Raw genomic sequence first — 55,813 nt, forward strand, 5'->3', positions numbered from 1 at the left:
GTCTTTGCCGCATTCGCGGCACCCGTCCACCATCGCAAAGGAGAGAACCCATGTCCCATTCGACACGTCCCTTTGCAGTCGTGCACGCTTGAAGCCCTAGCGCCTCCAGGCCACGCTGCAGACCTGATTTCCGGCCCCGCAAGAGGCCCGGCTTTCGGCTGCGCGTGCGCTTTTCCTGATGCCTGTCCATCGAGCTTGCGGCGACTGCCCATTGCGCATTCCGCATCTGCCGGAATGTGCCCCAAGCACTCGATCGAAAGCCATTCATGGGCAATTCCCTTTCGGACACCTACATTGAGGTGTTCGCCAACCGCGGCGTCTGGATTGAAGACGCCGCCATCCAACAACTTCAAACGACGGCCCGCAACCTGGCCGGCATGCGCGCCGCCGTGGGCCTGCCGGACCTGCACCCGGGCCGGGGCTACCCGGTAGGGGCAGCCTTCTTTTCCGTGGGCCGCTTCTACCCGGCCCTGGTCGGCGGCGACATCGGCTGCGGCATGTCGCTGTACAGCACGGAGCTGGCGGCGCACAAGACCTCGGCCACCAAGCTGGAAAAGGCGGTGGGCAACATCGACGGCCCCCTGCCCCAGGAACTGCTGGACGCCGTGGACATGCAGCAGCTGGAGCACATCGCCCAAGCCAGCGGCGTGGCCGACCTGGCGTATCTGCAGGACAGCCTGGGCACCATTGGCGGCGGCAACCACTTTGCCGAACTGCAGGTGGTGGACACGCTGTACGAGGACGGTGCGCTCGACAGGAAACGCGTGCACCTCATGGTGCACAGCGGCTCGCGCGGGCTGGGCGGCGCCATCCTGCGCGCCCATGTGGAGGCCTTCAGCCACGACGGCCTGGCCGCCAGCAGCGATGCCGCCACGCAGTACCTGCGCCAGCACGCGGCCGCCATCGCCTTCGCCCAGCTCAACCGCGCCAGCATTGCGGCACGCCTGCTGCGCGCCCTGCGCACGCGCGGCCAGGCCCTGCTGGACATCACCCACAACCACGTGATCGCCCACCACTGGCGCGGAGAAGACGGCTTTTTGCACCGCAAGGGCGCCACGCCGGCCGACCAGGGGCTGGTGGTGATCCCGGGTTCGCGCGGCGACTACAGCTATCTTGTGCGGCCCGTGGCCGGGCGTGATGAGGCACTGCACTCGCTGGCACACGGCGCGGGCCGCAAGTGGGCACGCACCGATTGCATGGGCCGCCTGCGCCCGCGCTTCACGCTGGACGAGCTGCTGCGCACCCAATTCGGCAGCGCCGTGGTCTGCGCCGACCGCGAACTGGTCTACGAGGAGGCCCCCCAGGCCTACAAGGACGTGGACTCCGTGGTCGCCAGCCTGCAGGAAGCCGGCCTGGTGCAACTGGTGGCGCGGCTGCGCCCCCTGCTGACCTACAAGAAGGGAGCCATGCAATGCTGCTGATCCAGCTGACCGCATCCCACGGCCCCACCGAGTGCGAGCATGCCGTGCGCCTGACCCTGCGCGAGCTGCTGCGCGACTGCGCCTCCAGCGGCATCGCCGTGGACGTGCTGGAGGAAACGCCCACGCCGGCCGGCTACAAGTCCGTGCTGCTGCGCTGCGAGGGCGACACGGACCTGCTTCACGGCACGCTGGGCGCCTGGCTGGGCACCATCCAGTGGGTCTTCGACAGTCCCCTGCGGCCCCATCACCCGCGCAGGAACTGGTTTGTTGCCGTGCAGAAGTGCGAGCCGCCCCGGCAATTGCCGGCCGATGGAGAGATCGTCTTCCAGGCCTGCAAGGCCTCGGGCAAGGGCGGCCAGCATGTCAACACCACGGACTCCGCCGTCCATGCCCTGCATGTGCCCAGCGGGATCTCGGTGAAGGTCATGAGCGAGCGCAGCCAGCACGCCAACAAGCGGCTGGCGCGCGAGCTGCTGGCCCTGAAGCTGGCGCGCCTCAACGCGCAGGGCGAGGGCCAGGCCCGGCGCACACGCAGCCAGCAGCACTGGGAGGTGGAGCGCGGCAGCCCCGTGAAGGTGTTCCGCGCCTGAACGCCCGGGACTAGCCCCTGGCGCACATGTAGATGCCCAGGGCCAGCAGGCCCAGCATCAGCACGCGCTTGAAAACCTGGGGCGACAGCGACTGGCGCAGCCGCTCGCCCCAGGCCATGCCGGCCAGGGCGGGCAGCAGCATCAGTGCGGAAACCAGGGCCGTGGCCCCCCAGCCCGTCCAGGACGAAGCGGCATGGCCCGGCCCCTGCGCCAGCGCCATGCCCGCGCCCAGCGCCAGCGTGGACACCGTGAAGCACAGGCCCATGGCCTGCATCAGCGCCTGCCGGCCCAGCGCCAGCGATTGCAAAAAGGCCACGGCCGGCACCACGAACACGCCGGTCAACGCCGTGATCCCGCCCGTCAACAGACCACACAACAGACCCAGCCAGGCCTGATGCCTCTGCGGCACCTGCAGGCCTGGCCCCCACAGGCCCCACAGGCCCCACAGGCCCCACAGGGCATACACAACCAGGGCCACGCCCAGTGCCGTGCGCGCCACGGCGGCCTCGCCCACCGGGCCCCACCACAGCATGCCGCCCACCGTGCCCGCGACAATGCCCAGCTGCATCCAGCCCAGGCGCCGCAGCAAAGGCCGCAGCGATGGCATGGGCCGCATCTGCACCACATTGGTCACCAGGGACGGCAGCAGCAGCCAGGCCGCCGCCTGCCCGGTCGGCATGAACAGCGCCAGCAGTGCCATGGACACCGTGGGCAGCCCTAGGCCCACCACCCCCTTGACGACACCGGCCAGCCCGAACACGGCCACCGCCGCCGCCAGCACCCACCACGCATCCCACATCACGGCCACCCTGCACTTTCACTGACTTGGCTCAGGCCCTTCCTGAACCTCATGGCACCATGCTCGTGCACCAACAAAGGGATCACAATCGGGAATCTTCAAACCAAGGCTCAGGCATGGCCTGATCCTTCAGCACCACAGTCCATGCGATTCGACCTCACCGACCTGCAGCTGTTCGTCCATATCCTCGACTGCGGCACGCTCACGGCGGCGGCCGGGCGCGCGCACATGACCCTGGCCTCGGCCAGCGAGCGCGTGCGCGGCATGGAGGCGCAACTGGGCTGCGCCCTGCTCGCGCGCCAGGCGCGCGGCGTGCGGCCCACGGCGGCCGGCCACACGCTGGGCCAGCATGCGCGTGACGTTCTGGCACGGATGCAACGCCTGCGCGGCGACATGGCCGAGTACGGCGCGGGCCTGGCCGGGCATGTGCGCGTATGCGGCAACACCTCGGCCGTGAGCGAGCACCTGCCGCTGGCCGTGGCCGGATTCCTGCGCGGCCATCCGCGCGTGGCGCTGGAGCTGCAGGAATGCCGCAGCGCCGAAGTGCTGGACCGGCTGCGCCAGGGCCTGTGCGACATCGGCGTGGCCAGCGATGCCCAGGACCTGCGCGGCCTGCAGGCCACGCCCTGGCGCCCCGACCCGCTGGTGGCCGTGCTGCCGCGCGCCCACCGCCTGGCCCGGCGCAAGCGGCTGGCCTTGCAGGACCTGCTGACCGAAGACTGGGTAGGCCTGCCGCACGATGCCGCCCTGCAGGTGCTGGTGCGCCAGCAGGCCGCCTTGCTGGAAGGGCCGTCGGGAGGGCAGTTGCGCTGGCGCGCCCAGCTGCAGCACCTGGACAGCATCTGCCAGCTGGTGGGCCAGGGTGTGGGCGTGGCCGTCATGCCCGCCGCCGCCGCGCAGCGCCTGGCCCCGGCCAGCGGCGCCCGCGCCGTGCCCTTGTGCGATGCCTGGGCCCGGCGCCAGCTGCTGCTGTGCACGGCCCGGGAAGACCAGTTGCCCGCCCATGCAAGGCAGTTGCTGGTGCATCTGAAGGGACTGGGCCTGACGGAGCCATAGCGAACCGTGTTGGAAAGCGCGATGCGGGACAATACGGGGATCATGACCCTCAAAGCCCCCGAACTGCTGCTGCCGGCCGGCTCGCTCGACAAGATGCGTGCGGCCTACGACTTTGGCGCCGACGCCATCTACGCCGGGCAACCCCGCTACAGCCTGCGCGCACGCAACAACGAATTCCGCCTCGAACAGATCGCCCAGGGCATCTCCGAGGCGCATGCGCGGGGCAAGAAATTCTTCGTCACCAGCAACCTGATCGCCCACAACGACAAGGTGCGCACCTATATCCGCGACATCGAGCCCGTGATCGAGTGCAAGCCCGACGCGCTGATCATGGCCGACCCCGGCCTGATCATGATGGTCAAGGAAAAGTGGCCCGAGACCGAGGTCCATCTCTCGGTGCAGGCCAACACCACCAACTGGGCCACGGTGAAGTTCTGGCAGAAGGCCGGCGTCTCGCGCATCATCCTGTCGCGCGAGCTGTCGCTGGACGAGATCGAGAAGATCCGCCAGGAATGCCCGGACATGGAGATCGAGGTCTTCGTGCACGGCGCGCTGTGCATCGCCTACTCGGGCCGCTGCCTGCTGTCGGGCTACTTCAACCGCCGCGATCCCAACCAGGGCACCTGCACCAATGCCTGCCGCTGGGACTACAAGACGCATGACGCGGCGGTGGATCCCAATACCGGCGAGGCCCTGGCCCAGACCATGGAGCAGGACTTCAGCTTCGAGAAGGCTCGCGAGGAAGCCGACAGCCAGTTCACCAGCACCTGCGGCGACGGCGCGCGCCACCCCAAGGCCGAGCAGGTCTACCTGCTGGAGGAAAAGGGCCGCCCCGGCGAGCTGATGCCCATCATGGAAGACGAGCACGGCACCTACATCATGAACTCCAAGGACCTGCGCGCCGTGGAGCATGTGGAGCGCCTGGTGAAGATCGGCGTGGACTCGCTCAAGATCGAGGGCCGCACCAAGAGCCTGTACTACGTGGCCCGCACGGCCCAGGTCTACCGCCGCGCCATCGACGATGCCGTGGCCGGCCGCCCCTTCAACCCGCACCTGATCACCGAGCTCGAAGGCCTGGCCAACCGTGGCTACACGGGTGGCCTGCTGGAGCGCCGTCCCTCGCAGGACTACCAGAACTACGAGACCGGCCACTCGGTGCTGCAGCGCAGCCACTTCGTGGGCGAGGTGCGCAGCTATGCCGACGGCATGGCCGAGGTGGAGACCAAGAACCGCTTCTCGGTGGGCGATACGCTGGAGATCATCCACCCGCAGGGCAACCGCCAGGTGCTGCTGGAGAAGATGTTCAACCTCGACGGCGAACCCGTGCAGGTCGCCCAGGGCAACCCGATCCGCGTGCGCATTCCGCTGGATGCGCCGGCCGAGGGTGCGCTGATCTCGCGCCTGCTGTGAAGCCGGGGCGCAGGCCGCCCTGCCCTCCTTGCCCGTGATTTTTTCCTGGCGGCTGTCCAGGGCCATTGCTGCAATGGCCCGGAGCGGCCGCCGTTCCTTTCATTCCTCATTTCTGCACTGCCATGGACATCGTCGTCAACGAAGAACTCAAGGCCTACATCGACCCGCTGACCCCCGATGAACTCGACGCGCTGGAGCGCAGCATCGTGGCCGAAGGCTGCCGCGACGCGCTCGTGCTCTGGAACGACCTGCTCATCGACGGCCACAACCGCTACGCCATCTGCCAAAAGCACGGCCTGCCCTTCAACACCGTGCAGGCCACGCAGTTCAAGAACATGGACGACGTGCACCTGTGGATGATCGACCAGCACCTGGGCCGCCGCAGCGTGTCCGACTTCCAGCGCGGCGTGCTGGCGCTGCGCAAGCGCGAGATCATTGCCACGCGCCGCTCGGCCGCCGCCGCTGCCGTGATGGCCGCCAAGGCCGATGCGCCCCAGGCCGAGGGTGAAGCCCCCTGGGAAGGCGAGACCGACCCCGTGGTCGCCGCCGCCCTGGCCAGCGTGGCCAAGGTGCCCGACGAGGCCCTGGACACGCGCGAGGCCCTGGCCCGCGTGGCCCGCCTGTCCAGCAGCCAGGTCAAGCTGATCGAGACCATCCAGCAAAAGGCCGCGCCCGAAGTGGTGGCCGCCGTGCGCTCGGGCGACATCTCGCTGAGCACCGCCGCCGTGGTCGCCAGCCTGCCCGTGGACGAGCAGCAGGCCGTGGCCGCCGCAGGCGCCGACGAACTCAAGCAGGCCGCCAAGCGCGTGCGCGATGCCAAGAAAAAGCCCAAGGCCGCCAAGCCCGAAGCCGAAGCGGCCGACGGCGAAGGCGCGGCCGTGACCGCCTCGCCCGAGGAGCTGCAGCAGCGCGTGAACGAACTCGAAGCCGAGAACGAGCGCCTGCGCCAGCAGATCAAGGCGCTGCAGGAACTGCTGGCCGAGCAAGGCTGAAGCGGCGCCCGCACCCAAGCACGCACGCCGCCATGACGCGCTACCAGGAGCTGGCCGACGATATCGAGGCATCCATCACCGCAGGCGTTCTGTGCCCAGGTGACAAGCTGCCCTCGGTGCGCCAGACCAGCGAGCGGCGCGGCGTCAGCGCCTCCACGGTGTTCCAGGCCTACTACCTGCTGGAGGCGCGCGGCCTGGTGCGCGCGCGCGAGCGATCGGGCTACTTCGTGGCCCAGCGCCCGCGCAGCGCGCCGCCCGAGCCTACCGAGCCGTCTTCGCCCGAGGGCGACAGCTTTGCCGTGGTCGATGTGAGCGAGCGCGTGTTCGAGGTGCTGGAGTCGGCCATGGACCGCGATGTCGTGCCCCTGGGCTCGGCCTTTCCCTCGCCGGGCCTGTTCCCGCTGCGCCGCCTGGGCCAGTGCCTGGCGCATGCCGCGCGCGAGGCCGACCCGCGCAGCGCCATCGACGACCTCACGCCCGGCAGCCTGGCGCTGCGCCGCCAGATCGCACGCCGCTACCTGGCCGACGGCCTGGCGCTGACGCCGGCCGACCTGGTCATCACCAACGGCGCGCTGGAGGCTCTGAACCTGTGCCTGGCCGCCGTCACGCGGCCCGGCGGCGCCGTGGTCATCGAATCGCCCTGCTTCTATGGTGCGCTGCAGGCGCTGGAGCGCATGGGCCTGTCGGCCATCGAGGTGCCCACCCATCCGGGCGAGGGGATGGACCTGAACGCGCTGGAGGCAGCACTGCAGCGCCACAGGCCCCAGGCCATCTGGCTGATGACCTGCTTTCAGAACCCGCTGGGCAGCCTCATGCCAGAGGCGCGCAAACGCGCACTGGTGGAGCTGGTCACGCGCCACCGCGTGCCGCTGATCGAAGACGATGTGTACGGCGAGCTGTACTTCGGCGAGCGCCGCCCGCCGCCGGCCAAGACCTTCGACACCGAAGGCTGGGTGCTTCACTGCAGCTCGTTCTCCAAATGGCTGGCGCCGGGCTGGCGCACGGGCTGGGCCGCGCCGGGGCGCTTCACGCGCGCCGTGGCCCGGCAAAAGCTCACCACCACGCTGGCCACGAATGCACCCACCCAGCAGGCGCTGGCCGACTACCTGGAAAGCGGCGGCGCCGACCGCCACCTGCGCCGCCTGCGCCAGAGCCTGGCCCTGCAGCGGGACCACATGGCATCGGCCATTGCCCGCCACTTTCCACAAGGCACGCGGGCCACGCGGCCCGAGGGCGGCTACTTCATGTGGATAGAGCTGCCGCCGTACTGCAATGCGCTGGCCCTGCACCGCGCGGCGCTGGCGCGCGGCATCAGCGTGGCGCCGGGGCCGATCTTCTCGGCCTCGCAGGCCTTCGGCCACTGCCTGCGGCTGAACTACGGCCATGACTGGAGCGACGAGACCGGGCAGGCCCTGGCCACGCTGGGCGAGCTGGCCTGTGCAATGCAGCCCCTTCCAACAGCAAAAGCAGCAAGGTAAGCGCCCGCTGCGCTGGCAGCACCTGCTGCGCTGTAGCGCCCGGGCAACGCGGCCCGGCACAGCTGCTGTCAGCCTGGTGCAAGCTGGATGATTCTCATTTAGACTCGCACCCCGAACCGGCATCGCCGCCATGCATGCTGACCGGTCCTTGTCTCCTGCTTCCGCCTCGCCCGCCGCCACGCGTCCTGCAGCCTGCCAGCCGACCCTTCAGCGCTGCACCAATCCCAGAGGCACAAAGGAAGTTTTCCATGGTTTCCAGCAATCACTGCGCCACGCTCACACGCTGCGCGGCCGCTGTCGCCGCCGCCCTGCTGTCGCTGCAGGCGTCGGCACAGGCGCCATCCCCCACCACCACCGCACCCGAGGCCGGCCTGTCCGCCATCACCGTCACGGGCAACTGGCTGGACAACCCCACCGAGGAAAAGGTGCTGGACCATGCCGGCGCGCGCACCATCGTCGAACGGGCGCGCATCGAGGAAACCGGCTCCTCCAGCCTGCGCGACGTGCTGCGCCTGGTGCCCGGCGTGCAGGTGCAGGACAGCAACGGCACGGGCGGCAGCGATGTGTCCCTGAACATCGGCGTGCGCGGCCTGACGGCGCGCCTGTCGCCGCGCTCGTATGTGCTGATGGACGGCGTGCCCGTCTCCTACGCGCCCTACGGCCAGCCCCAGCTGTCGCTGGCGCCCGTGTCGCTGGGCAACCTGGAGTCGGTGGACGTGATCCGCGGCGCGGGCTCGGTGCGCTACGGCCCCCAGAACGTGGGCGGCATCATCAACTTCGTCACGCGCGCCATTCCCAAGACCTTCGCGGCCGAGGCCTCGGTGGGCACCGAGATCTACAGCCACGGCGGCAATGCCAAGACCACGCCCAGCCTGTTCGTGGGCGGCACCAACGAATCCGGCCTGGGCCTGGCCCTGCTGTACTCGGGCACGCATGGCGACGGCTGGCGCGCAGGCAATGACAAGACCGACATCGACGACATCCTGCTCAAGGGCGCCTACCGCATCTCGGCCCAGGACGACATCGCCGTCTCGCTGCACCACTTCGAGGGCTCGGGCCGCATGCCCGGCGGCCTGACCACGGCGCAGTACGCGGCCGACCCGTTCCAGTCCACACGCTCCTACGACAGCTTCGACGGCCGCCGCACCGATGCCTCGTTCAAGTACAACCACAAGGACGGGCGCAACAACTTCGAGGTGCTGGGCTACTACGTGGACTCGTTCCGCGGCAGCTACATCGAGCAGGACAACGCCAACCAGCGCCGCCTGACGGCCGCGCCGCGCAGCTACCACTACTTCGGCATCGAGCCGCGCTACTCGCGCCTGTTCGAGACCGGCTCCGTGGTGCAGGAAGTCAGCGTGGGCTACCGCTACCTCAAGGAAAGCAGTTCCGAGGTCGCGCTGCGCACCGCCTACTACAACCCCGCCACCATGGCCAACGCCATGGCCCTGCCGATCACGCCCTACCAGACCAGCCAGGGCGGCACCACGGCCCATGCCTTCTACATCGATGACCGCATCGACATCGGCAACTGGACCATCACGCCCGGCGTGCGCTACGAACGCATCAACTCCTTCAACAACGTCAGCAACCTGGGCGCCGATGGCAGCACCGTCACCAGCCAGCTGTTCCCCAAGGCCGATGCACGCGAGTTCCTGCCCACGCTGTCCGTGCTCTACCGCATGAATGCGCAGTGGTCGCTGTTCGCCAACGCGGGCAAGTCCTTCGGCCCCCAGCAGTATGCGCAGCTGGCCCAGACCGAGCGCGGCCTGCATCCCGAATCGGCCAAGACCTATGAGGTGGGCACGCACTACAACAGCCCGGCGCTGAACGCCGAGCTGACGCTGTTCAACATCGACTTCGACAAGGAACTGCTGCTGACCCGCGTGGGCGTGGACGGCATCTGGACCGACCTGGGCGCCACGCGCCACCGAGGCATCGAGTCCTCGCTGCGCTACGACCTGGGCCAGTGGAATGCCGCGCTCAAGGGGCTGACGGCGGGTGTGTCCTATACCTACACCGAGGCCGTCTCGCGCGCTGGCGATTTCGCGGGGCGCGACCTGCCGCTGTACTCGCGCCACACGGGCCAGCTGTGGGCGCGCTATGCGCTGGGGCAGTGGACGCTGAATGCGGACCTGGCTGCGCAATCGAAGCAGCGCTCTCCGGGGTCGGGCACGCAGTATGTGACGCAGGAAGATGCTGCGGGGCGGCTGGGTGATATTCCCGGGTTTGCGACCGTGGGCCTGCGTGCGGGCTATGACTTTGGCAAGTCGCTGAGCAATCTGCGGGTGGCTGTGGGGGTCAAGAATCTGTTTGATCGCAGGTACTACACGCGGTCTACGGACAACAACGGGGGCAAGTATGTGGGGATGCCTCGGACGTTGTATGTGCAGGGGACGTTGCCGTTCTGAGGCTTTGGTTTACGTGGGTCTGTTTTTGACCCTGCCGGGTGGTATTTTTCTGAGGCCGGGTCTCGGCCCGGCGGCCGACTGCCCTTTCTTGATTCGCCAAGAAAGGTCAGATCAAAGAAGGCGACCCGAATGTCCGCGACCCTCCGCTTCGCTGCGGGCAACCTGCGTCGTGGCGGCTGCGGGGTTCGCCGTGAAACTCTCTTCGCGCTGCGCGCTACGTTCAGACAATCACGGCGAGTCAGATCACGAAGCAAGCCTGTCCTTCGGCAGGCTTGCACCCCCGCAACCGCCACGCCGCAGGCGCTGACATACGGGGAGTTGGTTCGGGCCTTCGCTTCGCTCGGCCCGTTTTGTTCTTTTTAGCCCTCTGCTGTGAATCCCACGCGCTTGACGATGGGGCCCCATTTGGCGAGTTCGGACTGCAGCAGCGCGGCCAGTTCGGCGGGGGTGGAGGATTGGGCGTCCAGGCCGAAGGTGGCCAGGCTGTCCACCACGTCGGGCGTGGCCAGGGCCTTGCGCATGTGGCCGTTCAGGCGCTGCACGGTCTCGGCGGGTGTCTTGGCGGGCACGAAGAAGGCGAACCATTCGCTGTGCGCCATGTCCTTGTAGCCCTGCTCCACCAGCGTGGGGACCTGGGGTGCGAAGCGGCTGCGCTTGGCGCCGCTGACGCCCAGGATGCGCATCTTGCCGCCGGCCAGGTGCTGCAGCATGTCGCCCACGGGGCCGCAGACGGCGGAGACGTTGCCGCCCAGCATGTCCAGCAGCGCGGGCTGGGTGCCGCGGTAGCCGGCGTGCTTGAAGTCCACGCCGGCATGCTGGCCCAGCAGGGCGCCGATGAAGTGCGGCGTGGAGCCGGGCGCGGGCGAGCCGAAGTTGGCGCCTGCGGGGTTGGCCTTGGCCCAGGCGAAGAATTCGGGCACGGTGGTCACGCTGGCGGGCACGGCGGGGCCGACGGCGAAGCCGAAGTCGAAGATGCAGCCCACGGTGACTGGCGCCAGGTCGGCCACCGGGTCATAGGGCAGCTTCTTGTAGATGTGCGGGTAGATGGACAGCATGGACGTGGGCGTCTGCAGCAGGGTGGCGCCGTCTGCGGGCCGGCCCTTGACGTAGCTGATGGCGATCTGCCCGCCCGCGCCCGTGCGGTTCTCCACCACGGCGGTCTTGGCATAGCCCGACAGCTTGGTGCCCACGCGGCGGCAGATGGCGTCCGAGGTGCCTCCGGCCGCGAAGCCGGTGATGATGTTCAGGGTCTCGATGGGGCCCTGGGCCTGCGCCCAGGCCTGCTGGCCCAGGCTGGCCAGCAGCGCACCCGCTCCAGCGGTGCCCAGCCATTGGCGGCGGTCGATGTTCATGCGTATGTCTCCGGTTGAAATTGAAACTCTGAAAAAAACAGTGGGGGAACAGCGGGGGAAATGCGTGCCAGCCCGGCGGCTTCAACTGTCGTCGCGCAGCCAGACCACCTGGCCCGAATGCGTGACCGCGCCCTGGTGGGCCGGGCGCACGGTGAGCGCGTATTTTTCCAGCACGCCGCCCAGCGGCGGCATCTGGCGGCGCGCGGCGGCCGATTGTTCCAGACGTTCGGCCAGTTCAGCCTCGCCGATTTCCACCGTGATGCTGCGCGCATCGGCGCGGGCGTCGATGGCAATGAGGTCGCCGTCGCGCAGCGCGGCAATGGGGCCGTTGTCGGCGGCCTCGGGGCCTGCGTAGCCGATGCACAGGCCGCGCGTGGCACCAGAGAAGCGCCCATCGGTCAGCAGGGCCACCTTGTCGCCCATGCCCTGGCCATACAGCAGCGCGGTGATGCCCAGCATCTCGCGCATGCCGGGGCTGCCGCGCGGGCCTTCGTTGCGGATGACGATGACATCGCCGGCCGCGTACTGCATGGCCTGCACGGCGGCCTGGGCCTGTTCCTCGGACTCGAAGACGCGCGCGGGGCCCCGGTGCACCAGGGTCTTGAGGCCGGCCGTCTTCAGCAACGCGCCATCGGGGCAGAGGTTGCCCTTGAGCACGGTCAGGCCACCGTCGCGCGTGATGGGATTGCCGGGCGTGCGCACCACCTCGCCATCGGGCGGCGCGGCATCGGCCAGTTCTTCGGCCAGGGTGCGGCCCGTGAAGGTGAGCGCATCGCCGTGGACAAAGCCCTGCTCCATCAGCGTGCGCAGGATCACGCCTGCGCCGCCGATGTAGTACACGTCGCGCGCCAGGAAGCGCCCGCCGGGACGCAGGTCGGCGATCAGCGGCGTGCGCGCGAAGATCTCGGCCACGTCGTCCAGGTGGAAGCGGATGCCGGCCTCGTGCGCGATGGCCGGCAGGTGCAGGGCGGCATTGGTCGATCCGCCCGTGGCGCTGACCACGGCGCAGGCATTCTCCAGCGCCCGGCGCGTGATGATGTCGCGCGGCAGCGGGCCGCCGCCTTCGGCGCTGGCCCACACGGCCTGCATGAGCTGGCGCGCGGCGCGGCGCATCAGCGGTGCGCGCTCGCTGAACACGGCGGGCACCATGCTGGAGCCGATGGGCGCCAGGCCCAGCGCCTCGCTCACCATGCCCATGGTGTTGGCCGTGAACTGGCCTGCGCAGGCGCCGGCCGTGGGCAGGCAGGCGCGGCTCATGGCCTCCAGGTCCTGCGCCGTAGCGGTGCCGGCCAGCACCTGGCCGATGGTCTCGTAGGTATCGACCACGTTCAGGTCGCGCCCGTGCACGCCGGGCGCCTGTCCCGGCAGGGCCGAGCCGCCATGCACGAAGACGCTGGGCACATTGCAGCGCACCATGCCCATCATCAGGCCCGGCAGGTTCTTGTCGCAGGCGCCGATGGCGAAGATGCCATCCCACTGGTGGCCGCGCACCGAGGCCTCCACGCTGTCGGCGATCAGCTCGCGCGAGACCAGCGAGAACCGCATGCCCGAATGCGCCATGGTCAGCCCGTCGCTGACCGACACCACCGGGCATTCATGCGGCGTACCGCCCCCGGCATAGATGCCGGTCTTGGCATGCTGGGCCTGGTCGCGCAGGTTGAGGTTGCAGGGGCTCATCTCCCCGCCCGTGTGGAACACGCCGATGTGCGGGCGCTCTATGTCTTCGTCGTCCTGGCCCAGGGCATGCAGGAAGCTGCGCGTGGTGGCACGGATGGTGCCGGAGCGGATCAGGGCGGAGCGAAAGGGCGTGGGCGTGGGCGTGGCCGCTGCCGGGCTGCTGCCGGTGGTGCTGGTTGTGGTGGTGGAGGCGGCCAGCGATGCGGAGGCGCTGGACTCGGAAAAGACGTTGTCGGGGGAGGCAGGTTTCTTGTTCATACGCGGGACGGAAAACAGCCGCCCACCATAGCGGGGTCTGCGGATTTCCCTATGAGCATTTACACCAGATCGTGTCTCCCGGGAGTCGCCTGGGAAGCCGCCCTTCGGCGCCAGATGGACGGAAAAAAAGGCCCCGGAACAAACTTCCGGGGCCTCAAAACCGATGCCAGCCCGCGCTGCAGCGGACCAGGCATCGTGCACAACAACTGCGCTGTACTCCTGAATCAATCCATCCAACCGGCCCTTCAGCGCGGCACCAGGAACGTGCTGTGCGCCTGCTTGGAAAGCGCCGGGTCACCCACCGCCGTGGCCGTGATCTCCACGCCGTGCGAGCCAGGGCCGGCCGCGCCATAGGGCGCCTGCAGCCGCACCACGACCCAGCGGTCCTGGGCCGCGCCCACGTCCACCTCGGTCTCCGAAGCCACGCGCAGGCCCTCGATGCCCGAGGCCGACAGCACATAGCGCTGGTCCTGCTCCGTGGCATTGCCGATCTGCACGCGGTAGATGTTCTCGATCTGGCCGCCGGCCACGATGCGCGACAGCGTGCCCCGGTCGCGCACCACGTCCACCTTCAGCGGCGTGCGCAGCGCCAGGCTGGCCACCATGGCCGTGGAGATGGCCACCAGCGCCGTGCCGTAGATGAGCACGCGCGGGCGGAAGATGCGGCGCACCAGCTCGCTCTGGCGCCAGCCCCGGGCCACGCCGTTCTGCGTGGACAGGCGGATCAGCCCGCGCGGGTAATGCATGCGGTCCATGACGCTGTTGCAGGCGTCGATGCACAGGCCGCAGCCGATGCACTCGTACTGCAGGCCGTCGCGTATGTCGATGCCCACCGGGCAGACCTGCACGCACAGCGTGCAGTCGATGCAGTCGCCAAGCCCCTGGGCCCGGTAGTCCACCCCCTTGTGGCGCGGACCGCGCGATTCGCCGCGTGCGGTGTCGTAGGTGACGACCAGGGTGTCCTTGTCGAACATGGCGCTCTGAAAGCGCGCATAGGGGCACATGTGCTTGCAGACCTGCTCGCGCAGGAAGCCCGCGTTGCCGTAGGTGGCCAGCGCATAGAACAGCACCCAGAAGATCTGCCATGCGCCGGTGAGCGCCAGCACCTCGGGCAGCAGGCTGCGGATGGGCACGAAGTAGCCGACGAAGGTCAGCCCCGTCCACAGCGAGATCAGCAGCCACAGCGCATGCTTGCCGCCGCGCCGCGCGATCTTCTCCGCGCCCCAGCCGCTGCCGTCCAGCCGCAGCCGCGCGCTGCGGTCGCCCTCCAGCCGGCGCTCCACCCACATGAACAGCTCGGTGTAGACCGTCTGCGGGCAGGAAAAGCCGCACCACAGCCGCCCGGCCACCGTGGTGAACAGGAACAGCGCCAGCGCCGAGACGATGAGCAGCACGGCCAGGTAGATGAAGTCCTGCGGATACAGCAGCCAGCCGAAGACGTAGAAGCGCCGCTGCTCCAGGTCGAACAGCAAGGCCTGCCGGCCATGGATCTGCAGCCAGGGAATGCCATAGAAGAACAGCTGCGTGAGCCAGACCATGGCCCAGCGCCAATGGGTGAAGCGCCCCGTGATGGAGCGCGGCTGGATCTTCCTGCGCGATTCGAACAGCGGGGAATCCGCGCTGGCGTCGGCGATGGGAATCACCTTGCGTGGCGCGGGCCGCGGCCGGGGGGCTGCGGCGGTTTCATCGGGAAGCGGTTTCGGTCGTTCTGACATGCGGGGCCCTCGCCCCGGCCGGTGCGCCCTTGATGCGGGCTTGTCATGAATTGCCGGGGACTGCCTGGACTATGCCCAGCGCCCTGCCCCGGCGGTAGCAGCAGATGCAGCGGATTCGACCGTATCAGATGGCGGGTCAGGCCTGCGGCGAGCGCAGCGCCGCAACGGCAAACCGCAGCCCCCACAGCACCAGGCACAGCCCCAGCAGCGCCGTCAGCGTGCCGATGCGCACATCGGCCTGGAGCACGCCCCAGCGGCTGAAGATCTCCGTCCAGTCATGGTCGCCGCCGCCCACCAGCGGCAGCACCTGGGCGCGCGCGTCCTTCATGTAGTGGGCCACGTTCATGAGGCTCTCTCCCAGCCACATCAGCGCGGCAATCCAGCCCGTGCGCTGGCCCTGCCTGTGGAAATGGCGCATGAACAGGGCCGGGAACAGCAGCTGGAACAGCGTGCCGCCGTAGACCGAGAGATGCTGCGAGAACAGGGCCACCAGCGGATGCCCGGCTTCGTGCAGTGCCAGGTTGGCGTTGTCCAGCAGCAGCAGCCAGTGACCCTGGCTGAAGAAGTGGCCCCAGATGATCCAGGCGGCAAAGGCCGTCAGCGCGATGGCGGCAGGCCGGGTGACGGGCTGCCACTCGATCTGCCCGTCCAGCGCATCGCCGCGCTTCATCGCGCCTGCCCTGCAGGTTGTGGGTGCGGATGCAGATGCGGGTGCGGGGGCGTTTGCGCACCGGGGCAAGGGGCAGGCAGGAAAGGCATGGCGGCAGGATTGGGCTAAGCAGCAATGGCAAGAGGATGGCAGGACTCTGGCCGCGATCTTCCCACGGCTCCCCCGGCTCGCCGGAATGCCGTCCTGCGCCGCCATCCATGCACGCGAGGTTCTGGCACAGTCGGGCATCCGACTCTTCAAGCCAAGGAACGTCCGCACCATGAACCTGCGCCCCCTATTGCATGACCTTGTCCGCCAACATGGCCTGGACCGCAAGGCCGCCGTGCAGCTGTTTGCACTGGCGGGATTCGAGCAGGAACCGGCTGCGCTCAGAACCCGCCTGTGGCCCGTGGTGGCCTTGCTGGGCGCGGCGCTGGGCGGGCTGGGCATCGTGCTGTGGATTGCCGCCAATTGGGAGAGCATGGGCCGCATGCAGCGCTTTGCCCTGCTGCAGGGCTTCGTGCTCGTGATGTGTCTTGGCGCGGCATGGCGCGCGGCGGCGCGCGTGCCGCTGTCGGTGCTGGCGCTGCTGGGCACGGGTGCTCTGTTCGCCTTTTTCGGGCAGACCTACCAGACGGGAGCGGACCCCTGGCAGCTGTTTGCGCTGTGGGCAGCGCTGACCCTGCCGCTGGCCCTGGCGGCGCGCAGCGATGGCGTCTGGGTGCCCTGGGTGGTGGTTGCCATGACGGGCATTGCGCTGTGGGCGCAGGCCCATACGCCGCAGTTCTGGGAGGTGGAGTCGCGCGACCTGGGCGTGCATGCCGTGGCCCTGGGCGCCGCCCTTGCCGTCACCGCGGTCATGGCACCGGCCCTGCGGCGCTTCACGGGCGCGGGGCTGTGGGCCTTGCGCGGCGCGGGCGCGCTGGCGCTGGCGATGATCACCTCCACCGCCATCAGCGGGCTGTTCCACAGCACGGTGGCGCCGCAGTACCCGCTGGGGCTGGTGCTGCTGGCAGGCGCGGCGGCGCTGGCGGGCCAGCGCAGGCATTTCGATATCTTCCTGCTCAGCGGTGCGGCGCTGGGCCTGAACGTGCTGCTGGTGTGCGGCCTGGTCTACCTGCTGCTGGAAAAACTGGGGGCGGACTTCACGGGCATGCTGCTGCTCGTCGGCCTGGGCGCTGCGTGCCTGCTGGCGGCCACGGTCAGCCTGGTGCTTCGAATGTCACGCAACGCGGAAGGAGGCCTTCAATGAGCCACGAACACGACACCCTGCTGCGCCAGGCCGTGGACCAGGGCATCCTGCCGCCTGCCGCCTTGCAGGACCGCCGCCCTGCCGCCAACGACCGCCATTGGGCGGTGGTGCTGCTCACGGCGCTGGGCGCCTGGCTGGCCCTTCTTCCCTTGCTGATTCTGTTTGCGTTTGCCCTGTCCGACTGGATAGAGCGCGGCGCCGGCACCTATGTGATCGGCGCCATGATGCTGGCCGCAGCCGTGGCCGTGCTGCGCGCCGAGGAGCTGCCCGTCTTCCTGGAGCAACTGGCCCTGCCTGCCATGCTGACCGGCGCCGGCCTGCTGGGCTTTGGCCTGGCGCGCGACCTGTCGGGGCAGGCTGCGGGCGCGATAGGCCTGGCCATTGCGCTGGCCTGCACGGCCGCCATTCCAAGGCCCTGGCTGCGCGTGCTGCTGGGCGCCGCCTGCGCGCTGCTGTTTTGCACCATGCTCTGGCCGGACAACGATCCATCCACCCTGTACGCAGGCCTGCCGACCTGGGTCATCGTGCATGCGGCGCTGCTGCTCTGGATGCTGCTGCTGGCAACCCAGTGGCGCGCGCTGGGGCAGTCTGCGGCACAGACCCGCATGGCGGCGGCGCTGGAGCCCTTTGCCACGGGCTGGCTGCTGGCGGTGCTGGCTGGCCTGGCCTTTCTGTCCGGCAGGAGCTTCATGGTGGCCGGCGTGCTGGGCGGCGGCCTGGCGGGCGAACTGGCGCAGGAAGCCGCCCCGAACATCTCCATGGGCGTTCTGACGCAGGCCGGCTCGGCCGCGCTGGCCCTGGCAGCCGCCTGGTTCGCCCAGCGCGCATGGCCCACGCTGCGGCAGCCGCGCGCCGCCGTGGCTGCCGTGGTGCTGGCCGTGCTGAGTGCCTTCCTGCCCTGGCTGGGCGCCTGCCTGCTGGCGCTGGCGGTGACCGGCACCAGCGGCCGCTGGCGGCAGGCCGCAGCGGCCGCCCTGGCTGCGGCCTGGATCGTGGGCAGCTTCTACTACCAGCTGGCCTGGCCACTGGCCACCAAGGCCATGGTGCTGGCCGGCTGCGGCGCCTTGCTGGGCCTGCTGGCCTGGGCAGGGCCGCGCGCCACAGCCCTGCCAGGCAGCGCGGAGACCGCCGCCGCATCAGGCGCCGCGCCCCTGCAGCGCTGGGCGCCGTGGCTGGTGGTGCTGACGGCGGCCTGCACGCTGGCGGTGGCCAATATCGGCATTGCGCAGAAGGAACGCACCATCGCCCAGGGCCGCAAGGTGTTCGTGGAACTGGCGCCGGTGGACCCGCGCTCCCTGATGCAGGGCGACTACATGCGCCTGAACTTCCGCCTGCCTTCCGAGGACAGGGACGTGGAGAAAGAGAGCCTGCGCAGCGGACGCCTCTACGCCATCGGCAAGCTCGATGAGCAGGGCGTGGTGCAGTGGCTGCGCACCGGCACGGCCAGCGAGCCGCTGGCGCCCGGCGAGCAGCGCTTTGAACTCACCCCGCGCGGCGGCCGGTGGACGCTGGTGACGGATGCCTGGTACTTCCGCGAAGGCGATGGCCAGCGCTGGGAGCAGGCCCGCTACGGCGAGTTCCGCGTGGAGCCCGACGGGCGTGCGCTGCTGGTGGGCATGGCTGACGCGCAACTGCGCCCCATCGTGCCCTGAATGCAACTCACTCGAAACTGTCGCCCTCGGCCAGCGGCGCATGCCGGTAGCTGGCCGGCGTGCGGCTGAGCTTGACGGGCGCGCCCAGGCCCCGGTAGCCGCCCTCCATCTCCACCACCATCTCGCGGTGCAGGGTATGCGGGTGGTTGAGCGCGGCATCCACGCCCAGCACAGGCGCGGCGGGCACGCCGATGGCCATCAGCGCATCGGCCAGGGCGGGGCCGTCGCAGGACTGCAGGGCCTGCTCCAGCAGCGGCTTGAGCGCATCGCGGTGGTGCGAGCGCTGGCCGGCCGTGGCAAAGCGCTCGTCGGCCACCAGTTGCGGGCATCCCAGGTGCTCGCACAGCAGGCGGAACTGGCGGTCGTTGCCCACGGCCAGGAAGACCGGCGTGGTGCCCGTGGCAAAGCTGTCGTAGGGATAGATGTTGGGATGGGCGTTGCCCGAGCGCCCCGGCGTCCTGCCGCTCATGAACCAGTTGCCCGCATGCGGGTGCAGCAGCGAGATGCCGCTGTCGTACAGCGAGACATCGACCAGCTGGCCCAGACCGCTGCGCTGGCGCTCCTGCAGCGCCAGCAGCACGCCGATGACGCCGTTCATGCCCGTGACCATGTCCACCACCGGCAGGCCCACGCGCAGCGGATCGCCGCCGGCCTCGCCGTTGACGCTCATCAGCCCCGTCATGGCCTGGATGGCCGCGTCATAGCCGGGCCAGGCGCCCAGCGGGCCATCGGCGCCGAAGCCGCTGACGCGGCACCAGATGAGGCGCGGAAAGCGCTCGCGCAGTTGCTCCCAGCCTATGCCCCACTTTTCCATGGTGCCGATCTTGAAGTTCTCCACCACCACGTCGGCCTGGTCCATCAACGCCAGCACGGCCTGCTGGCCTTCGGGCTGGGACAGGTCCAGGAACTGCAGCCGCTTGTTGCGGTTCAGGCCCCGGTAGTAGGAGGACACACCGTCCTGGAACGGCGGCCCCCAGGCGCGCGTATCGTCGCCCTGCGGCGGCTCCACCTTGAGCACGTCGGCGCCGTGGTCGCCCAGGATCTGGCCGCACAGCGGGCCACCAAGAATGCGGGAGAGATCGAGGACACGGATGCCCTGGAGTGCGCCCATGCTGTGGGAAGTGGTCATCAATGTGCTTTCCTCAATCCAGTTTGGCGCCGGAGGCATCGACCACGGCCTTCCATTTCGTGACCTCCTGCGCGATGAAGGTCGACAGCCCCGCTGGCGACAGATCCGATGCCGGCTCCAGCCCCTGGTCGGCAAAGGTCTTGCGGATGCGCTCGCTGCTCAGGGCCTTGCGGAAGGCCGCGTTCAGCGTCTCGATGCGGTCGGCCGGCGTGCCGGCCGGTGCCACCACGCCGAAAAACACGCTCACGTCGTAGCCGGGCAGGCCCTGCTCGGCGATGGTGGGAATATCGGGCATGGCCTGGGAGCGCTTTTCCGTGGCCACGCCAATGGCCTTGAACTTGCCGGCCTTGATGTAGGGCATGGCGGTGAGGATGTCGGTGAAGGTCATGTTCACCTGCCCCGCCAGCAGGTCGTTGAGCGCCGGGCCCGTGCCCTTGTAGGGGATGTGCTGCAGCGAGGTGCCGGCCATCTTGTTGAACAGCACGCCCGCCAGGTGCGAGGAGGCGCCGTTGCCCGAGGACGCATAGTCCAGGCTGCCCGGCTTGGCCTTGTCCTGAGCAATCAGCTCCTGCACGGTGGTGGCCTTGGTGGCCGGATTGACCACCAGCACATTGGGCAGGTGGCCCACGCGGATGATGGGCGCGAAGCTGGTCTGCGGGTCGTAGTTGATCTTGCGGTACAGGTGCTTGTTGATGGCCAGCGGCCCCGAGGTGCCGAACATGATGGTGTAGCCGTCGGGCCTGGCGCGGGCCACGAAGTCGGCGCCGATGTTGCCGCCCGCACCGGCCTTGTTCTCCACGATCACGCTCTGGCCCAGCGTCTCGGTCAGCGATATCGCCAGCGTGCGGGCCATGGCGTCCGTGGGCCCGCCGGGCGGGAAGGGAACGACAAAGCTGATGGGCCGCTCGGGAAAGCGCTCGGCCAGTGCGGCGGCCGGCAGAGCGGCGGTGGCGGCGAGCGCACAGGCCCACAGGAATCGGCGTTTCTGGAAGGACGGCTTCTGGTCAGTGCAAGGCATGGTGTTTGTCTCCGGTACTTGTGCGGTCATCCCTGTGGACGGGATGTGTGTTCTGGGTCGGTGCGGTCGATGGGCTCAGCGTGTCCAGCCTTCGGGCAGGTCGCCTGCCGCCAGCGGGTCGCGCGGCAGCACGCGGTGCAGCAGCACCAGCTGGGCCCAGCGCATGCGCTCGGCGCTGCCGGTGCACGAGGCCTCCCAGGCCATGGCCGTGGCCGTGAAGCAGTGGTACAGGCCCGAGGCGGCGGCGCGCGCCAGGCGGTCACCTCCCTCCTCGGCCGCGCGCAGGGCCAGGGCCGCAGCCTTGTCCATGCTGGCCGACAACGCGGCCTTGAAGTCCGTGGCCGCCTCGGTCTGGGCCAGCAGCTGGGCCGCGTGGTCACGCAGCACGGGCAGCGAGCCTTCGCGCTTGATGGCGCGGATCACGTCCAGCGCCACGATGTTGCTGGTGCCTTCCCAGATCGATCCCAGGTGGGAGTCGCGCACCAGGCGCGGATCGCTCCACTCCTCGATGTAGCCGCATCCGCCGCGCACCTCCATGGCGTCGCCCGTGACCTTGCGCGCGTCGCGGCAGGCGCGGAACTTGATCATGGGCGTGAGGATGCGCAGCAGCGCGTAGGCGCCGTCTTCGCCTGCGTCCGAACGCTGCAGCGCCTGGGCCGTCTGCAGCACCATGGTGCGGGCCTGCTCGGAGTAGATGCGCAGCTTGTCGAGCTGGCGCTGCATCAGCGGCATGTCCTGCAGGGCCTTGCCGAAGGCGCGGCGCTCGCGCGCCACGTACTCGGCCTCGGCCACGGCGCGGCGCATCAGCCCGGCCGAGCGCACGCCGTTGGACAGGCGCGAGTTGTTCACCATGTCGGCCATCTGCACGAAACCCCGGCCCTGCTCGCCCACCAGGTAGGCGACGGCGCCGTCGAGCACGATCTCGCCGCTGGCCATGGAGCGCGTGCCCAGCTTGTGCTTGAGGCGCACGATGCGGTAGTGGTTGGCCGAGCCGTCGTCCAGCCGGCGCGGCAGCAGGAACAGCGAGATGCCCTTCATGCCCGCTGGCGCGCCTTCCACGCGCGCCAGCACCATGGCGAAGTCGGCATCGGGGTTGGAGCAGAACCACTTGTCGCCCGACAGGCGCCAGCTGCCGTCGGCGGCCGGGCGGGCCAGCGTCTGGGTGTTGGAGATGTCCGAGCCGGCCGCCTGCTCGGTCATGAACATGGCGCCCTGGGCCTGGTCCTCGAAGCGCAGCTGCGTCATGCGCGGCCAGTACTTCTCGACCAGGGCCGGCTCGCCGTACTTGCGCAGCGTGCGCGCCAGCGAGTCGGTCATGGACAGCGGGCAGCACAGGCCGAACTCGGCCTGCACGAACAGATAGGTCAGCGCGTACTTGGCCAGCGGCGGCAGCTTGCCATCCCAGCCCAGCACGCCCGTGCGGTGCGACATGACGGCCAGGCCGAACTCGCCATAGGCCACGCGCTCCATCTCCACATAGGCCGGATGCTTGACGATGCGCTGCGCATCGCGCCCCGTGCGGTCGCGGTGCTCCAGCTCGGGCGGGTTGCGGTCGGCGGTCAGTGCCCATTCATCGATCTCGCGGCCGGCCAGCGCGCCCATGCGCTCCAGATGGGGCTGCAGGTGCGCGTTCACCTCGGGCGGCAGGTACAGCGCCAGCAGCGGCTGCAACTGCGAATCGGTGGTGTACAGGTTGCTGCCGTGGCGGTCGGGCACGGCCTGGAAAGCCTGGGCGGGGGAAGACTGCATGGCGGCCAGCGCCTGCGGTTCGGGGTTCATGGTCTGTCTCCTGTGCGGGAACCGGGCCCGGGCGCATGGGCTCCGGGTCTTGGGGATGCCCCCATTCTTGGAAACAGTCCTATTCGAGTCAAATATCGATAACGTATTGATCAATAGTCAAACCAGATAGAACGCCATGGAGCTGAGACAACTGAGGTACTTTCTGGTGCTGGCCGAGGAGCTGCACTTCAGCCGCGCAGCCCAGCGCCTGTCCATCTCCCAGCCGCCGCTGAGCGTGGCCATCCGCCAGCTGGAGGAAGAGCTGGGCGCCCAGCTGTTCGAGCGCACCAGCAAGGAGGTGCGGCTCACGGCCGCCGGCAAGCACCTGCGCGTGCAGGCCCAGGACATCATGGAACAGGCCCAGCGCGTGCGCCAGGACATGCGCGCCATCGCCGACGGCGTGCAGGGCCGCATCCGGCTGGGCTTTGTGGGTTCGGCCATCTACCGCGGGCTGCCCGAGGCGCTGGAGAGCTTTCGCGCCCGGCACCCGCTGGTGCGCATCGACATGCTGGAGCTCAACAGCGCAGAGCAGATCGCCTCCCTGCAGCAGGAGCGCCTGGACCTGGGCCTGCTGCACGCCACGCGCCCCGCGCCCGGCCTGCAATCACACACCCTGGTGAGCGAGCCCTTCATGGCCTGCCTGCCCGCAGGCCATGCGCTGGCCGGCCAGCGCACGCTGCAGGTGCGCCAGCTGGCGGGCGAGCGCATGGTGCTGTTCTCGCGCCAGGTCTCGCCCGACTACCACCAGCAGATCTGGCAGATCTGCCAGAGCGAAGGCTTCACGCCCGACCTGCACCACGAGGTGCGGCACTGGCTGTCCGTGCTGTCCATGGTGTCGCTGGGCCAGGGCGTGTCCCTGGTTCCGTCCTGCCTGCAGCGCGTGGGCTTTCCGGGGCTGGCCTTCGTGCCCATCCAGGGCCGGCACCCGCAGTCGCAGATGCAGGCCATGTGGCACCCGGGCCATGTGCAGCCCCTGGTCGAATCGCTGCTGGCCCACCTGCGCGACAGCGTGGGCAGGCTGGGACAGCAGCCATAAACGCCACACCCTTGCTCAGTTCACCATGTCCAAAACTGGCGTGGCCCAAACGCGAGGGACACCGAGCAAGGGCCGCCCCGCCGCCAGGGTGTCGTCCCCCTTCCAGGGGGAAGCCGCATAGCGGCTCAGGGGGTTTCCAACTTCATTCAAGGAGCTGCCTGAGAACGTACGGCAGGATGCCGCCGTGCCGGTAGTAGTCCACCTCGATGGGCGTGTCGATGCGCAGCTTGACCACCACGGTCTGCTTGCTGCCGTCGGCACGCGTGATCACCAGCTGGGCCTCGCTTTGCGGCGCCAGGTCGGCGGCGGGAATCACTTCCACGAACTCCTCGCCCGTCAGGCCCAGGGTCTGCCAGCTGTCCGTGCCCAGGAATTGCAGCGGCAGCACGCCCATGCCAACCAGGTTGGAACGGTGGATGCGCTCGAAGCTGCGCGCCACCACGGCCTTGATGCCCAGCAGCTGCGTGCCCTTGGCGGCCCAGTCGCGGCTCGATCCCGTGCCGTATTCCTCGCCCGCGAAGATCACGGTGGCGCGGCCCTCGGCCTGGTACTTCATGGCCGCGTCGTAGATGGGCATCTTGGTAACCTGGCCCGTGCCGTCCCGGTACAGCGTCAGGCCGCCCTCCTCGCGCGAGCCATCGGCCTGCGCCGGAATCATCAGGTTCTTGATGCGCACGTTGGCAAAGGTGCCGCGCATCATCACCTCATGGTTGCCGCGCCGCGAGCCGTAGCTGTTGAAGTCGGCCTTTTGCACGCCGTGGGCCAGCAGCCACTGGCCTGCGGGCGAGCTTTCCTTGATGGAGCCGGCCGGCGAGATGTGGTCGGTGGTGATGGAGTCGCCGAACAGCGCCATCACGCGCGCGCCGTGCACCACGTAGGGGTTGGAGCCTTCGGCGCCAGCGGCGGGCGCTTCCAGCTCAAGCCGGAAGCCGTCGAAGAACGGCGGCTCGGCAATGTAGGTGCTCTCGGGCCAGGTATAGGTGGCGCCCGTCACGCCGTGGATCTTTTCCCAGAGCTTGCCGGGCTCGGAGCGCACCTTCTCGTAGTTCTCGCGGAAGGCCTTGCCGTTCATGGCGTACTTCATCAGCGCGTGGATCTCTTCGCTGGTCGGCCAGATGTCGCCCAGGTAGATGTCACGGCCGTTCTTGCCCTGGCCCACGGGCTCGGTCATCAGGTCGCGGCGCACCGTGCCGGCAATGGCATAGGCCACGACCAGGGGCGGGCTGGCCAGGAAGTTGGCCTTGATGTTGGGGTGGATGCGCGCCTCGAAGTTGCGGTTGCCCGACAGCACGGCCGCGCAGACCAGGTCGTTGCTGGTGATGGCCTCGTTGAGCTCCGGCGTGAGGTCGCCCGCGTTGCCGATGCAGGTGGTGCAGCCGTAGCCGGCCAGCGCAAAGCCCAGCTTTTCCAGGTAGGGCAGCAGGCCGGCTTCGGTCAAATACTCGGTCACCACGCGCGAGCCCGGCGCCAGAGAGGTCTTGATGTGCGGCTGCACCGTGAGCCCGGCCTTCACCGCCTTCTTGGCCAGCAGGCCGGCGGCCAGCATCACGCTGGGGTTGGAGGTGTTGGTGCAGCTGGTGATGGCGGCAATCAGCACGTCGCCGTTGGCGATGCTCAGGCGCTTGGGCGGCGTGGGGGCATCGACCGGTGCCTCGCTGTGGGCGGCCTCCAGCTTGGGCTTGTTAGCCTCCATCTCGGCCAGCGAGCGCTGCGCGCCGGGCGGATGGGCCGGCGTCTCGGGCGCCACCTCGCCCTCGCCGCCACCGCCTACGCGAAAGCTCCGGCCCAGCCGTTCGATCGGCTGGTTGAACCCGTTGTGCGCCGCAGGGGCGCTGAACAGCTCATCGAACTTGGACGACACATTGCCCAGCTCGATGCGGTCCTGCGGGCGCTTGGGTCCGGCCAGGCTGGGCGCCACCGTGCCCAGGTCCAGGCGCACCACATGCGAGTAGTCGATCTCGCCGGCGGCCGGCACGCCGAACAGTTCCTGCGCGCGGAAATAGCCCTCGAAGGCCTCGATCTCGGCCTTGCTGCGGCCCGTGCCCCTGAAGTAGTCGATGGTTTTTTCATCGACGGGGAAAAAGCCCATGGTGGCGCCGTACTCGGGCGCCATGTTGCCGATGGTGGCGCGGTCGGGCAGCGCCAGGGTGCGCGTGCCTTCGCCGAAGAACTCCACGAACTTGCCCACCACCTTCTCGCGGCGCAGGATCTCTGTCACCGACAGCACCAGGTCGGTGGCCGTCACGCCCTCGCGCAGCTGGCCCGACAGCTCGAAGCCCACCACATCGGGCGTGAGGAAGTACACGGGCTGGCCCAGCATGGCCGCCTCGGCCTCGATGCCGCCCACGCCCCAGCCCACCACGCCGATGCCGTTGATCATGGTCGTGTGGCTGTCCGTGCCCACCAGGGTGTCGGGGTAGTGCACGCCGTCCTTGGTCTTGTGCACGCCGCGCGCCAGGTACTCCAGGTTCACCTGGTGCACGATGCCGAAGCCCGGCGGCACCACGCCGAAGGTGTCGAAGGCCTGCATGCCCCACTTCATGAACTGGTAGCGCTCCTTGTTGCGCTGGAACTCCAGCTTCATGTTCAGGTCCAGCGCCTTCTTGGTGCCGAAGTAGTCCACCATGATGGAGTGGTCCACCACCAGGTCCACGGGCACCAGCGGCTCGATGGACTTGGGCTTCTTGCCCAGCCTGGCGGCCGTGCTGCGCATCGCGGCCAGGTCGGCCAGCAACGGCACACCCGTGAAATCCTGCAGCACCACGCGCGATACCACGAAGGGGATCTCGTCCACGCGCTCGGCCTGGGGCTTCCAGTTCGCCAGCTGCTCCACATGCTCGCGCGTCACCTTGTTGCCATCGCAGTTGCGCAGCACGGACTCCAGCACGATGCGCAACGACACGGGCAATCGCCGGACCTGTGGATATTGCCTTGCCAGTTCAGGCAGGGAGAAGAACTTGCCCTTCTTGCCCCCCGCCGCAGCAAAGGACTTGAGGGTGTTTTCATATTCGTGGCGCATCGTGAGACTCCTGGATGAAACTCTGGGAAGGCACATGCGCGCCGCCTTTTCCGGGCTGCTGGGCATGCACCAAGACTCTGATTTCCATTGTGCCCAGAAGTGCCCGCGGATGCTGTGGTCCATTGGCGATAGTCACACGCGGACAACGCTGTCCGCGCGGCAAAAGCGACAGGCTTTCACAGGGCTGTCATCGAACCGGCCAGCGAAGCCCTGCTGCGCCACAACCCCGCGCACTGCAGATCACCCAGCGCCACGCCGATGGCCGCCTGGCCCAGCACCCATGCCCAGCCTGCGGGCGTAGGCGCCAGCACGCCGCTGTACAGCAACACGCCGCACGCCAGGGCCCAGCCGAAGTTGCCGAACACGGCAATGGCCACCAGCCCCCTGCTGCGCGGCATGCGGCACGCGCCCCAGCCAGCCACGCAGGCCCAGGCCAACAAGAAGCACCCCGTGCCCAGCAGCAGCGCCTGCGGCAACCCCGTGACAACGGCCAGCGGCTGCGCAAAGGCCAGCTGCACCGCGCCGGCAGCGGCGCAGCAGATGGCGTCGGCCCACAGGGTGCGGGGCAGGAAACGGGCATGGGAAAACATCGGCATCAGCACTCCTTGTGGATTGCCGGGCCTGCACCTCGCAAGCCGGCCCCACCGATGCTCCGCCGCCACCGCCCCCGAGTCCATGACCTGCCAGGTCATGCCAGCCCCGCTGGAGCAACTCCAGTCGCTATGCCACAATCCGCACCAGCCCCCTGTCACGGGGCCGGTGCTTGAAAACACCTTTGAAGAATAGCGGAGCGGCCTCCCCGATAGCGAGGCCTTGTCACGTCTGATTTGCTTGGATCGTGGGCGCTTGCCTGCATCCGAACGGTTTGGGACGGGATGGGGCTCACCGCAAGGCTGCCCGCACGACTATTCTCGTGTTTTCAACATCCCGTCCACCATTGCTGTGCTTGAAAACCCGGCCTGGTGGTTCAGTCTCGAATAGGAGCACGGAACCATGTACATCGCATCCCTCTCGATGGCCCGCCTCACCTTTGCAAGGAGAGCCGAGCCATGACAACAAGCCCCCCACCAAGCGCCGAGCATTTCACCCAGGTCGTGACCGAGGTGGACCGCCTGGTGCAGCAAGGCTGTGCCGAAATCTCTGCGCTCTCCCGCATGGCCCTGCTGTGGCTGGAAACGCCCGAGACCAGCAACCGCCTGGACGTGCTCGCCAGCGCCCTGCGCACCATCCGCAACAGCGCCGACATGCTGGCCAGCGAAACCAGCGGCGAAGTCGTCGCCGTGGGCTGCTCCCACTACGTCAAAAGCAGCGCAGCCCCCTGAACCGGGCCGAGCGCAGCAAAGGCCCGAGCCCACTCCCCGTATGTCAGCGCCTGCGTCGGGCCGCCTGCGGGGTTGCAGTCCTGCCGAAGGACAGGACTGCTTCGTCAACTGACTCGCCGTGATTGTTTGAACGTAGCGCGCAGCGCGAAGTGAGTTTCACGGCGAACCCCGCAGGCGGCCCGACGCAGGTTGCCCCGCAGCGCAGCGAAGGGGTCGCGGGCATCCGGGTCGCCTTCTTTGGCCTGACCTTTCTTGGCGAATCAAGAAAGGGCAGTCGGCTGCCGGGCCGACACCCGGCCTCGAAAAACAACGGCCCGGCAGGGTCAAAACAAGCCCGCTGTAGTCATGACATGGCAACACGCGCACCGGCAACCACATCGCGCGTGCGCCTCAACCCAGTCCACTGCAACTCAGCCAACACCACAACCACCAGCGCCTGAGCCAACACCCACGTCACACCCCAGACAGACAACCCCAACCCACCAAACGCCAACAGCGCAACACAGCCCACAGCCCACCCGAAATTCCCCACAACGACCAGCCCGATCAACCGCCGCGGCACAGGCGAGCGCGCCGCCATCCACGCTGCCAGCAGCGCATAGCCCAGCAAAAACCAGCCTGTGGACTGCAGCAGCGCCAGAGGCAACCCCGTCACATCCGACAGCGGCTGCCCCGCCACCAGTTGCAAGGCGCCCGAGGCGGCGCAGGAAGCAGCATCGGCCCACATCACGCGGGGCAGGAAACGGGGGGAAGCGAACATCGACATGGCGAACTCCTTGAGAGCAACAGGCACACACCGTGCATGCCATGGACTGCATGGTCCGCCGCAGGCTGCACAGGGTCGATAACCTCGCAGGTCATGGCCGCCATGCCGGCCCCGCCGCTACGATGCGGACCATGACCTCCACCGCCCATCCACCGTCCGCGCGCTCGCCCTTCGGCGACCATCTGCGCCACTGGCGCCAGCACCGCCGCCTGAGCCAGCAGGGCCTGGCGCTGGAGGCCGAGATCTCCACGCGCCACCTGAGCTATGTGGAAACCGGCCGCGCCCAACCCAGCCGCGAGATGGTGCTGCGCCTGATCGAGCGCCTGGGCGTGCCACTGCGCGAGCGCAACGCGCTGCTGGTGGCCGCAGGCTATGCGCCCATGTACCAGGCCCGGCCGCTGGACCACCCGGACCTGGCCGCCGCGCGCCAGGCCGTGGACCTGGTGCTCAAGGGCCACGAACCCAATCCCGCCCTGGCCGTGGACCGGCACTGGAACCTGGTGGCCGCCAACGCCATCGTGCCGCTGCTGCTGGCCGGCGTGGCGCCCTGGCTGCTGGAGCCGCCCGTCAATGTGCTGCGCCTGAGCCTGCACCCCGAAGGCCTGGGCCCGCGCCTGGCCAATGCAGCCCATTGGCGCGCGCATCTGCTGCACCGCCTGCAGCAGCAGATTGCTGCCACGTCGGATGCGCAGTTGCAGGCGCTGCACGACGAGATTGCCGCCTACCCGTTCAAGGAAGATGGAGCGGACTCGCATGGCGCAGCACCTGCCAGCCACATCGCCGTGCCCTTCGCGCTGGACACCGACCATGGCCGCCTGAACTTCATCAGCACCATCACCATCTTCGGCACACCGGTGGATGTGACGCTGCAGGAGCTGGCCGTGGAGTCGTTCTTTCCGGCGGATGCGCAGACGCAGGAGGTACTGGGGCGGTTGAGGCAGGCTGCGTAAACCGGAAAGTACAGAGCCAGAAAGCAGCAAAGCCCGCCGAAGCGGGCTTTGCTCATGGAGCCGGATCAGGCCGGATTCAGGCGCTCACGCCCCTGGCCACGTCCGCGTACTCTTCGATCTGGTCGAAGTTCATGTAGCGGTAGACGCTGGACTTGTCGGCATCGATCACGCCCATTTCCTTGAGGTATTCCTCCTTGGTGGGCAGCTTGCCCAGGCGCGATGCGATGGCGGCCAGCTCGGCCGAGCCCAGGAACACGTTGGTGTTCTTGCCCAGGCGGTTGGGGAAGTTGCGGGTCGAGGTGGAGATCACCGTCGCGCCTTCGCGGACCTGGGCCTGGTTGCCCATGCACAGCGAGCAGCCCGGCATTTCGGTGCGGGCACCGGCCGTGCCGAAGGCAGCGTAGTGGCCTTCCTTGATCAGCTCGTTCTGGTCCATCTTGGTGGGCGGAGCCACCCACAGCTTGACGGGGATGTCGCGCTGGCCGCCCAGCAGCTTGGCTGCTGCGCGGAAGTGACCGATGTTGGTCATGCACGAACCGATGAAGGCTTCATCGATCTTGGTGCCGGCCACTTCGGACAGGAACTTGGCGTCATCGGGATCGTTGGGGCAGCAGACGATGGGTTCCTTGATGTCGGCCAGGTCGATCTCGAACACGGCAGCGTACTCGGCGTCCTTGTCGGCTTCGAGCAGGTCGGGCTTGGCCAGCCAGGCTTCGACCTTCTCGATGCGGCGCTGCAGCGTCTTGGCGTCGGCGTAGCCGTCGGCGATCATGTTCTTCATCAGAACGATGTTCGAGGTCAGGTACTCCTTGATCGGCTCGGGGTTGAGCTTGATCGTGCAGCCGGCAGCCGAGCGCTCGGCCGAGGCGTCGGACAGCTCGAAGGCCTGTTCCACCTTCAGGTCGGGCAGACCTTCGATTTCCAGGATGCGGCCCGAGAAGATGTTCTTCTTGCCGGCCTTGGCCACGGTCAGCGCGCCTGCCTTGATGGCGTACAGGGGAATGGCATGCACGAGGTCACGCAGGGTGACGCCGGGCTGCATTTCGCCCTTGAAGCGCACGAGCACGGACTCGGGCATGTCCAGGGGCATCACGCCCGTGGCGGCGCCGAAGGCCACCAGGCCGGAACCTGCGGGGAAGGAGATGCCGATGGGGAAGCGCGTGTGCGAGTCGCCGCCCGTGCCCACGGTGTCGGGCAGCAGCAGGCGGTTGAGCCAGGAGTGGATCACGCCGTCACCGGGACGCAGGGCCACGCCGCCGCGGTTGCTGATGAAGGCAGGCAGCTCGCGGTGGGTCTTGACGTCCACGGGCTTGGGGTAGGCGGCCGTGTGGCAGAAGGACTGCATGACCATGTCGGCCGAGAAGCCCAGGCAGGCCAGGTCCTTGAGCTCGTCGCGGGTCATGGGGCCGGTGGTGTCCTGCGAACCCACGGTGGTCATGCGCGGCTCGCAGTAGGTACCGGGGCGCACGCCCTGGCCTTCCGGCAGGCCGACGGCGCGGCCGACCATCTTCTGGGCCAGCGTGAAGCCGGCGTTCGAAGCAGCGGGCGCCTGGGGCAGGCGGAACACGGTGGATGCGGACAGGCCCAGGAATTCGCGGGCCTTGGCGGTCAGCGAGCGGCCGATGATCAGGTTGATGCGGCCGCCGGCGCGCACTTCGTCGAACAGCACGTCGCTCTTGAGCTGGAACTCGGCGACGGTTTCGCCGTTCTTGACCAGCTTGCCGTCATAGGGCAGCACGTCGATGATGTCGCCCATCTCCAGCTTGGTGACATCGACTTCGATGGGCAGCGAGCCCGAATCTTCCTGCGTGTTGAAGAAGATGGGAGCGATCTTGCCGCCCAGGGTCACGCCGCCGAAGCGCTTGTTGGGCACGAAGGGGATGTCCTGGCCCGTGGCCCAGACGATGGAGTTGGTGGCCGACTTGCGCGAGGAGCCAGTGCCGACCACGTCGCCCACGTAGGCGACCAGGTGGCCCTTCTTCTTGAGGTCGTCGATGAACTGCATCGGGCCGCGCTTGCCGTCTTCCTCGGGCTTGAAGGCCGCGTCGGGACGGGTGTTCTTGAGCATGGCCAGGTAGTGCAGCGGGATGTCCGGACGGCTCCAGGCATCGGGCGCGGGCGACAGGTCGTCGGTGTTGGTCTCGCCGGGCACCTTGAAGACGGTGACGGTGATCTTCTTGTCCACTTCGGGGCGCGAGGTGAACCACTCGGCGTCAGCCCAGCTCTTCATGACTTCCTGGGCCTTGGCGTTGCCGGCCTTGGCCTTGGTGGCCACGTCGTTGAAGAAGTCGAACATCAGCAGCGTCTTCTTCAGCGCATCGGCGGCCACGCCGGCGACTTCGGCGTCGTCCAGCAGCTCGATCAGGGGATGCACGTTGTAGCCGCCCACCATGGTGCCCAGCAGCTCGGTGGCCTTGGCCTTGGAGATGAGAGCCACCTGGATGTCACCGTGGGCCACGGCTGCCAGGAAGCTGGCCTTGACCTTGGCGGCATCGTCCACGCCCGGAGGAACGCGGTGCGTGAGCAGGTCGAGCAGGAAGGCGTCCTCGCCAGCGGGCGGGTTCTTGATCAGCTCGATCAGTTCGGCAACCTGCTTGGCTTCCAGCGGCAGCGGGGGGATACCGAGCGCGGCGCGTTCGGCCACGTGGTCACGGTAGGCTTTCAACATGATTCTCTCTCCATGGTTTTCTAAAGTGGGGCTGCTTGCGGGACGCTCAGGTCCGGGCCTGGATTACTGGCCGGCGGGCTTGGGCGCTTCCAGCAGGCTGGGAGGCGGGTTCTTCTTGATGGCCTCGGCCACCTGAAGCTGATCGGGGCTCATGCATTCGTCGGCCAGGCGCTGGCCGACCTTCTGGTTCATGAGCATCGATTTGTTGGCGATCTGCAGCCAGACGGCGCCGGCATGCTTGTCTTCCAGACGCACGGTGCCGGTCGAGGTCTTCACGGGCGACATGTGGTACTTGAAGCCCTTGCCGTCGATGTTGAAGTAACCCGGGTTGGCCTGGTCGGCCGTCACATTGACGAAGGCGCCCAGCTCGCAGGGGATGCGGCCGGTGTGCACGCGCTCGGAAATGGCCAGGTCTTCGGCGGACAGCGGCTGTTGGGCTGCAGTTGCGACGGCGGCCGCACCGCCGACGGCGGCAGCGCCGGCAGCGGCCTTGGCCGTGGTGGCCTTCTTGGCGGGGGCCTTCTTGGCCGCAGGCTTGGCAGCGGCCTTGGCCGGTGCCTTCTTTGCGGTGGCGGGCTCGGCGGCGCTGGCACCCAGGCCCATGGCCAGCAAGGGGGCTGCGATCAGGATGGAGGCGATAGCTGTCTTCATACGTTGGGCTCCTGCAAATTCCCGGTGTGGGCTAAGCAAGTGATTCTGATGCAAACCAGGGCTGCACCTGTGGGGGCAGCGCCTGGCCGGTCTGGTGGGCACGTGTGAGCAACTGCCAGAAATAGCGGTAGCTCGCCCGGTCATGTAATACACCATCCACGCTGACGGGCGCCCAATCGGCGGCCTCGGCGGCGGTAAGTATTTGTGCGGCCTGCGCCACTTCGTCGGCCTGGGGCGCGAAGGCGGCGAGGATGGGGCGGATCTGGTCCGGGTGGATGCTCCACATGCGGGTATAGCCGAGCCGCCGTGACGCCTGTGTGGCAGCGGCCTGCAGCGCCTGTGGATTTCTGAATTCGGTGACCACGCAGTGCGATGGCACCTTGCCGTGGGCATGGCAGGCGGCTGCGATCTCCAGCTTGGCACGCACGACCAGCGGATGGTCGAACTGGCCGGCCGAGCCCATGGCCGAGGCAGGAATCGCGCCGCCATGGGCCGAGACGAAGTCCATCAGGCCGAAGGAAATGCTCTGCACGCGCGGGTGCGCGGCAATGTCAAAGGCACGGTGCACGGCGGCGGGCGACTCGATGAGCACATGCAGCGGCAATTCGCGGCAGCCCAGTCGGCCCAGATGCCGCTCGGCCAGCAGCACGTCGTCCACGCTTTCCACCTTGGGCAGCATGAGATGGCACAGGCGGTCGCCGGCCTCGCCGACGATGATGTCCAGGTCCTGCGCGAAACTGGCATGGTCCACGGCATGCACGCGCGCAGCCACGCGGGCACCGGGCGCGGCATCGCGCGCCAGCGAGGCCACCAGGCGCGCATGGGCCGCCTCCTGGCCCACGGGGGCACCATCTTCGCAGTCCAGCGTGACGTCGAAGACGCAGGTGCCGAACTCGGCCATCATCTCGGCCTGCAGCTGCAGGCTCTTGCGCATGCGCACTTCCACGCCGCTGTAGTGGTCACAGACGGGCAGGTGCAGGGCACCGCCCTGCGCATCGAGCAGCACCTGGGCCGGGTGTGCGCGAGAGGGTGTGGACGTGGCGGCGGTCATGGCTTGCGCTGGGCGACGATGAACAGGCGGGGGAAGGCCAGCAGGCGCCGGCCGTCGGCGCGCACGCCGTAGGCGGCGTCCACGCGGTTTTCGTATTCGGTGAGGAAGTCGGCCTGCAGGGCTTCGGGCAGGCCCTCGACGAAGGGCTTGAGGCCGGTGCCGCGCAGCCACTGGACGATGGCGCCGGCCGAGTCCATCGGATGCTGGTAGACGGTGTGCCAGACATCGACGGCGCCGGCCTCGACGCCGGCCTGCTCCTGCGGGCCGGCCAGCAGGTCGTAGTAGCTGCGGATGGGCAGGATGTCGGCCCGCACCTTGGCGGCATCGCCGATGTAGGCGGCAAACTTGGGCAGGCTGGCGATCTCGCGCATCACGCGGTGCGTGGCTTCCTGCCGGTTGTCGGGCATCTGTATCGCCAGCACGCCCCCTGGCGCCAGTTGGGCGAACAGGCGGGGTATCAGCGTTTCATGCTCCCCCACCCACTGGAGGGAGGCATTGGCATAAATCAGGTCGGGAGCACTCTCGCCGGGGGCGGGCGTCCAGGAAGCAATGTCGGCCAGCGCGAAGCGGGCCTCAGGCAGATGCTGGCGCGCGGTGGCCAGCATCGCCTGGGAGTTGTCTATGCCGGTGATCGTGGCACCGGCATAGCGCTGTGCAAGCAGTTCGGTGGAATTGCCCGGCCCGCATCCCAGGTCCACCACATGGCGGGCCTGGGCCAAGGGCACACGCGCCAGCAGCTCGGCTGCGGGGCGCGTACGCTCATTGGCGAAACGCAGGTAAAGCGCGGGATTCCAGTCGAGCATGGCTTGCCGGCGGCTTACAGCAGGTGCTTGACGCCGTCCTGTTCGCCTTGCAGCTCGGCCAGGGTCTTGTCGATGCACTCTTGCGAGAAGGCGTCGATTTCCAGGCCTTCGACGATCTTGTATTCGCCGTTCTCGGTGGTGACCGGGAAGCCGAAGACGATGCCGGCGGGGATGCCGTATTCGCCGTTGGAGGGCACGCCCATGGTGACCCATTCGCCGCCCGATCCCAGGGCCCAGTCGCGCATGTGGTCGATGGCAGCGTTGGCAGCCGAGGCAGCCGAGGACAGGCCACGAGCGGCAATGATGGCGGCGCCACGCTTGCCGACGGTGGGCAGGAACACGTCCTTGTTCCAGGCCTGGTCGTTGATCTTGGCCTTGACGCTTTCACCGTTGACGGTGGCGAAGCGGTAGTCGGCGTACATCGTGGGCGAGTGGTTGCCCCAGACGGTCAGCTTGCGGATGTCGCCCACCTTGAAGCCGGCCTTGGCAGCCAGCTGCGATGCAGCGCGGTTGTGGTCCAGGCGCAGCATGGCGGTGAAGTTCTTGGCCGGCAGGTCCGGAGCCGACTTCATGGCGATGTAGGCGTTGGTGTTGGCGGGGTTGCCGACGACCAGCACCTTCACGTTGCGCGAGGCAGCGGCGTTCAGCGCCTTGCCCTGGGCCGTGAAGATCTGTGCGTTGGCAGCCAGCAGGTCGGCACGTTCCATGCCGGGGCCGCGGGGACGCGCGCCGACCAGCAGGGCGTAGTCGGTGTCCTTGAAGGCTTGCAGGGGGTCGGAGTGGGCTTCGATGCCGGCCAGCAGGGGGAAGGCGCAGTCTTCGAGTTCCATGATCACGCCCTTGAGCGCGTTCTGGGCCTTCTCGTCGGGAATCTCCAGCAGTTGCAGAATGACGGGCTGGTCCTTACCCAGCATTTCGCCGGAGGCGATGCGGAACAGCAGGGCGTAACCAATTTGACCGGCGGCACCGGTGACGGCGACACGAACGGGCTTCTTGCTCATGATGAAACTCCAGGGATGGGGAAAAAATCAGGTGTTATCGGCGCCAGGTCGCACCAGCGTCAGAAACCAGCAGCCCGTGCTCCGCAAACAACGCGAAAGTGTACTCCCGATTTCGAAGCCCGGTCAATTTGTCTTATGTCTTATATAAGATATGATCGACGTCTGTTTCCAAGTCTTTCATCTGCGTCGCCGGGAGCCTCCCCACCCCGAACTTTTCCATGCCAGTCCTGCCTCCCCTCGCCTCAGACAACGCCGCTCCCACCATCGGCGCGGGCGCATCGACCCCGGCCTTCAGCCCTTTGTATCAGCAGATCAAGGGACTGATACTGCAGAGCCTTGAAGCAGGCGAATGGCGGCCCGGCGAACTGATTCCCAGCGAAATGGAACTGGCCGCGCGCTTTCGCGTGAGCCAGGGCACGGTGCGCAAGGCCATCGACGAGCTGGCCGCGGAGAACCTGGTGATGCGCCGCCAGGGCAAGGGCACCTTCGTGGCCACCCACGCGGCCCAGCATGTGCAGTACCGCTTCCTCAAGCTGCAGCCCGACGGCGGCGACCAGCAGGGCGAGGGCCGTGCCGAGCGCCGCATCATCGACTGCCGGCGCCTGCGCGCATCGGCGGACGTGGCGCGCGGCCTGGCGCTGCGCAGCGGCGACGCCGTGATGCATGTGCGCCGCGTGCTGTCGTTCTCCGCAATCCCGACCATTTTGGAAGACATCTGGCTGCCGGGCCACGCCTTCAAGGGCCTGACGGCCGAGCAGATGTCCGCCTACCAGGGCCCCACCTACGCCATGTTCGAGCTGGACTACGGCGTGCGCATGGTGCGGGCCGACGAAAAGATCCGCGCCGTCCTGCCCGAGGCCGAACAGGCCCTGCTGCTGGATGTCCCCAGCACCACGCCCCTGCTGAGCGTGGAGCGCACCGCTTACACATACAACGATGTTCCCATGGAGTTACGCCGTGGCCTGTACCGCACCGACACCCATCACTACCGCAACGCGCTGAGCTGAACGATCCGTTCCCCAGAGAAGCGGGCGAAAATACGCAATTCCCAGCAAAGCTGTTTTTATTGCATTGCAATAGAATTTTGCATCGCCGCCCCTGAGCGATTACGAAGCAGTTACATCCACGAAAGTACCCTGCCATGACTGAGCAAGCCAAAAAGCGGCCAGAGTTCCGCAACATCAACTTCTTCAAGGACCTCCCCACCTACCGGTTGCCGCCGGCCGGCATCGTGTCCATCCTGCACCGCATCAGCGGCCTGCTGATGTTCATCCTGCTGCCTTTCATCCTGTGGATGATGGACATGTCGCTGACTTCGGAGATCTCCTTCGACGGCTTCACCTCGGTTTTCGCGGGTCCCTTCGGATGGTTCCTCAAGCTCGTGTGCCTGGCATTGATCTGGGCCTACCTGCACCACTTTTGCGCCGGCGTCCGCCACCTGTTCATGGATGTGAACCACCACGCCGTCAACAAGCAGTTCGGCAAGTCCTCGGCCCTGGTGGTGCTGGTCCTGAGCGTTGGCCTGACCCTGATCCTGGGTGCCAAGCTGTTCGGCCTGTACTGATTCACGATCTCTCCCTCACGATAAGGAAAAAGAACCATGTCCGTGAATTACGGCTCCAAGCGCACCGTGGTCGGTGCGCACTACGGCATCCGCGACTGGATGGTGCAGCGCGTCACCGGCGTGCTGATGGCACTGTTCACCATCGTGCTGCTGGCCAAGCTGATCTTCAGCACCGGCTCCGTCGGCTATGACCTGTGGGCCGGCATCTTTGCCCCGCAGTGGATGAAGTTCCTGACCTTCGCCGTGATCGTCTCGCTGGCCTGGCACGTCTGGGTCGGCGTGCGCGACATCTGGATGGACTACGTCAAGCCCGTGGGCCTGCGCCTGGTGCTGAACGTTTTCACCCTGGTCTGGCTGGTCGGCTGCGCCGGCTGGGGCATCCAGATCCTGTGGCGTATCTGATAGAGACGCGGTCTCCACGATTGAAGGTTAAGAATGAGCTACTCCAAAGCAAACATCACCAAGCGCAAGTTTGACGTCGTCATCGTCGGCGCTGGCGGCTCCGGCCTGCGTGCCGCGCTGGAACTGTCGCGCGCAGGCCTGTCCGTGGCCTCGCTGTCCAAGGTCTTCCCCACGCGCTCGCACACCGTGGCTGCGCAGGGCGGCGTGTCCGCTTCGCTGGGCAACATGAGCGAAGACAACTGGCACTACCACTTCTACGACACCATCAAGGGCTCCGACTGGCTCGGCGACCAGGATGCGATCGAGTTCATGTGCCGCGAAGCGCCCAACGTCGTGATCGAGCTGGAACACTTCGGCATGCCGTTCGACCGCAACCCCGACGGCACCATCTACCAGCGTCCCTTCGGCGGCCACACGGCCAACTACGGTGAAAAGCCCGTGCAGCGCGCCTGCGCCGCGGCCGACCGTACCGGCCACGCCATGCTGCACACGCTGTACCAGCAGAACGTCAAGTCCAAGACCAACTTCTTCGTGGAGTGGATGGCGCTGGACCTGATCCGCAACACCCAGGGCGACGTGGTCGGCGTGACCGCCATCGAACTGGAAACCGGCGACCTGTACGAGCTGCACGCCAAGGCCGTGCTGCTGGCCACGGGTGGCGCAGGCCGCATCTTCCAGGCATCGACCAATGCCTTCATCAACACCGGCGACGGCCTGGGCATGGCTGCACGCGCAGGCATCCCGCTGCAGGACATGGAGTTCTGGCAGTTCCACCCCACCGGCGTGGCCGGCGCGGGCGTGCTGCTGACCGAAGGCTGCCGTGGCGAAGGCGCCATCCTGCTCAACAGCGAAGGCGAACGCTTCATGGAGCGCTACGCTCCCACGCTGAAGGATCTGGCACCGCGTGACTTCGTGTCCCGCTCCATGGACCAGGAAATCAAGGAAGGCCGTGGCTGTGGTCCCAACAAGGACTACATCCTGATGAAGCTGGACCACCTGGGTGCAGACACCATCCGCAAGCGCCTGCCTTCGGTGGAGGAGATCGGCCACAACTTCGCCAACGTGGACATCACCAAGGAACCGATTCCCGTGGTGCCCACCATCCACTACCAGATGGGCGGCATTCCCACCAACATCAACGGCCAGGTCGTGGTGTGGGACGGCCAGCAGAACAACGTGGTCAATGGCCTCTATGCCGTGGGCGAATGCTCGTGCGTGTCGGTGCACGGCGCCAACCGCCTGGGCACGAACTCGCTGCTGGACCTGCTGGTCTTCGGCAAGTCGGCCGGCAAGCACATCGTGCAGTTCGTCAACGGCTTCGGCGACCACAAGGCCGTGCCGGCCGATGGCTCCGAGCGCACGCTCACGCGCCTGAACCAGCTCGACGACTCCAAGGAAGGCACCTACGCCCAGGACCTGGCTGGCGACATCCGCGCCACCATGCAGCAGCATGCCGGCGTGTTCCGCACGCAAAAGAGCATGGACGAAGGCGAAGTCAAGATCAACGCCATCCGCGAACGCGTGGGCTCCGTGACCCTCAAGGACAAGTCCAAGGTCTGGAACACCGCCCGCATGGAAGCGCTGGAGGTGGACAACCTGATCGAAGTGGCCCAGGCCACCATGATCTCGGCCGCTGCCCGCCACGAGTGCCGCGGCGCCCACACCGTGTACGACTACGAGCATCCTGCCGACCACGCCGAGTTCCCGCTGGGCCGCAATGACAAGGAATGGCTCAAGCACACCCTGTGGTACAGCGCCACCAACAGCCTGGACTACAAGCCCGTGAACCTGAAGCCCCTCACGGTGGACAGCGTGCCGCCCAAGGTCCGCACGTTCTAATCCAGCAGCCCACGAGAGAACAGACAAATGAAGCGCACTTTCAAGATCTACCGCTACGACCCGGACAAGGATGCCAAGCCCTACATGCAGACCGTCGAGGTCGAGCTGGACGGCCACGAGCGCATGCTGCTGGACGCCCTGGTCAAGCTCAAGGAGATGGACCCCTCCATCTCGTTCCGCCGCTCCTGCCGCGAAGGCGTGTGCGGCTCGGACGCGATGAACATCAATGGCAAGAACGGCCTGGCCTGCCTGACGAACATGAAGACCCTGCAGGGCGACATCGTTCTCAAGCCTCTGCCCGGCCTGCCCGTGATCCGCGACCTGATCGTGGACATGACGCAGTTCTTCAAGCAGTACCACTCGATCAAGCCGTACCTGCAGAACGACAGCTTCGCGTCTCCCACCAAGGAACGCCTGCAGTCGCCTGAAGAGCGCGAAGAGCTCAACGGCCTGTACGAGTGCATTCTGTGCGCCAGCTGCTCCACCAGCTGCCCCAGCTTCTGGTGGAACCCCGACAAGTTCGTGGGCCCGGCCGGCCTGCTGCAGGCCTACCGCTTCATCGCGGACAGCCGCGACGAGGCCACGGGTGACCGCCTTGACAACCTGGAAGATCCGTACCGCCTCTTCCGTTGCCACACCATCATGAACTGCGTGGACGTGTGCCCCAAGCACCTGAACCCCACGCAGGCCATTGGCAAGATCAAGGAACTGATGGTCCGCCGGGCCATCTGATGACCATGACGAATACTCTGCTCGACGAACGCGAGCGAGACCTGCTGCGCTGGCGCTGCCGGCGTGGCCTGGTCGAGAACGACCTGTTCATCGCGCAGTTCTTCGCCACCTACGGAGACCAGCTCACGCGGAGACACGCGAGCGGTCTGTCTGCCTTGATGGACCTGGCAGACAACGACCTGATGGACCTCTTCTTGCGCCGCAAGGAGCCTGAAGGTGAACTCGATACCCAAGAAATCAGGGAAGTTCTGGAACTGGTGCGCAAGCGCAAGCCCGGTTCTCTCCCGCTAGTAGGCTAGGCAATCTAGAGAAGGAAGTTTGGAAATGAAACTCGCAGACAACAAAGCAACGCTGTCATTCAGCAACGGCGCTCCCAGCGTCGAGCTGCCCGTCTACCAGGGCAACGTCGGTCCCGACGTGGTGGACATCCGCAAGCTGTACGCGCAGACCGGCATGTTCACCTATGACCCGGGCTTCCTCTCTACCGCCTCGTGCCAGTCCGCCATCACCTACATCGATGGCGACAAGGGCGAGCTGCTGTACCGTGGCTACCCCATCGAGCAGCTGGCCAAGAACTGCGACTACCTCGAGACCTGTTACCTGCTGCTGTACGGCGAGCTGCCCAACGAGTCCGAGAAGGCCGACTTCGTCGAGCGCGTGACCAAGCACACCATGGTCAACGAGCAGATGCAGTTCTTCCTGCGTGGTTTCCGCCGTGACGCCCACCCCATGGCCGTCCTGACGGGTCTGGTCGGCGGCATGTCGGCCTTCTACCACGACAACATGGACATCAACAACGCCGAGCACCGCGACATCGCCGCGATCCGCCTGATCGCCAAGATGCCCACGCTGGTCTCCATGGCCTACAAGTACGGCATCGGTGCGCCGTACATGTACCCCAAGAACGACCTGAGCTACGCCGGCAACTTCATGCGCATGATGTTCGGCAACCCCTGCGAGGAGTTCAAGGTGAACCCCGTGGTCGAGCGCGCGCTGGACCGCATCTTCATCCTGCACGCAGACCACGAGCAAAACGCCTCCACCTCCACCGTGCGCCTGTGCGGCTCGTCGGGCACCAACCCCTTCGCCGCCATCTCGGCCGGCGTGGCCTGCCTGTGGGGTCCTGCCCACGGCGGCGCCAACGAAGCCTGCCTGAACATGCTGGAATACCTGCAGGCCAACGGCGGCGTTGCCAAGGTCGGCGAGTTCATGGAACAGGTCAAGGACAAGAACAGCGGCGTCAAGCTGATGGGCTTCGGCCACCGCGTCTACAAGAACTACGACCCCCGCGCCAAGCTCATGCAGGAAACCTGCAATGAAGTGCTGGCCGAACTGGGCCTGGAAAAGGACCCCCTGTTCGCCCTGGCCAAGGAAGTCGAGAAGATCGCCCTGGAAGACGACTACTTCGTGCAGCGCAAGCTCTACCCGAACGTGGACTTCTACTCCGGCATCGTGCAGCGCGCCATCGGCGTGCCCGTGAACCTGTTCACCGGCATCTTCGCCCTGGCCCGCACCGTGGGCTGGATCGCCCAGCTCAACGAGCAGATGGCCGACCCCGAGTACAAGATCGGCCGTCCCCGCCAGCTGTTCACGGGCTCTGTTTCCCGCGACGTCAAGCCGATCGGCCAGCGCTGATCGCAGGTCCGGGCCTCAGCGGCCCGGCCCCCAAAAGCCCCATGCCTTTGCATGGGGCTTTTTTCATTTGCGAGCCCACCGCTCCAGAAGGCCGCACCAGTCCTAGGAACACCATTTTCGCTATCGTGACATGCCCATTGATTGAGCGCATCTACCCTAAGGTGACCGTTGACCCTCCCTGAAACGGGATGGAGGCGCAGCGCAATGCCCGCTGCCGTTCAACGCAACCCCGGGACTCACATGCTTGTCGAAATCAACAAGGACGGAATGCTCATCCATGCGCGCGTCAAGAATGCGCGCAGCCCCGCCATCGAGAGAGGAAAGCGGACCGCCGCCATCACCGGCATCGTCGTGCACCAGACCGATGCCAACACGGCCCAGTCTTCGCTCAACAGCTACAGGAACCCGAAGGCCAATGGGGCGCATTTCCTGATCGACAAGGACGGCACCATCTACCAGACTGCCGCCATCTATCAGCGTGCCAACCATGTGGGCCCGCTGAAGGCGAGGTGCCTGCTTGTGGGGAAATGCAAGGCCAGGGACTATGAAGGACTGAAGGCAAAGGGGGTACACCGCATCGAGATGATGAAGGCTCCTGGTGAACGCTATCCGAGCAATATGGAGGCCATAGGTATCGAGATGGTCGGCCGAGCAGAGCTGCCGAAGGGGTTCAAACCTTCCTCCAACGAAGCGGATTTGCCCCCCGAGAGATTGCGAGGAGAGCGCGGCCTCTATCCCGCCCCGACCCAAGCTCAGAACCGGTCACTGACATGGCTTGTTGAAGCACTGCAGGACTCCATGCAACTGTCGCCCGGTGAAGTCTTCAAACATCCCGAGGTAAGTTGGAAAAATCTGACCGAAGCAGAAGGTGCAAACTGGAACCTTCCTACGAACACACCATGAAGTACCACCAATTTTTTTGGGCAATAACTTCAGCGATGGTCATGGCCTCAACGATTCATGCTGCTGACGCCCGGTATTCTGCAAAGAACATCCAGAAAATCAATATCTTCGTCCCCTCATCAAGCAACCCCGCTTGGGAGGATAAAAAATGGCTCGATTGCGACGATGTGATCCTGACCGAGGAGGATGTGCGATATGCATTGCAGCATATACGCCGAATTTCGGAAAAAGCCTATTTCAGCGAAGAAAACATGGATAGATCTGGATGCTCCGGAGGTGCGTCCGTCACGTTCAAGAGCGGAAAGATCATCGTCATGGATATCGAGCCAACAGGGCGAATCAGAATCTTCGAGGCGAACAGGAAGCTTGAACCCCTTGGAGTGCCCTCACGCTACTACGACTGCGCTCCTTGCAACAAACGCAAGATGCACCTGCTGCAAGACGCCTTGGACCGCGCCACGGAAAGGCGGCTCAAGGAGCTGAAGAGGCTGGGCCGGCTCCCGCCTTGAGTCACGGTCTGGTCTTCTCTTGCGCGCCGGTTTTGGCAATGGCTCTGACGCTTTACTCAACGCTTCGTGCGGCCGATGCCAGATAGCCGCTCAGGCACACGCCACCGACCCGGCTGCAACGGCAGGTGGCCTGGTGAACAGCCCGCTGGCCGGCCGCGCCGCCTGGCCTGAGAGCCAGGGCCAAGCCCCCTGCTTCACGCAGCGGCACGGTTTCGCCGACAATGCCCCCCCGGCCCTCGTGGCCGGCCCTTTCTTGCGCCGGGGTTCCGGCCCCAGCCACTCCCTGCACACCATGAACTTTGCCTCCCTCGGCCTGAGCCCGGCGCTGGTCTCCAGCCTCCAAGACCTGGGCCTGGTCGATCCCACGCCCATACAGACCCAGTCCATCGCCCCAGTGCTTGCGGGCCGCGACCTCTGGGCCTGTGCGCCCACGGGCTCGGGCAAGACGGCCGCCTACCTGCTGCCGCTGCTGCAGCGCTGGATGGATGGCGGCAAGGCCCAGGGTGCCCAGGGCGGCTTTGTGCGAACCCTGACCACGCTGATCGTGGTGCCCACGCGCGAGCTGGCCCAGCAGGTCGGCGAGACGCTGTCCGACCTGGGCCGCGCGCTCAAGCAGCCGCCGCGCATCGGCGTGGTCTATGGCGGCGTGTCCATCAACCCGCAGATGATGATGCTGCGCGGCAGTGCCGATTTCCTGGTGGCCACGCCGGGCCGCCTGCTGGACCTGGTGGAGCACAACGCCGTGCGCCTGTCCGCCGTGCGCCACCTGGTGCTGGACGAGGCCGACCGCCTGCTGGACCTGGGCTTTCAGGAAGAGCTGCAGCGCGTGCTGGCCCTGCTGCCGAAGCAACGCCAGACCCTGCTGTTCTCAGCTACCTATCCCGATGCCGTGCAATCGCTGGCCACGGGCCTGCTGCACGATCCCGTTCAAGCCCGCGTCGATGCCGCCGAAGGCCAGGATGCCGCCAGCCCGCAAAGCATCACCCAGCGCGCCATTGCCGTGGACCGCGCCCGCCGCACGCAATTGCTGCGCCAGCTGGTGCAGGGCGACACCGCTGCGGGCACCGACCCTGTCACGCTCGAACGTGCCCTGGTCTTCGTGGCCACGCGGCACACGGCCGAACTGGTGGCGGAAAAGCTCTACAAGGCCGGCATCTTTGCCACGGCCTTCCATGGCGACCTGAGCCAGGGCGCACGCAAGGAAGCGCTGGCCGACTTCAAGGCCAAGCGCTGGCAGGTGATGATCACCACCGACCTGGCGGCGCGCGGCATCGACATCACCCAGCTGCCCCTGGTCGTCAACTACGACCTGCCGCGCTCGGCCACCGACTATGTGCACCGCATCGGCCGCACGGGCCGCGCGGGCGAGGACGGCACGGCCATCAGCTTCGTGACGCCGGCCGACCAGGCGCACTGGGCGCTGATCTGCAAGCGCAACCAACTGGACCTTGAACTGGAGCAGTTGCCGGGCTTCGAGCCCACCGAGCCCGTGCCACCGCCCCCGGTGGCGCAGGACGGCAACGGCGGCATCAAGGGCCGCCGCCCCAGCAAGAAGGACAAGCTGCGCGCCGCGGCCGCCGAAGCAGCCGAGACCGCAAAAAAGAACTGAGCGTTTCCGGTTCAGCCCGCGCCGCCTCGCCCGCCAAAGCGATCCCGGTACGCCACCGGGGTAATGCCCAGGTGGCGCACGAACAGGTGGCGCAGCGCCTGCTCCGAGCCCAGGCCCACGCGCGCGGCCACGGTCTTGAGTGGCAGATGGGCCTGGCTTTCCAGTAGCTGCTTGGCCGCCTCCAGCCGCGCGCTCTCCACAAAGGCCGTGGGGCTTTGCCCGGTTTCCTGCTGGAACACGCGGCGCAGGTGGCGCTCGCTCATATGGGCCTGCTCGGCCATCTGCGCAAGGGTCAGGGGATCGGCCAGATGGGCCATCACCCACTGCTGCACGGCCTGCACGCCGCCGTGCTGCGCGGCCTGGGCCGCCAGCGGCACGCTGAACTGCGACTGGCCGCCGGGACGCTTGAGGTACATGACCAGGTCGCGCGCCACCTCCAGCGCCAGCGCGTGGCCGAAATCCTCCTCCACCACAGCCAGGGCCAGGTCGATGCCGGCCGTCACGCCGGCCGAGGTCCACAGCTGGCGGCTGCCTGCGCCATCGCGGATTTCCTCGCGCAGGTAGATGGCATCGGCATCGACCTGCACGCGCGGATGGCGCTGGGCCAGTTGCGCTGTCACGCTCCAGTGCGTGGCCGCGCGCCGGCCGTCCAGCAAGCCCGCCTCGGCAAGGAAGAAGCTGCCCGAGCACAGCGCAATCAGCCGCTGCACGCGCGGCGCCACGCGGCCCAGCCAGGCGACCAGCTCGGCCGAGCCGCCCAGCACCTGCTCGATATGGCGCGAGCCCACGACGACCACGGTGCAGCCCATGCCTGCAGCCTCCAGCCCGGCCAGCGTATGCGTGGCCTCCAGCGACATCAGCGTGTCCGAGCGCACGGCCCCTTGCCGCTGCGAGACCACGCGCACCTCGTAGCCGTCGCTCTGGCCGCGCGCGCGCAGGTGCACGTTGGCATAGTCGAACACCGACATGGGCCCTATGGCCTCCAGCGCCTTGAAGCCGGGGTAGACGACAAGATCGATGCGGTGGGCGCTGGCGTGGCGGTGGTCCATGGGAAACGGCGGGCTCGGAGGCGGTCAGGGTGGAAAGAATGGGGCGGACTATACGAAAAGACGCAAGCACCCACGGCCAGCAGGCCCGGCCGAAGCAGGCCACACCCCTCAGATTCGGACATATCACCTGAGGCTGCGGCCATGATGCGGCCGGGCCGCCCGGCCATGGCCTACATTCAAGGCTTCGCGGAGCGCGCGCCCTGCCGTTCCTGAGCCACCCCGACAGAAAGACACGCCCATGAAATCCAAAGCCGCCGTCGCCTTCAAGGCTGGAGAACCCCTGCAGATCGTCGAGATCGACGTGGCCCCCCCGAAGAAGGGCGAGGTCCTGATCAAGATCACCCACACCGGCGTCTGCCACACCGACGCGTTCACGCTGTCGGGCGACGACCCGGAAGGCATCTTCCCCGCCGTGCTCGGCCATGAAGGCGCGGGCATCGTCGTCGAGGTCGGCGAAGGCGTGACCAGCGTCAAGCCCGGCGACCACGTGATCCCGCTGTACACCGCCGAATGCGGCGAATGCCTGTTCTGCAAGAGCGGCAAGACCAACCTGTGCGTTTCCGTGCGCGCCACCCAGGGCAAGGGCGTGATGCCCGACGGCACCACGCGCTTTTCGTACAACGGCGAGCCCATCTACCACTACATGGGCTGCTCCACCTTCAGCGAGTACACCGTGGTCGCCGAAGTCTCGCTGGCCAAGATCCACCCCGATGCCAACCCCGAGCAGGTCTGCCTGCTGGGCTGCGGCGTGACCACGGGCCTGGGTGCCGTCAAGAACACCGCCAAGGTCCAGGAAGGCGACACCGTGGCCGTGTTCGGCCTGGGCGGCATCGGCCTGGCCGTGATCCAGGGCGCCAAGCTGGCCAAGGCCGGCCGCATCATCGCCGTGGACACCAACCCCTCCAAGTTCGACCTGGCCCGCACCTTCGGCGCCACCGACTGCGTGAATCCCAAGGATTTCGACAAGCCCATCCAGCAGGTCATCGTCGAGATGACGGGCTGGGGCGTGGACCACAGCTTCGAGTGCATCGGCAACGTCAACGTGATGCGTGCCGCTCTGGAATGCGCGCACCGCGGCTGGGGCCAGTCGGTCATCATCGGCGTGGCCGGCGCGGGCCAGGAAATCTCCACACGCCCCTTCCAGCTGGTGACGGGCCGCAAGTGGCTGGGCACGGCCTTCGGCGGCGTCAAGGGCCGCAGCGAACTGCCCGGCATGGTCGAGCAGGCCATGAGCGGCGAGATCCAGCTGGCCCCCTTCGTCACGCACACCATGGGCCTGCCGGAGATCAACGAAGCATTCGATCTGATGCACGAAGGCAAGTCCATCCGCTCCGTCGTCGTGTACTGAAGCTCCCCCTGAGGCGCTGCGCGCCTTCCCCCTCTCTACTCGCTACGCGAGGGAGGGGGACGACGCCCTCGGCTGGGCGCCCCCGCCGCGAGGCGGCTCTTGCTCGGCGCCTCTCGCCTGGGCAGCGCCAGTTTCATGGGCCGTTGACCGTGTATAGCGTATCAACTCCCATCTTTGAATGCTGCACGCACCGCTTGCCAAGGTGCCCGTAGCATTTTTCTTTTTGAGGAACACCATGTCCGCACTGCCGCCCCTGGAACTCAAGAACGCCCATGCCTGCTTCGGCGGCGCACAGCGTTTCTACGAGCATTTCTCCGCCGAGATCGGCCTGAACATGAAGTTCTCGGTCTTCCTGCCGCCCAAGGCCGTGGCCGGCGAGAAGGTGCCCGCCGTGCTCTACCTGGCCGGGCTGACCTGCACCGAAGAGACCTTCATGACCAAGGCCGGCGCCCAGCGCCTGGCCGCCGAGCTGGGCATTGCGCTGATCGCGCCCGACACCAGCCCGCGCGGCGCAGGCCTGCCCGGCGAGGCCGATGCCTGGGACTTCGGCGTGGGCGCGGGCTTCTACCTGGACGCCACCACCAAGCCCTGGGCGCTGCACTGGCGCATGGAAAGCTATCTGCTGGGCGAGCTGCTGCCGCTGATCGCCGCACGCCTGCCCATCGACGCGCAGCGGCTGGGCATCTTCGGCCACTCCATGGGCGGCCACGGCGCGCTCACGCTGGCGCTGCGCCATCCGGGCCGCTTCAAGAGCCTGTCGGCGTTCGCGCCCATCGCCAACCCCGTCAACTGCCCCTGGGGCCAGAAAGCCTTCTCAGGCTATCTGGGCGATGACCGCAAGGCCTGGGAAGCGCATGACGCCAGCTGCCTGATGGCCGCGCAGACCCAGGCGCCCTACCCGGCCGGCATCCTCGTGGACCAGGGCCTGGCCGACAAGTTCCTGATCGAAAAGCAGCTGCTGCCCGAAGCCTTCGAGGCCGCCTGCGCCCAGGCCGGCCAGCCGCTGACGCTGCGCCGCCACGGCGGCTACGACCACGGCTACTACTTCATCCAGAGCTTCATTGATGACCATCTGCGCCATCATGCAGAGCAGTTGAGTACCCCCTGAGGCGCTTCGCGCCTTCCCCCTGAAAGGGGGACGACAGCCTCGCTGCGGGGCGGCCCTTGCTTGCTGTCCCTGGGTTGGAGCGCGCCAGTTTCCAAGATTGGGCACAAGACCATAGAACGGGCGCGTCTCACCCAGGCATGCGCCCCGCGCGCATGTCCTGCGCAATACGCTCCAGTACCTGCGGCAGGTCCTTCACGCTGGCGATCACGTGGTGGGCGCCGGCTGCGCGCAGCTTGGCCTCGGCGCGGGCCACGCGTTCGCGCACTTCTTCGGCGGGGGCGGCGGCCAGTTCGGCGGGGGAGTAGCCGACTTCGTTGCCGGACAGGGTCAGGCCCACGGTCCACATGCCGGCGTTGCGGCCTTCCTCGATGCCGGGCACGGTGTCGTCCACCTTCACGCAGGCGCGCACGTCGCCGATGCCCAGCGCCAGCACATTGGCCAGCGCCATGAAGGGGCCGGGGCGGCCGCCTGCGGCCATTTCATCGCCGGCCACCACATGGTCGGGAGCCAGGCCGTTGGCCGCTGCCTGCGGCAGCAGCTGGTTCAGGACTTCACGCGGATAGCCCGAGCACGAGCCCACCTTCAGGCCCTGCGCGCGCAGCCAGCCCAGCAGCTCGGGCGCGCCTTCAATGGGCGCCGAGAACTCGCCGACCTTGGCGATCTGCATGGGCATGAAGCGGGCGTAGATGGCGTCCACGTCGGCGTCGCCAGGCTGCTGGCCGAAGGCCTTGTGCCATTGCGCGCGGATACCCTCAGACTGCAGCAGTTCATGGATGTGCTGCCACTTGGACAGGCCCATGGGGCCGCGAGCCTGGGCCAGGGTGATGGTGATGCCGAAGCTGGCAAAGGCCTCGACAAAGATCTGCGTGGGCGCCAGCGAGCCGAAATCGACCAGGGTGCCGGCCCAGTCGAAGATGACGGCCTGCAGCGGCGACAGATCGGCGGCGGCGGTGGAGACGGTGGTGTGGTTCATGGTGCTTTTTGACAAGGAAAGAGGTTCAAACAGAAGAGGGCCGTACGCGCCTGTTCATTCCAGCGTGCGGATGAAATTGCGCCCGCGCGGGCCGGATGCGGCCGACTGCAGCAGCTGCTGCCACTCATCCCCAGGCACGCCGTAGTGGGCGGGATCGGTGGCCACGCCCAGGCCTTCGAGGAAGTTGCGCAGGCGCTGCACGGCCAGCTCGCCCGTGGCGGCATCGAAGATGGACAGCAGGGCCGCGTCGGCCTGGTCGTCGGCGCCCAGGGCCATCTCCAGCACCAGCGGCAGGCTGAACGAGCAGGCAATGCCGTGGGCCACGCCATGGCGCAGCGTGATGTCGTAGGACAGCGAATGCGCCAGCGCCGTGCGGGTGTTGGAGAAGGCCAGGCCGGCCATCAGGGCGGCCTCGGCCATGCGGCTTCGCAGCGGCAGGCTGCCCAGGTCCTGCATCAGCGCGGGCAGCGTGGCCAGGGTGCGGCGCGCGGCGCCCACGGCCAAGTTGGTGGAGACGGGATTGCGGTGCCGGTTCCAGATGGACTCCAGCGCATGCGACAGCGCATCCAGCCCCGATGCCAGCGTGGCGCCGGCCGGCAGGCTTTGCATGAGCTGCGCGTCGATGATGGCGGCCTCGGGCCAGGTCCAGTGCTGGTGCAACGAGTGCTTGCGGCCAGCGGCCTGGTCCCAGATCGTGGCCCAGGGCGTGACCTCGCTGCCCGTGCCGGCCGTGGTGGGAACGGCGATCAGCCCCTTGTGGCCTGCGGCTGGCAGGGCCAGCCCCTGCTCCAGGGCCTGCAGCAGCTCGCCGAAACGCCGCGTGGGCGTGGCGCACATCAGCGCCTTGGCCGAGTCGATGGCGCTGCCGCCGCCCAGGGCCACGATGCACGGGACCTCGGCGTATTCGCGGTGCACGCGGTCATACAGCGGGGCCAGCCACTGCACATCGGGGTTGGGCGCAATGCCGTCCACCACGCCGCGCAGCTGGCTGCCCAGCCGTTGGCGCAACTGCTGCACCAGGCCCAGGGATTCGGCCTCGGGAAACGTCACCAGCAGGCAGTCGCGCCCGGCCAGCAGCTCGGGCAGGCGGTCCAGGCGGCCGGGGCCGGCATGGATGGCAACGGGGTTGTGATAGGTCCACACAAATCGGTCCTTTGAATGAAACGGGGGCGCCGGGAAAAGCGCTGCCCTCAATGGCGGGTGCCCTGCTGGATGCGGCGGCGCAGCCAGTGGGAGACGAGATCGGCGGCGATCACCATCACGGTGATGACCACGATGCAGGTGGCCGTCTCCTGGTAGCGGAACAGCTTGAGGCTGCCGACCAGCTCGAAACCCAGCCCGCCCGCGCCCACCATGCCCAGCACCGTGGCCGAGCGCAGGTTGACCTCGAAGCGGTAGAGCACGACCGCGATCCAGGCCGTGATGGCCTGCGGTATCACGCCGAAGACGATGAGCTGCAATTGCGTGGCGCCTGCGCTGCGCAGGGCCTGCAGCGGGCCGTCGTCGATCTCTTCGATGCTCTCGGCGAAGAACTTGCCCAGCATGCCCATGCCATGCAGGGCCAGGGCCAGCACGCCGGGAAACGGCCCCAGGCCCACGGCCGAGACAAAGACCAGCGCCAGGATCAGCTCGTTGATGCTGCGCACCACGTTCAGGAACTGCCGCGTGATGCGCCGCAGCCAGTGCCAGCCATGCAGGTTGCTGGCCGCGATGAAGGACAGCGGCAGCGCAAGCACCACGGACAGCAGCGTGCCCCAGATGGCGATCTGCACCGTCTCCAGCGCGGGCGCCATCAGGCGCGGCAGCATGCTCCAGTCCGGCGGCACGGAGCGCGCCACGAAATCCGCGATCTGGGGCATGCCTGCCGCCAGTTCACCCCAGCTCATCTGCGCGCCGCCCGCGCTCCAGTGCAGCACCCAGGCGATGGCCAGGGCCGCAGCCGCATAGCCGGTCCAGCCCAGGGCGCCATGGGGGCGCGGCGCGGTCCATTGCCAGCGGTCGCGCGGCTCGGGGCTCCAGGAATTGGCGCTGGTCATCACAGTCCTCCTGCGGGCGCGCTGGCCCGCATCCACGAGGCAGGCACCGGCGCCTGCGCATGCAGGCCGGCAGGCCCTATGGCCTGCGTGCCCGGTGGTGTGTCCGGTTCTGCGCCCTGCCCTGCTCCTTGCCCTGCGCCTTGCCCTGCAGTGGGCTGCGCATGGTAGATGGCCTGCAGCGCGGCCTCGTCCAGCGCCTGCGGCGATCCGTCATAGACCATGCGGCCCTGGGCCAGGCCCAGCACGCGGTCGCCGAACTCCCGCGCGTAGTCCACCTGGTGCAGGTTGCAGACCACGGCAATGCCCAGCTCGCGCGTGGCATCGCGCAGGTACTGCAGCACGCTTCGCGCGGTCTTGGGATCCAGGCTGGCCACGGGCTCGTCGGCCAGGATGACCTGGGGCTGCTGGGCCAGCGCGCGGGCAATGCCCACGCGCTGCATCTGCCCACCCGACAGCGCCTCGGTGCGCTCCAGCGCCTTGTGGGCCAGGCCCACGCGCTCCAGGCACTGGTCGGCCAGGCGGATATCGCTTTCGCGGAACAGCTGCAGCACCGAGGCCAGGGTGCCGGTCTGGCCCAGGCGCCCGGTCAGCACGTTCTTGCGCACCGACAGGCGCGGCACCAGGTTGTGGTGCTGGAAGACCATGGCCACGTGGCGAGCCAGCTCGCGCCGGCTGTGCCTGCCGCCGCCCAGCATCAGGTCCATGCCGCCCACCTCCAGCGTGCCGCTGTCGGCGCGGGCCAGGCCGTTCATGCAGCGCAGCAGCGTGGACTTGCCGGCCCCCGACAGGCCCAGCATGACGACGAACTCGCCGGGCTGCACATCCAGGTCGATGCCATGCAGCACGTGGTTGCTGCCATAGCTCTTGCGCAATTGGCGGATGCGGATCATTTCATGCTCCCCAGGTCGAGCTTGAGCGCCTTGGCCGTCTGGCGGACCACGTCATAGGCCTTGTCATCCGTGGCCGCGAAGCCGTCGAGCACGCCCTGGTCGCCCCAGGGCAGGTCCTTGACCTCGGCCAGGGCCGCAGCCACCTTCTGCTTGGTGCCTGCGTCCAGGTTTTTGCGCCAGGTCATGGGCGACTCGGGGATGGGCTGGGAGCGCCAGACGATCTGGAAGTCCTCGCGCTTGACCAGGCCCTTGCTCACGGCCGAGTCGAAGATGCGGTCGGCCACGGCCGCCGCATCCACCTTGCCGTTGGCCACGGCCATGATGCTGGCGTCGTGCGAGCCCGAGAAGATCACGCGCGAAAAGCCCTTGTCCGCATCGAATCCCTCGGCCATCAACCCGGCCTTGGGAAACAGGTGGCCCGACGCCGAGGTCGGGTCCACAAAGGCAAAGCTGCGGCCCTTGAGATCGGCCACGCTGGCCGGGCCCTTGTCCTTGCGGGAGATCACCATGCTGTGGTACGCGCTCTTGCCCGTCTTCTTGGTCACGGCCACGGCAAAGGCCTCGGCGCCTGCCACCTGGCTGGCCAGCACGTACGAGAACGGGCCGAGGAAGGCGATGTCGATCTTGTTGGAGCGCAGCGCCTCGATCACGCCGTTGTAGTCATTGGCCACGAAGGGCCGCACCTTCATGCCGGTGCGGGTGGCCAGCTGGTCCATGACCTGCTGGCTGGCGCGGATCATGGCCTGCGCGTCCTCCGAGGGGATCAGGCCCACGCGCAGCTCGGCGCTCTGGGCAAAGGCGGCAGTGGTAGCGGTGGCGGCGGTGGCGGCCAGGGCCAGCACGGCGCCGGCATGGCGCAGCCAGGTCTTGCGGTTCATCTTCATGGGAGCGTTCCTTTGCATCAGGTCAGGCACATCGGCAGATCGGTGGATCCGTGAATCGCCGGCCAAATCGCCAGGCGGGTGGGGATGGCTGAATGCTAGGAGCGACATATTTCTGCCATGTGAAAGTTTCAGAATCGGTTTTGACAGCATCCATAGACAAAACCTTGAGATACCGACTTTCGTGAGCAACGCCCGCTACCGCGCCTTCATCGCCGTCGCCCACCACGGCAGCCTCAGCGCCGCCGCCCGCGCACTGGGCGTGAGCCAGCCCACCATCTCCACCCAGATCGCCACGCTGGAGCGCCAAAGCCAGATCGAGCTGTTCCACCGCCGCGGCTACCGCATGACGCTCACGGGCGCAGGCGCCAGACTGCTGCCCATGGCGCAGAAAATCATGGCGCTGGAGGCCGAGGCCGAGTTCTTCCTGCGCGACTCGGGGCAGTTGCACCAGGGCGAGCTCAAGATCGGCGCCGTGGGGCCCTTCCATGTGATCGAGATGGTGGCCGCCTACCGCGCACGGCACCCGGGCATGCAGCTGTCCATCCGCATGGGCAACTCGCAGCAGGTGCTGGCCGACCTGGAACGCTACGACACCGACGTGGCCGTGCTCGCCGGCCTCTACGACCGCCCGGAGCTGCTGGCACGCGAGTACGCGCGCCACGCCATCGTGCTGTTCGCCCATGTGGCCCATCCCTTCGCGCGGCGCAGCGAAATCGCGCTGTCCGAACTGCAGGGCCAGCCTTTGCTGCTGCGCGAGCACGGCTCGACCACGCGCACCGCGCTGGAATCGGTGCTGCAGGCCGCCGGGGTGCAGCCGCGCACCGAGCTGGAGATCGGCAGCCGCGAAGCCATACGCGAGGCCGTGGCGCGCGGCCTGGGACTGGGCGCCGTGTCCGAAGCCGAATTCATCCCCGACCCGCGCTTTCGCCCGCTGCGCATCGCGGGCGACCCGGCCAGCACCACCACCTATGTCTACTGCATGCGCGAGCGCAGCGACAGCCTGCTGGTGAGGTCTTTTCTGGAGGCGGTTTGAGGACCGCGCCGGGCCACCTCGACCCCCGCCTCAGCCCTCCACCCTGATTCCGCGCGCCTGGATCAGCCGGGCCCACTTCGCCCGTTCATCGCGCATGAAGGCGTCAAAGCGCTGCGGCGTCCCCCCTCCATCCTCTGCGCCGAACTCTTCGAGCTTGGCCACCACATCGGGCATGGCCAGGATGCGGTTGACGTCTGCATTGATGCGGGCCACCAGATCGGCGGGCATTCTTGCGGGGCCCACCAGGCCGAACCAGATGCTCGCGTTGAACCCGGAATAGCCCTGCTCCGCCACCGTGGGAATCTCCGCGAAGGCCTTGGCGCGCTTCACACCCGTCTGAGCCACGGCATGGACTTTTCCGCCCTTGATGAAGGGCGCCGCCGTGGTCATCCCCTCGAACGCATAGTCGATCTGGCCGCCCAGCAGATCCGTCATCACGTTCGACGCCCCCTTGTACGGGATATGGAGCGCGGACACCGCCGCAGTCTGCTCGAACAACGCCAGCGCAAGGTGCTGGGCCGAGCCCGTGCCCGAGGAGCCGAAGCTGACCTCCCCCGGCTTTTGCTTCAACGCGGCCAGCAGGCCCTGCATGGTGGCGGAAGCCTTGGGGCTGGCAACCAGGACCTGCGGGGTCTGGCCCACCAGGGCGATGGCGGAGAAGTCCCGCTCCGGCGAGAAACCGAGCCTGGGGTTGAGCGCAGGGGCAATGCCCAGGGCATTGATGTGGCCCATCATGAGCGTCTGCCCATCGGGCGCGGCCCTGGCGGCCTCGGCAGCGGCAATCAGCCCCGCCGCGCCTGGCCGGTTCTCGACGATGACGGGAATGGCCCACAGCTGGTTGAGCCGGTTGGCGATGATCCGCGCCAGGATGTCCGTGCCGCCGCCTGCCGAGAAGCCGACGAGGATTTTGACCGGGCCCGCCGGCGGCCTGGCCTGTGCAAAGCCCGGATGGGCATGCAGGGCGGCGGCTGCGGCGGCCGAGGTCAGGAACTGTCTGCGTTGCATGGCTTGTCTCCTTGGATGATGGGCTGGCGGCGGTCTTACGCCACCGAGGTCCAGCGGCCGAACCGGGACACCTGCGCCTCGTCGAAATTGAAGCCGAGTCCCGGCGTCTGGTGCAGCACGACACGGCCCTTTTCCTGCGCCAGCTGGCGGTCCAGCAGGCGGCGGAAGTTCAGCACCTGGTCATCCCAGAAGAACTCGACATAGCGCGCATTGGGGGTCGCGGCCACCAGCGGCGCGTGCACATCGTGGAACCAGTGCGGACACATCTGCAGCCCATAGCCCGCCGCCATGGCGGCAATGCGCTTCCACTCGGTAATGCCCCCGCAGACTGCGGCGTCGGTCTGCAGGATGGATGCGGCGCCCATGTCGAGCAGATGCTTGTGGTACCA

At 67.5% G+C, this 55,813-nt stretch carries 49 protein-coding genes (1 of these 49 running past the window's edge); 25 read left to right on the top strand and 24 right to left on the bottom strand.

What is annotated here, in order from left to right; all coding sequences use genetic code 11:
- Positions 1-266 precede the first annotated feature (266 nt).
- On the top strand, positions 267-1,421 hold the full coding sequence (locus DELCS14_RS20795) for an RNA ligase RtcB family protein (protein ID WP_013803413.1): 1,155 nt from the start codon (positions 267-269) through the stop codon (positions 1,419-1,421).
- On the top strand, positions 1,412-2,011 hold the full coding sequence (gene prfH, locus DELCS14_RS20800; protein WP_013803414.1) for a peptide chain release factor H: 600 nt from the start codon (positions 1,412-1,414) through the stop codon (positions 2,009-2,011). The genes DELCS14_RS20795 and prfH overlap by 10 nt, the downstream gene beginning before the upstream one ends.
- A gap of 10 nt (positions 2,012-2,021) precedes the next feature.
- Here prfH and DELCS14_RS20805 read toward each other — a convergent pair whose 3' ends face one another.
- Positions 2,022-2,810, bottom strand: a complete 789-nt coding sequence (locus DELCS14_RS20805) for a TSUP family transporter (RefSeq protein ID WP_013803415.1) — start codon at positions 2,808-2,810, stop codon at positions 2,022-2,024.
- Positions 2,811-2,954: 144 nt separating this feature from the next.
- On the opposite strand from DELCS14_RS20805, the gene DELCS14_RS20810 reads away from it, so the two are divergent.
- The 5 genes from DELCS14_RS20810 to DELCS14_RS20830 all read left to right on the top strand — a co-directional run bounded on the left by DELCS14_RS20810 (position 2,955) and on the right by DELCS14_RS20830 (position 10,157).
- Positions 2,955-3,866 (top strand): LysR family transcriptional regulator, encoded by a 912-nt coding sequence (locus DELCS14_RS20810; protein WP_013803416.1) that lies wholly within the window; start codon positions 2,955-2,957, stop codon positions 3,864-3,866.
- Between the two features lie 21 nt (positions 3,867-3,887).
- On the top strand, positions 3,888-5,276 hold the full coding sequence (yegQ, locus tag DELCS14_RS20815; RefSeq protein WP_012204375.1) for a tRNA 5-hydroxyuridine modification protein YegQ: 1,389 nt from the start codon (positions 3,888-3,890) through the stop codon (positions 5,274-5,276).
- Positions 5,277-5,398: 122 nt separating this feature from the next.
- A complete protein-coding gene (locus DELCS14_RS20820; RefSeq protein ID WP_012204374.1) occupies positions 5,399-6,268 on the top strand; it encodes a hypothetical protein in 870 nt (289 codons plus the stop codon).
- 32 nt (positions 6,269-6,300) lie between these two features.
- Entirely contained in the window at positions 6,301-7,746 is a 1,446-nt protein-coding gene (locus tag DELCS14_RS20825; protein WP_013803417.1) for a PLP-dependent aminotransferase family protein, read from the top strand.
- A 248-nt stretch (positions 7,747-7,994) separates the two neighbouring features.
- The gene (locus DELCS14_RS20830) at positions 7,995-10,157 is read left to right on the top strand and encodes a TonB-dependent siderophore receptor (RefSeq protein ID WP_013803418.1); all 2,163 of its coding nucleotides are present in this window, start codon (positions 7,995-7,997) and stop codon (positions 10,155-10,157) included.
- Between the two features lie 359 nt (positions 10,158-10,516).
- Here DELCS14_RS20830 and DELCS14_RS20835 read toward each other — a convergent pair whose 3' ends face one another.
- The 4 genes from DELCS14_RS20835 to DELCS14_RS20850 form a co-directional block, all read right to left on the bottom strand.
- Entirely contained in the window at positions 10,517-11,509 is a 993-nt protein-coding gene (locus tag DELCS14_RS20835) for a Bug family tripartite tricarboxylate transporter substrate binding protein (protein WP_012204371.1), read from the bottom strand.
- An 81-nt stretch (positions 11,510-11,590) separates the two neighbouring features.
- Positions 11,591-13,444 carry a dihydroxy-acid dehydratase gene (gene ilvD, locus DELCS14_RS20840; protein ID WP_013803419.1) on the bottom strand — a complete coding sequence of 618 codons (1,854 nt, stop codon included), beginning with the start codon at positions 13,442-13,444 and terminating at the stop codon, positions 11,591-11,593.
- 245 nt (positions 13,445-13,689) lie between these two features.
- Complete coding sequence (ccoG, locus tag DELCS14_RS20845; RefSeq protein ID WP_013803420.1) at positions 13,690-15,159, bottom strand: cytochrome c oxidase accessory protein CcoG; 1,470 nt, start codon at positions 15,157-15,159, stop codon at positions 13,690-13,692.
- Between the two features lie 136 nt (positions 15,160-15,295).
- Entirely contained in the window at positions 15,296-15,829 is a 534-nt protein-coding gene (locus DELCS14_RS20850; protein ID WP_013803421.1) for a hypothetical protein, read from the bottom strand.
- 259 nt (positions 15,830-16,088) lie between these two features.
- Between DELCS14_RS20850 and DELCS14_RS20855 the strand changes: the two genes are divergently transcribed.
- Positions 16,089-17,060 carry a DUF2157 domain-containing protein gene (locus DELCS14_RS20855; RefSeq protein WP_013803422.1) on the top strand — a complete coding sequence of 324 codons (972 nt, stop codon included), beginning with the start codon at positions 16,089-16,091 and terminating at the stop codon, positions 17,058-17,060.
- Positions 17,057-18,712: a GDYXXLXY domain-containing protein gene (locus tag DELCS14_RS20860; RefSeq protein ID WP_013803423.1), complete on the top strand. Its 1,656-nt coding sequence runs from the start codon at positions 17,057-17,059 to the stop codon at positions 18,710-18,712. The genes DELCS14_RS20855 and DELCS14_RS20860 overlap by 4 nt, the downstream gene beginning before the upstream one ends.
- Positions 18,713-18,719: 7 nt before the next feature.
- Here the strand turns inward: DELCS14_RS20860 and DELCS14_RS20865 are convergent, their stop codons facing one another.
- The 3 genes from DELCS14_RS20865 to DELCS14_RS20875 form a co-directional block, all read right to left on the bottom strand.
- Entirely contained in the window at positions 18,720-19,841 is a 1,122-nt protein-coding gene (locus DELCS14_RS20865; RefSeq protein WP_013803424.1) for a CoA transferase, read from the bottom strand.
- 13 nt (positions 19,842-19,854) lie between these two features.
- Positions 19,855-20,859: a tripartite tricarboxylate transporter substrate binding protein gene (locus tag DELCS14_RS20870; RefSeq protein WP_012204364.1), complete on the bottom strand. Its 1,005-nt coding sequence runs from the start codon at positions 20,857-20,859 to the stop codon at positions 19,855-19,857.
- Positions 20,860-20,934: 75 nt separating this feature from the next.
- A complete protein-coding gene (locus DELCS14_RS20875; protein ID WP_013803425.1) occupies positions 20,935-22,638 on the bottom strand; it encodes an acyl-CoA dehydrogenase family protein in 1,704 nt (567 codons plus the stop codon).
- 136 nt (positions 22,639-22,774) lie between these two features.
- On the opposite strand from DELCS14_RS20875, the gene DELCS14_RS20880 reads away from it, so the two are divergent.
- Positions 22,775-23,674, top strand: a complete 900-nt coding sequence (locus DELCS14_RS20880) for a LysR family transcriptional regulator (RefSeq protein ID WP_013803426.1) — start codon at positions 22,775-22,777, stop codon at positions 23,672-23,674.
- Between the two features lie 142 nt (positions 23,675-23,816).
- Here DELCS14_RS20880 and DELCS14_RS20885 read toward each other — a convergent pair whose 3' ends face one another.
- Both DELCS14_RS20885 and DELCS14_RS20890 read right to left on the bottom strand, forming a co-directional pair.
- Positions 23,817-26,693 carry an aconitate hydratase gene (locus tag DELCS14_RS20885; protein ID WP_013803427.1) on the bottom strand — a complete coding sequence of 959 codons (2,877 nt, stop codon included), beginning with the start codon at positions 26,691-26,693 and terminating at the stop codon, positions 23,817-23,819.
- A 176-nt stretch (positions 26,694-26,869) separates the two neighbouring features.
- Positions 26,870-27,289, bottom strand: a complete 420-nt coding sequence (locus DELCS14_RS20890) for a hypothetical protein (RefSeq protein ID WP_013803428.1) — start codon at positions 27,287-27,289, stop codon at positions 26,870-26,872.
- A 453-nt stretch (positions 27,290-27,742) separates the two neighbouring features.
- Here DELCS14_RS20890 and DELCS14_RS20895 point away from each other — a divergent pair, with 453 nt between their 5' ends.
- Positions 27,743-28,015, top strand: coding sequence for a hypothetical protein (locus DELCS14_RS20895; RefSeq protein ID WP_013803429.1), 273 nt, complete (start codon positions 27,743-27,745; stop codon positions 28,013-28,015).
- A 343-nt stretch (positions 28,016-28,358) separates the two neighbouring features.
- Here the strand turns inward: DELCS14_RS20895 and DELCS14_RS20900 are convergent, their stop codons facing one another.
- Positions 28,359-28,781, bottom strand: coding sequence for a hypothetical protein (locus DELCS14_RS20900; protein ID WP_013803430.1), 423 nt, complete (start codon positions 28,779-28,781; stop codon positions 28,359-28,361).
- A 131-nt stretch (positions 28,782-28,912) separates the two neighbouring features.
- Here DELCS14_RS20900 and DELCS14_RS20905 point away from each other — a divergent pair, with 131 nt between their 5' ends.
- Positions 28,913-29,731, top strand: coding sequence for a helix-turn-helix transcriptional regulator (locus DELCS14_RS20905; RefSeq protein ID WP_013803431.1), 819 nt, complete (start codon positions 28,913-28,915; stop codon positions 29,729-29,731).
- Between the two features lie 76 nt (positions 29,732-29,807).
- Here DELCS14_RS20905 and acnB read toward each other — a convergent pair whose 3' ends face one another.
- The 5 genes from acnB to DELCS14_RS20930 form a co-directional block, all read right to left on the bottom strand.
- A complete protein-coding gene (acnB, locus tag DELCS14_RS20910) occupies positions 29,808-32,399 on the bottom strand; it encodes a bifunctional aconitate hydratase 2/2-methylisocitrate dehydratase (RefSeq protein ID WP_013803432.1) in 2,592 nt (863 codons plus the stop codon).
- 63 nt (positions 32,400-32,462) lie between these two features.
- A complete protein-coding gene (locus DELCS14_RS20915; RefSeq protein ID WP_013803433.1) occupies positions 32,463-33,050 on the bottom strand; it encodes a hypothetical protein in 588 nt (195 codons plus the stop codon).
- 31 nt (positions 33,051-33,081) lie between these two features.
- Positions 33,082-34,101, bottom strand: coding sequence for an aldolase/citrate lyase family protein (locus tag DELCS14_RS20920; RefSeq protein ID WP_012204351.1), 1,020 nt, complete (start codon positions 34,099-34,101; stop codon positions 33,082-33,084).
- Positions 34,098-34,904, bottom strand: a complete 807-nt coding sequence (gene tam, locus DELCS14_RS20925; protein WP_013803434.1) for a trans-aconitate 2-methyltransferase — start codon at positions 34,902-34,904, stop codon at positions 34,098-34,100. The genes DELCS14_RS20920 and tam overlap by 4 nt, the downstream gene beginning before the upstream one ends.
- A gap of 14 nt (positions 34,905-34,918) precedes the next feature.
- Positions 34,919-35,905, bottom strand: a complete 987-nt coding sequence (locus DELCS14_RS20930; RefSeq protein WP_013803435.1) for a malate dehydrogenase — start codon at positions 35,903-35,905, stop codon at positions 34,919-34,921.
- A 218-nt stretch (positions 35,906-36,123) separates the two neighbouring features.
- Here DELCS14_RS20930 and DELCS14_RS20935 point away from each other — a divergent pair, with 218 nt between their 5' ends.
- The 10 genes from DELCS14_RS20935 to DELCS14_RS20980 all read left to right on the top strand — a co-directional run bounded on the left by DELCS14_RS20935 (position 36,124) and on the right by DELCS14_RS20980 (position 45,098).
- Positions 36,124-36,912 carry a GntR family transcriptional regulator gene (locus tag DELCS14_RS20935; protein WP_012204348.1) on the top strand — a complete coding sequence of 263 codons (789 nt, stop codon included), beginning with the start codon at positions 36,124-36,126 and terminating at the stop codon, positions 36,910-36,912.
- A 134-nt stretch (positions 36,913-37,046) separates the two neighbouring features.
- The gene (gene sdhC / locus DELCS14_RS20940) at positions 37,047-37,469 is read left to right on the top strand and encodes a succinate dehydrogenase, cytochrome b556 subunit (protein ID WP_012204347.1); all 423 of its coding nucleotides are present in this window, start codon (positions 37,047-37,049) and stop codon (positions 37,467-37,469) included.
- Positions 37,470-37,505: 36 nt separating this feature from the next.
- Entirely contained in the window at positions 37,506-37,871 is a 366-nt protein-coding gene (gene sdhD, locus DELCS14_RS20945; protein WP_012204346.1) for a succinate dehydrogenase, hydrophobic membrane anchor protein, read from the top strand.
- A gap of 33 nt (positions 37,872-37,904) precedes the next feature.
- Positions 37,905-39,710, top strand: coding sequence for a succinate dehydrogenase flavoprotein subunit (gene sdhA / locus DELCS14_RS20950; RefSeq protein ID WP_012204345.1), 1,806 nt, complete (start codon positions 37,905-37,907; stop codon positions 39,708-39,710).
- Between the two features lie 27 nt (positions 39,711-39,737).
- Positions 39,738-40,442 (top strand): succinate dehydrogenase iron-sulfur subunit, encoded by a 705-nt coding sequence (locus DELCS14_RS20955; RefSeq protein ID WP_012204344.1) that lies wholly within the window; start codon positions 39,738-39,740, stop codon positions 40,440-40,442.
- On the top strand, positions 40,442-40,741 hold the full coding sequence (locus tag DELCS14_RS20960) for a succinate dehydrogenase assembly factor 2 (RefSeq protein ID WP_012204343.1): 300 nt from the start codon (positions 40,442-40,444) through the stop codon (positions 40,739-40,741). The genes DELCS14_RS20955 and DELCS14_RS20960 overlap by 1 nt, the downstream gene beginning before the upstream one ends.
- A gap of 25 nt (positions 40,742-40,766) precedes the next feature.
- Complete coding sequence (locus tag DELCS14_RS20965; RefSeq protein ID WP_012204342.1) at positions 40,767-42,077, top strand: citrate synthase; 1,311 nt, start codon at positions 40,767-40,769, stop codon at positions 42,075-42,077.
- A 240-nt stretch (positions 42,078-42,317) separates the two neighbouring features.
- A complete protein-coding gene (locus DELCS14_RS20970) occupies positions 42,318-42,980 on the top strand; it encodes a peptidoglycan recognition family protein (protein ID WP_172642964.1) in 663 nt (220 codons plus the stop codon).
- The gene (locus DELCS14_RS20975) at positions 42,977-43,489 is read left to right on the top strand and encodes a hypothetical protein (protein ID WP_013803437.1); all 513 of its coding nucleotides are present in this window, start codon (positions 42,977-42,979) and stop codon (positions 43,487-43,489) included. Before DELCS14_RS20970 ends, DELCS14_RS20975 begins: the two co-directional genes overlap by 4 nt.
- Before the next feature lie 292 nt (positions 43,490-43,781).
- A complete protein-coding gene (locus DELCS14_RS20980) occupies positions 43,782-45,098 on the top strand; it encodes a DEAD/DEAH box helicase (RefSeq protein ID WP_096915707.1) in 1,317 nt (438 codons plus the stop codon).
- An 11-nt stretch (positions 45,099-45,109) separates the two neighbouring features.
- Here the strand turns inward: DELCS14_RS20980 and DELCS14_RS20985 are convergent, their stop codons facing one another.
- Complete coding sequence (locus DELCS14_RS20985; protein ID WP_013803439.1) at positions 45,110-46,147, bottom strand: helix-turn-helix domain-containing protein; 1,038 nt, start codon at positions 46,145-46,147, stop codon at positions 45,110-45,112.
- A gap of 238 nt (positions 46,148-46,385) precedes the next feature.
- On the opposite strand from DELCS14_RS20985, the gene DELCS14_RS20990 reads away from it, so the two are divergent.
- Positions 46,386-47,495 (top strand): S-(hydroxymethyl)glutathione dehydrogenase/class III alcohol dehydrogenase, encoded by a 1,110-nt coding sequence (locus DELCS14_RS20990; protein ID WP_012204334.1) that lies wholly within the window; start codon positions 46,386-46,388, stop codon positions 47,493-47,495.
- A gap of 235 nt (positions 47,496-47,730) precedes the next feature.
- Positions 47,731-48,603, top strand: a complete 873-nt coding sequence (gene fghA / locus DELCS14_RS20995) for an S-formylglutathione hydrolase (protein WP_013803440.1) — start codon at positions 47,731-47,733, stop codon at positions 48,601-48,603.
- Between the two features lie 127 nt (positions 48,604-48,730).
- On the opposite strand, the gene phnX is transcribed toward fghA, so the two are convergent.
- From phnX to phnD, 5 genes are read right to left on the bottom strand one after another with little or no spacing between them, the layout of a single operon-like run.
- On the bottom strand, positions 48,731-49,576 hold the full coding sequence (gene phnX / locus DELCS14_RS21000; protein WP_013803441.1) for a phosphonoacetaldehyde hydrolase: 846 nt from the start codon (positions 49,574-49,576) through the stop codon (positions 48,731-48,733).
- 54 nt (positions 49,577-49,630) lie between these two features.
- Positions 49,631-50,719, bottom strand: a complete 1,089-nt coding sequence (gene psrA, locus DELCS14_RS21005; RefSeq protein WP_013803442.1) for an iron-containing alcohol dehydrogenase PsrA — start codon at positions 50,717-50,719, stop codon at positions 49,631-49,633.
- 47 nt (positions 50,720-50,766) lie between these two features.
- Positions 50,767-51,612, bottom strand: a complete 846-nt coding sequence (phnE, locus tag DELCS14_RS21010) for a phosphonate ABC transporter, permease protein PhnE (RefSeq protein WP_013803443.1) — start codon at positions 51,610-51,612, stop codon at positions 50,767-50,769.
- On the bottom strand, positions 51,612-52,502 hold the full coding sequence (phnC, locus tag DELCS14_RS21015; RefSeq protein WP_013803444.1) for a phosphonate ABC transporter ATP-binding protein: 891 nt from the start codon (positions 52,500-52,502) through the stop codon (positions 51,612-51,614). The genes phnE and phnC overlap by 1 nt, the downstream gene beginning before the upstream one ends.
- Positions 52,499-53,386, bottom strand: coding sequence for a phosphonate ABC transporter substrate-binding protein (phnD, locus tag DELCS14_RS21020; RefSeq protein WP_013803445.1), 888 nt, complete (start codon positions 53,384-53,386; stop codon positions 52,499-52,501). The genes phnC and phnD overlap by 4 nt, the downstream gene beginning before the upstream one ends.
- 181 nt (positions 53,387-53,567) lie before the next feature.
- On the opposite strand from phnD, the gene DELCS14_RS21025 reads away from it, so the two are divergent.
- The gene (locus tag DELCS14_RS21025; RefSeq protein ID WP_013803446.1) at positions 53,568-54,419 is read left to right on the top strand and encodes a LysR substrate-binding domain-containing protein; all 852 of its coding nucleotides are present in this window, start codon (positions 53,568-53,570) and stop codon (positions 54,417-54,419) included.
- A 30-nt stretch (positions 54,420-54,449) separates the two neighbouring features.
- Here DELCS14_RS21025 and DELCS14_RS21030 read toward each other — a convergent pair whose 3' ends face one another.
- Positions 54,450-55,424: a tripartite tricarboxylate transporter substrate-binding protein gene (locus tag DELCS14_RS21030; protein ID WP_013803447.1), complete on the bottom strand. Its 975-nt coding sequence runs from the start codon at positions 55,422-55,424 to the stop codon at positions 54,450-54,452.
- 35 nt (positions 55,425-55,459) lie between these two features.
- On the bottom strand, positions 55,460-55,813 hold the final stretch of the coding sequence (locus DELCS14_RS21035) for a mandelate racemase/muconate lactonizing enzyme family protein (RefSeq protein WP_013803448.1). 771 nt of this gene lie beyond the right edge of the window; 354 of the gene's 1,125 nt are visible here — the last part of the coding sequence; its start codon lies off the right edge, out of view — the gene reads right to left on this strand; the stop codon is at positions 55,460-55,462.

It is taken from the genome of Delftia sp. Cs1-4, assembly GCF_000214395.1.
In the GTDB taxonomy this organism is placed as follows: Bacteria; Pseudomonadota; Gammaproteobacteria; order Burkholderiales; family Burkholderiaceae_C; genus Comamonas; species Comamonas acidovorans.

Excerpts from the sequence above, each read along its gene's own strand:
- phnD (WP_013803445.1), bottom strand. The coding sequence starts at position 53,386 with ATGAAGATGAACCGCAAGACCTGGCTGCGCCATGCCGGCGCCGTGCTG.
- tam (WP_013803434.1), bottom strand. The coding sequence starts at position 34,904 with ATGCTCGACTGGAATCCCGCGCTTTACCTGCGTTTCGCCAATGAGCGT.
- phnC (WP_013803444.1), bottom strand. The coding sequence starts at position 52,502 with ATGATCCGCATCCGCCAATTGCGCAAGAGCTATGGCAGCAACCACGTG.
- DELCS14_RS20980 (WP_096915707.1), top strand. The coding sequence starts at position 43,782 with ATGAACTTTGCCTCCCTCGGCCTGAGCCCGGCGCTGGTCTCCAGCCTC.
- DELCS14_RS20975 (WP_013803437.1), top strand. The coding sequence starts at position 42,977 with ATGAAGTACCACCAATTTTTTTGGGCAATAACTTCAGCGATGGTCATG.
- DELCS14_RS20875 (WP_013803425.1), bottom strand. The coding sequence starts at position 22,638 with ATGAACCCCGAACCGCAGGCGCTGGCCGCCATGCAGTCTTCCCCCGCC.
- DELCS14_RS20885 (WP_013803427.1), bottom strand. The coding sequence starts at position 26,693 with ATGCGCCACGAATATGAAAACACCCTCAAGTCCTTTGCTGCGGCGGGG.
- DELCS14_RS20920 (WP_012204351.1), bottom strand. The coding sequence starts at position 34,101 with ATGACCGCCGCCACGTCCACACCCTCTCGCGCACACCCGGCCCAGGTG.
- DELCS14_RS20890 (WP_013803428.1), bottom strand. The coding sequence starts at position 27,289 with ATGCCGATGTTTTCCCATGCCCGTTTCCTGCCCCGCACCCTGTGGGCC.
- DELCS14_RS20825 (WP_013803417.1), top strand. The coding sequence starts at position 6,301 with ATGACGCGCTACCAGGAGCTGGCCGACGATATCGAGGCATCCATCACC.
- DELCS14_RS20955 (WP_012204344.1), top strand. The coding sequence starts at position 39,738 with ATGAAGCGCACTTTCAAGATCTACCGCTACGACCCGGACAAGGATGCC.
- DELCS14_RS20860 (WP_013803423.1), top strand. The coding sequence starts at position 17,057 with ATGAGCCACGAACACGACACCCTGCTGCGCCAGGCCGTGGACCAGGGC.
- DELCS14_RS20870 (WP_012204364.1), bottom strand. The coding sequence starts at position 20,859 with ATGCCTTGCACTGACCAGAAGCCGTCCTTCCAGAAACGCCGATTCCTG.
- DELCS14_RS20880 (WP_013803426.1), top strand. The coding sequence starts at position 22,775 with ATGGAGCTGAGACAACTGAGGTACTTTCTGGTGCTGGCCGAGGAGCTG.
- DELCS14_RS20965 (WP_012204342.1), top strand. The coding sequence starts at position 40,767 with ATGAAACTCGCAGACAACAAAGCAACGCTGTCATTCAGCAACGGCGCT.
- ccoG (WP_013803420.1), bottom strand. The coding sequence starts at position 15,159 with ATGTCAGAACGACCGAAACCGCTTCCCGATGAAACCGCCGCAGCCCCC.
- DELCS14_RS20855 (WP_013803422.1), top strand. The coding sequence starts at position 16,089 with ATGAACCTGCGCCCCCTATTGCATGACCTTGTCCGCCAACATGGCCTG.
- DELCS14_RS20990 (WP_012204334.1), top strand. The coding sequence starts at position 46,386 with ATGAAATCCAAAGCCGCCGTCGCCTTCAAGGCTGGAGAACCCCTGCAG.
- DELCS14_RS20985 (WP_013803439.1), bottom strand. The coding sequence starts at position 46,147 with ATGGACCACCGCCACGCCAGCGCCCACCGCATCGATCTTGTCGTCTAC.
- yegQ (WP_012204375.1), top strand. The coding sequence starts at position 3,888 with ATGCGGGACAATACGGGGATCATGACCCTCAAAGCCCCCGAACTGCTG.
- acnB (WP_013803432.1), bottom strand. The coding sequence starts at position 32,399 with ATGTTGAAAGCCTACCGTGACCACGTGGCCGAACGCGCCGCGCTCGGT.
- DELCS14_RS20915 (WP_013803433.1), bottom strand. The coding sequence starts at position 33,050 with ATGAAGACAGCTATCGCCTCCATCCTGATCGCAGCCCCCTTGCTGGCC.
- DELCS14_RS20820 (WP_012204374.1), top strand. The coding sequence starts at position 5,399 with ATGGACATCGTCGTCAACGAAGAACTCAAGGCCTACATCGACCCGCTG.
- DELCS14_RS20835 (WP_012204371.1), bottom strand. The coding sequence starts at position 11,509 with ATGAACATCGACCGCCGCCAATGGCTGGGCACCGCTGGAGCGGGTGCG.
- DELCS14_RS20960 (WP_012204343.1), top strand. The coding sequence starts at position 40,442 with ATGACCATGACGAATACTCTGCTCGACGAACGCGAGCGAGACCTGCTG.
- DELCS14_RS20795 (WP_013803413.1), top strand. The coding sequence starts at position 267 with ATGGGCAATTCCCTTTCGGACACCTACATTGAGGTGTTCGCCAACCGC.
- phnE (WP_013803443.1), bottom strand. The coding sequence starts at position 51,612 with ATGACCAGCGCCAATTCCTGGAGCCCCGAGCCGCGCGACCGCTGGCAA.
- fghA (WP_013803440.1), top strand. The coding sequence starts at position 47,731 with ATGTCCGCACTGCCGCCCCTGGAACTCAAGAACGCCCATGCCTGCTTC.
- DELCS14_RS20935 (WP_012204348.1), top strand. The coding sequence starts at position 36,124 with ATGCCAGTCCTGCCTCCCCTCGCCTCAGACAACGCCGCTCCCACCATC.
- DELCS14_RS20895 (WP_013803429.1), top strand. The coding sequence starts at position 27,743 with ATGACAACAAGCCCCCCACCAAGCGCCGAGCATTTCACCCAGGTCGTG.
- DELCS14_RS20850 (WP_013803421.1), bottom strand. The coding sequence starts at position 15,829 with ATGAAGCGCGGCGATGCGCTGGACGGGCAGATCGAGTGGCAGCCCGTC.
- DELCS14_RS20865 (WP_013803424.1), bottom strand. The coding sequence starts at position 19,841 with ATGACCACTTCCCACAGCATGGGCGCACTCCAGGGCATCCGTGTCCTC.
- DELCS14_RS20810 (WP_013803416.1), top strand. The coding sequence starts at position 2,955 with ATGCGATTCGACCTCACCGACCTGCAGCTGTTCGTCCATATCCTCGAC.
- sdhA (WP_012204345.1), top strand. The coding sequence starts at position 37,905 with ATGAGCTACTCCAAAGCAAACATCACCAAGCGCAAGTTTGACGTCGTC.
- sdhC (WP_012204347.1), top strand. The coding sequence starts at position 37,047 with ATGACTGAGCAAGCCAAAAAGCGGCCAGAGTTCCGCAACATCAACTTC.
- DELCS14_RS21030 (WP_013803447.1), bottom strand. The coding sequence starts at position 55,424 with ATGCAACGCAGACAGTTCCTGACCTCGGCCGCCGCAGCCGCCGCCCTG.
- DELCS14_RS20905 (WP_013803431.1), top strand. The coding sequence starts at position 28,913 with ATGACCTCCACCGCCCATCCACCGTCCGCGCGCTCGCCCTTCGGCGAC.
- sdhD (WP_012204346.1), top strand. The coding sequence starts at position 37,506 with ATGTCCGTGAATTACGGCTCCAAGCGCACCGTGGTCGGTGCGCACTAC.
- DELCS14_RS20900 (WP_013803430.1), bottom strand. The coding sequence starts at position 28,781 with ATGTCGATGTTCGCTTCCCCCCGTTTCCTGCCCCGCGTGATGTGGGCC.
- DELCS14_RS20930 (WP_013803435.1), bottom strand. The coding sequence starts at position 35,905 with ATGAGCAAGAAGCCCGTTCGTGTCGCCGTCACCGGTGCCGCCGGTCAA.
- DELCS14_RS20805 (WP_013803415.1), bottom strand. The coding sequence starts at position 2,810 with ATGTGGGATGCGTGGTGGGTGCTGGCGGCGGCGGTGGCCGTGTTCGGG.
- ilvD (WP_013803419.1), bottom strand. The coding sequence starts at position 13,444 with ATGAACAAGAAACCTGCCTCCCCCGACAACGTCTTTTCCGAGTCCAGC.
- prfH (WP_013803414.1), top strand. The coding sequence starts at position 1,412 with ATGCTGCTGATCCAGCTGACCGCATCCCACGGCCCCACCGAGTGCGAG.
- phnX (WP_013803441.1), bottom strand. The coding sequence starts at position 49,576 with ATGAACCACACCACCGTCTCCACCGCCGCCGCCGATCTGTCGCCGCTG.
- DELCS14_RS20970 (WP_172642964.1), top strand. The coding sequence starts at position 42,318 with ATGCTTGTCGAAATCAACAAGGACGGAATGCTCATCCATGCGCGCGTC.
- DELCS14_RS20830 (WP_013803418.1), top strand. The coding sequence starts at position 7,995 with ATGGTTTCCAGCAATCACTGCGCCACGCTCACACGCTGCGCGGCCGCT.